The organism is Candidatus Poribacteria bacterium (assembly GCA_026706025.1).
Lineage (GTDB): Bacteria > Poribacteria > WGA-4E > WGA-4E > WGA-3G > WGA-3G.
This window is the reverse complement of the sequence record JAPOZO010000099.1, coordinates 1-57,671: the sequence shown is the minus strand read 5'-3', so window position 1 is coordinate 57,671 and position 57,671 is coordinate 1. Positions and strand designations below refer to the sequence as shown.

The 57,671-nt window shown below is 48.4% G+C and carries 47 protein-coding genes (1 of these 47 running past the window's edge); 32 read left to right on the top strand and 15 right to left on the bottom strand.

The genetic code is table 11. The annotated features are described in order from the left end of the window. The 7 genes from OXH00_25390 to OXH00_25360 all read left to right on the top strand — a co-directional run. Positions 1-795: part of an ABC transporter ATP-binding protein coding region (locus tag OXH00_25390; GenBank protein MCY3744363.1), annotated on the top strand (this coding region is incomplete at its 5' end). 109 nt of the annotated region lie to the left of the window's left edge; the window shows 795 of its 904 annotated nt. 429 nt (positions 796-1,224) lie between these two features. Further along, positions 1,225-3,141, top strand: a complete 1,917-nt coding sequence (gene mutL, locus OXH00_25385) for a DNA mismatch repair endonuclease MutL (protein ID MCY3744362.1) — start codon at positions 1,225-1,227, stop codon at positions 3,139-3,141. Between the two features lie 141 nt (positions 3,142-3,282). Beyond that, complete coding sequence (locus tag OXH00_25380) at positions 3,283-3,960, top strand: hypothetical protein (GenBank protein ID MCY3744361.1); 678 nt, start codon at positions 3,283-3,285, stop codon at positions 3,958-3,960. Between the two features lie 1,162 nt (positions 3,961-5,122). Further along, positions 5,123-7,006, top strand: coding sequence for a WD40 repeat domain-containing protein (locus tag OXH00_25375; GenBank protein ID MCY3744360.1), 1,884 nt, complete (start codon positions 5,123-5,125; stop codon positions 7,004-7,006). A 366-nt stretch (positions 7,007-7,372) separates the two neighbouring features. Beyond that, entirely contained in the window at positions 7,373-8,875 is a 1,503-nt protein-coding gene (locus OXH00_25370) for an ABC transporter permease subunit (GenBank protein ID MCY3744359.1), read from the top strand. Between the two features lie 101 nt (positions 8,876-8,976). Then, a complete protein-coding gene (locus OXH00_25365; GenBank protein ID MCY3744358.1) occupies positions 8,977-10,452 on the top strand; it encodes an ABC transporter permease subunit in 1,476 nt (491 codons plus the stop codon). 98 nt (positions 10,453-10,550) lie between these two features. Beyond that, a complete protein-coding gene (locus OXH00_25360) occupies positions 10,551-13,055 on the top strand; it encodes a sigma-70 family RNA polymerase sigma factor (GenBank protein ID MCY3744357.1) in 2,505 nt (834 codons plus the stop codon). A gap of 16 nt (positions 13,056-13,071) precedes the next feature. Here the strand turns inward: OXH00_25360 and OXH00_25355 are convergent, their stop codons facing one another. From OXH00_25355 to OXH00_25345, 3 genes are all read right to left on the bottom strand, one after another. Beyond that, positions 13,072-14,973, bottom strand: coding sequence for a glycoside hydrolase family 127 protein (locus OXH00_25355; GenBank protein MCY3744356.1), 1,902 nt, complete (start codon positions 14,971-14,973; stop codon positions 13,072-13,074). A gap of 62 nt (positions 14,974-15,035) precedes the next feature. Beyond that, entirely contained in the window at positions 15,036-15,539 is a 504-nt protein-coding gene (locus OXH00_25350; protein ID MCY3744355.1) for a hypothetical protein, read from the bottom strand. A gap of 243 nt (positions 15,540-15,782) precedes the next feature. Continuing rightward, positions 15,783-16,802, bottom strand: a complete 1,020-nt coding sequence (locus tag OXH00_25345; GenBank protein MCY3744354.1) for a Gfo/Idh/MocA family oxidoreductase — start codon at positions 16,800-16,802, stop codon at positions 15,783-15,785. A gap of 264 nt (positions 16,803-17,066) precedes the next feature. Here OXH00_25345 and OXH00_25340 point away from each other — a divergent pair, with 264 nt between their 5' ends. From OXH00_25340 to OXH00_25250, 19 genes are all read left to right on the top strand, one after another. Then, positions 17,067-17,483 carry a helix-turn-helix domain-containing protein gene (locus OXH00_25340; protein MCY3744353.1) on the top strand — a complete coding sequence of 139 codons (417 nt, stop codon included), beginning with the start codon at positions 17,067-17,069 and terminating at the stop codon, positions 17,481-17,483. A 527-nt stretch (positions 17,484-18,010) separates the two neighbouring features. After that, positions 18,011-18,799, top strand: a complete 789-nt coding sequence (locus tag OXH00_25335; protein MCY3744352.1) for a hypothetical protein — start codon at positions 18,011-18,013, stop codon at positions 18,797-18,799. 15 nt (positions 18,800-18,814) lie between these two features. Beyond that, positions 18,815-20,683 carry an FG-GAP-like repeat-containing protein gene (locus tag OXH00_25330; GenBank protein MCY3744351.1) on the top strand — a complete coding sequence of 623 codons (1,869 nt, stop codon included), beginning with the start codon at positions 18,815-18,817 and terminating at the stop codon, positions 20,681-20,683. A 64-nt stretch (positions 20,684-20,747) separates the two neighbouring features. Beyond that, positions 20,748-21,032 carry a hypothetical protein gene (locus OXH00_25325; protein ID MCY3744350.1) on the top strand — a complete coding sequence of 95 codons (285 nt, stop codon included), beginning with the start codon at positions 20,748-20,750 and terminating at the stop codon, positions 21,030-21,032. 4 nt (positions 21,033-21,036) lie between these two features. Continuing rightward, entirely contained in the window at positions 21,037-21,927 is an 891-nt protein-coding gene (locus OXH00_25320; GenBank protein MCY3744349.1) for an MBL fold metallo-hydrolase, read from the top strand. Positions 21,928-21,993: 66 nt separating this feature from the next. After that, complete coding sequence (locus OXH00_25315) at positions 21,994-24,060, top strand: dockerin type I domain-containing protein (protein MCY3744348.1); 2,067 nt, start codon at positions 21,994-21,996, stop codon at positions 24,058-24,060. A gap of 137 nt (positions 24,061-24,197) precedes the next feature. Then, entirely contained in the window at positions 24,198-25,220 is a 1,023-nt protein-coding gene (locus OXH00_25310; GenBank protein ID MCY3744347.1) for a Gfo/Idh/MocA family oxidoreductase, read from the top strand. Positions 25,221-25,244: 24 nt separating this feature from the next. Next, positions 25,245-25,460 (top strand): hypothetical protein, encoded by a 216-nt coding sequence (locus OXH00_25305; protein MCY3744346.1) that lies wholly within the window; start codon positions 25,245-25,247, stop codon positions 25,458-25,460. A 159-nt stretch (positions 25,461-25,619) separates the two neighbouring features. Further along, positions 25,620-26,762, top strand: coding sequence for an alanine--glyoxylate aminotransferase family protein (locus OXH00_25300; GenBank protein MCY3744345.1), 1,143 nt, complete (start codon positions 25,620-25,622; stop codon positions 26,760-26,762). A 146-nt stretch (positions 26,763-26,908) separates the two neighbouring features. Continuing rightward, entirely contained in the window at positions 26,909-28,183 is a 1,275-nt protein-coding gene (locus tag OXH00_25295) for a hypothetical protein (protein MCY3744344.1), read from the top strand. A gap of 15 nt (positions 28,184-28,198) precedes the next feature. Further along, positions 28,199-28,885: a hypothetical protein gene (locus tag OXH00_25290; protein MCY3744343.1), complete on the top strand. Its 687-nt coding sequence runs from the start codon at positions 28,199-28,201 to the stop codon at positions 28,883-28,885. Between the two features lie 2 nt (positions 28,886-28,887). Next, positions 28,888-29,142, top strand: a complete 255-nt coding sequence (locus tag OXH00_25285) for a type II toxin-antitoxin system RelE/ParE family toxin (protein MCY3744342.1) — start codon at positions 28,888-28,890, stop codon at positions 29,140-29,142. 42 nt (positions 29,143-29,184) lie between these two features. Further along, complete coding sequence (purH, locus tag OXH00_25280) at positions 29,185-30,786, top strand: bifunctional phosphoribosylaminoimidazolecarboxamide formyltransferase/IMP cyclohydrolase (protein ID MCY3744341.1); 1,602 nt, start codon at positions 29,185-29,187, stop codon at positions 30,784-30,786. Positions 30,787-30,864: 78 nt separating this feature from the next. Further along, positions 30,865-31,380, top strand: a complete 516-nt coding sequence (locus OXH00_25275; protein ID MCY3744340.1) for a hypothetical protein — start codon at positions 30,865-30,867, stop codon at positions 31,378-31,380. A 129-nt stretch (positions 31,381-31,509) separates the two neighbouring features. Beyond that, positions 31,510-31,704 carry a type II toxin-antitoxin system HicA family toxin gene (locus OXH00_25270; GenBank protein MCY3744339.1) on the top strand — a complete coding sequence of 65 codons (195 nt, stop codon included), beginning with the start codon at positions 31,510-31,512 and terminating at the stop codon, positions 31,702-31,704. Then, entirely contained in the window at positions 31,701-31,946 is a 246-nt protein-coding gene (locus OXH00_25265) for a hypothetical protein (protein ID MCY3744338.1), read from the top strand. Before OXH00_25270 ends, OXH00_25265 begins: the two co-directional genes overlap by 4 nt. Positions 31,947-31,956: 10 nt before the next feature. Then, positions 31,957-32,229: a type II toxin-antitoxin system HicB family antitoxin gene (locus tag OXH00_25260; GenBank protein MCY3744337.1), complete on the top strand. Its 273-nt coding sequence runs from the start codon at positions 31,957-31,959 to the stop codon at positions 32,227-32,229. Between the two features lie 28 nt (positions 32,230-32,257). Further along, entirely contained in the window at positions 32,258-33,418 is a 1,161-nt protein-coding gene (locus tag OXH00_25255; GenBank protein MCY3744336.1) for an iron-containing alcohol dehydrogenase, read from the top strand. Beyond that, positions 33,409-34,065, top strand: coding sequence for a thermonuclease family protein (locus OXH00_25250; protein MCY3744335.1), 657 nt, complete (start codon positions 33,409-33,411; stop codon positions 34,063-34,065). Before OXH00_25255 ends, OXH00_25250 begins: the two co-directional genes overlap by 10 nt. A 179-nt stretch (positions 34,066-34,244) precedes the next feature. On the opposite strand, the gene OXH00_25245 is transcribed toward OXH00_25250, so the two are convergent. The 3 genes from OXH00_25245 to OXH00_25235 form a co-directional block, all read right to left on the bottom strand. Next, positions 34,245-35,144, bottom strand: a complete 900-nt coding sequence (locus OXH00_25245) for a DMT family transporter (protein MCY3744334.1) — start codon at positions 35,142-35,144, stop codon at positions 34,245-34,247. 145 nt (positions 35,145-35,289) lie between these two features. Beyond that, positions 35,290-35,658 (bottom strand): VOC family protein, encoded by a 369-nt coding sequence (locus OXH00_25240; protein MCY3744333.1) that lies wholly within the window; start codon positions 35,656-35,658, stop codon positions 35,290-35,292. A 122-nt stretch (positions 35,659-35,780) separates the two neighbouring features. Next, positions 35,781-37,049: a sulfatase-like hydrolase/transferase gene (locus tag OXH00_25235; GenBank protein ID MCY3744332.1), complete on the bottom strand. Its 1,269-nt coding sequence runs from the start codon at positions 37,047-37,049 to the stop codon at positions 35,781-35,783. A gap of 284 nt (positions 37,050-37,333) precedes the next feature. Here OXH00_25235 and OXH00_25230 point away from each other — a divergent pair, with 284 nt between their 5' ends. The 5 genes from OXH00_25230 (at position 37,334) to OXH00_25210 (ending at position 44,620) form a co-directional block, all read left to right on the top strand. Next, positions 37,334-38,293, top strand: coding sequence for a phosphoglycerate dehydrogenase (locus tag OXH00_25230; protein ID MCY3744331.1), 960 nt, complete (start codon positions 37,334-37,336; stop codon positions 38,291-38,293). A 41-nt stretch (positions 38,294-38,334) separates the two neighbouring features. After that, a complete protein-coding gene (locus OXH00_25225; GenBank protein MCY3744330.1) occupies positions 38,335-40,635 on the top strand; it encodes a hydantoinase/oxoprolinase family protein in 2,301 nt (766 codons plus the stop codon). Positions 40,636-40,792: 157 nt separating this feature from the next. Next, entirely contained in the window at positions 40,793-41,986 is a 1,194-nt protein-coding gene (locus OXH00_25220) for a starvation-sensing protein RspA (GenBank protein MCY3744329.1), read from the top strand. Between the two features lie 89 nt (positions 41,987-42,075). Beyond that, a complete protein-coding gene (locus tag OXH00_25215) occupies positions 42,076-43,755 on the top strand; it encodes a CRTAC1 family protein (GenBank protein MCY3744328.1) in 1,680 nt (559 codons plus the stop codon). A gap of 64 nt (positions 43,756-43,819) precedes the next feature. Further along, entirely contained in the window at positions 43,820-44,620 is an 801-nt protein-coding gene (locus OXH00_25210; GenBank protein ID MCY3744327.1) for a LamG domain-containing protein, read from the top strand. Positions 44,621-44,625: 5 nt separating this feature from the next. Here OXH00_25210 and OXH00_25205 read toward each other — a convergent pair whose 3' ends face one another. Then, positions 44,626-46,038 (bottom strand): tetratricopeptide repeat protein, encoded by a 1,413-nt coding sequence (locus OXH00_25205; protein MCY3744326.1) that lies wholly within the window; start codon positions 46,036-46,038, stop codon positions 44,626-44,628. Positions 46,039-46,104: 66 nt separating this feature from the next. Continuing rightward, a complete protein-coding gene (gene murB / locus OXH00_25200; protein ID MCY3744325.1) occupies positions 46,105-47,013 on the bottom strand; it encodes a UDP-N-acetylmuramate dehydrogenase in 909 nt (302 codons plus the stop codon). A gap of 220 nt (positions 47,014-47,233) precedes the next feature. Between murB and OXH00_25195 the strand changes: the two genes are divergently transcribed. Continuing rightward, positions 47,234-47,755, top strand: a complete 522-nt coding sequence (locus OXH00_25195; protein ID MCY3744324.1) for a hypothetical protein — start codon at positions 47,234-47,236, stop codon at positions 47,753-47,755. A 117-nt stretch (positions 47,756-47,872) separates the two neighbouring features. On the opposite strand, the gene OXH00_25190 is transcribed toward OXH00_25195, so the two are convergent. The 7 genes from OXH00_25190 to OXH00_25160 all read right to left on the bottom strand — a co-directional run. Then, the gene (locus OXH00_25190) at positions 47,873-50,323 is read right to left on the bottom strand and encodes a tetratricopeptide repeat protein (protein MCY3744323.1); all 2,451 of its coding nucleotides are present in this window, start codon (positions 50,321-50,323) and stop codon (positions 47,873-47,875) included. Positions 50,324-50,334: 11 nt separating this feature from the next. Then, on the bottom strand, positions 50,335-51,495 hold the full coding sequence (locus tag OXH00_25185; protein ID MCY3744322.1) for a potassium channel family protein: 1,161 nt from the start codon (positions 51,493-51,495) through the stop codon (positions 50,335-50,337). Positions 51,496-51,700: 205 nt separating this feature from the next. Then, on the bottom strand, positions 51,701-53,134 hold the full coding sequence (locus tag OXH00_25180) for an AAA family ATPase (GenBank protein ID MCY3744321.1): 1,434 nt from the start codon (positions 53,132-53,134) through the stop codon (positions 51,701-51,703). Between the two features lie 119 nt (positions 53,135-53,253). Next, positions 53,254-54,438, bottom strand: a complete 1,185-nt coding sequence (locus OXH00_25175) for a Gfo/Idh/MocA family oxidoreductase (protein MCY3744320.1) — start codon at positions 54,436-54,438, stop codon at positions 53,254-53,256. Between the two features lie 78 nt (positions 54,439-54,516). Then, positions 54,517-55,677 carry a pentapeptide repeat-containing protein gene (locus OXH00_25170; protein MCY3744319.1) on the bottom strand — a complete coding sequence of 387 codons (1,161 nt, stop codon included), beginning with the start codon at positions 55,675-55,677 and terminating at the stop codon, positions 54,517-54,519. A gap of 111 nt (positions 55,678-55,788) precedes the next feature. After that, positions 55,789-57,267, bottom strand: coding sequence for a DUF1501 domain-containing protein (locus OXH00_25165; protein ID MCY3744318.1), 1,479 nt, complete (start codon positions 57,265-57,267; stop codon positions 55,789-55,791). 95 nt (positions 57,268-57,362) lie between these two features. Beyond that, a partial coding sequence (locus tag OXH00_25160) for a DUF1501 domain-containing protein (GenBank protein MCY3744317.1) occupies positions 57,363-57,671 on the bottom strand: 309 nt, incomplete at its 5' end.

The following is a 57,671-nucleotide window of genomic DNA, read 5'->3' as shown; positions in this document are numbered from 1 at the left end:
GGCGTGCCGGTCAAAGGTGATCTTATCTATGACGGTGATAACATCGCAACTGTCACGCGTCAACATCTGCACCCGTATCGGAAACGGATGCAGATTATCTTTCAGGATCCTTACGCCTCTCTGAATCCTCGGATGACCATAGGCGCGATTATTCAGGAGGGGCTGCAGGCACACGGTATCGGTGAATCTGCTGAGGAACGCGAGAATCGAGTTGCAGAACTCATGCAGCGGGTCGGTTTATCACCGGACATGGTGACGCGCTACCCGCACGAATTCTCTGGCGGTCAGAGGCAACGCATCGGTATCGCACGCTGTCTCGCTGTCGATCCGGAGTTCATCGTCTGTGACGAGGCGACGAGTGCGTTAGACGTGTCCGTCCAAGCGCAGATACTGAATCTCCTGAAATCACTACAGACCGATTTCAATCTCACCTATCTCTTCATCACACATAACCTTTCTGTCGTCGAGTACTTTGCGGACGAGGTAGCGGTGATGTATCTCGGTAGAATTGTTGAGCGTGGGACAACAGAGGAAATTTTCGATTCGCCGAGGCATCCGTATACGCGGGCACTCCTCTCTGCTGTCCCGAAGATGGATCCGCAGACCGGTGTTGAGAAAATTCGACTGGAGGGCGACGTGCCGTCACCCATCAATCGTCCCGCTGGCTGTTATTTTCATCCACGTTGTCCAGAAGTCATGCCTATGTGTAAGGACACATATCCAGACGAAACACGTTTCACGCAAACGCGTTCATGCAACTGTTACTTATACCAAAACGCTGAAGAAATAATGTGAGTTCAATAATAAAAATAAGAAGGATGTAACTGTAGGTTGGGTTGAGCGATAAAAGACAAAGAGTCGCCTTATTTATACGGATGATGCTATTTTTCAATCTCATGTTGATAGAAATATAGATAGCGAAACCCAACAAGCCAAGTGCTATTGATGTGCTAATGCGTTGGGTTTCACTCATGTTTTGGTGATTTCAGGTTTTCCGATGAACTTGAAAATCATCTACCTTGTGTGGTTTGTTAGTAAGGTTCCGTTCAACCCAACCTACGCGCTTGTTCTAAAACGTGCAATAAATATGGAGCAGGGTTAGAAGTTCGTTATCGTCGAATTGCGAAAGATAAAAAACGCAATTTCTCCAAATGGAGATAGATTTAGGCGATAACCCGATTTGGACATCGGACAAATCGGAGCAGAAACCCAATCGTTAAAAATATGGGAAAGATTAAGATACTCTCTGCAGATGTTGCCAATAAGATCGCCGCTGGCGAAGTCGTTGAACGTCCCGCTTCAGTCGTCAAAGAGCTGATCGAGAACGCTGTGGACGCAGGAAGCACCTCCATCCGCGTCGAAATCCGTGCTGGCGGCAAACGCCTCATCCATGTCTCTGATAACGGAGTCGGCATGGAACGCGAGGACGCGCTGCTCGCCTTAGAACGCCACGCGACGAGTAAAGTAGACCGCATTGAAGACCTCGAATGTATTCAAACGTTTGGGTTCCGTGGCGAGGCGTTGGCAAGTATCGCCTCGGTCTCACAATTTGAACTCCTCACCCGCACCGCCGACGCACTTGAGGGGACGAAAGTTAGCGTTGATGGTGGGGTCTTCCGTTCCGTACAAGAGAGTGGATGCTCTCCCGGCACGCACATGTCGATTAACAACCTCTTTTACAACGTTCCCGCACGTCTGAAATTCCTCAAAACCGATACCACCGAGATGAACCACGTCACGAATCAGGTGACATGGGCGGCACTCGCGCATCCAAACATCCATTTTTCGCTGACGCATAACGGCAGATCAATGCTTGATGTCCGTGCCTGCGATTCACATCTGGAGCGGGTACGTCTGCTCTACGGCAAGGAGTTCGCTGAGAATCTTATTGAATTCACAGAGGATTTGCCTGATCTGAAGGTATACGGATTGCTCGGAAAGCCGGAGTTTACGAAACCGAACCGAGAATATCAACTCTTTTTTCTCAATCAGCGACCCATCCGCAGTCGGATTATCGGTGCCGCACTCACAGAGGCACTCGACGCTATGGTAGCCAAGGGACGGCAGCCGGTCGCACTGCTTTTCCTCACATTAGAACCAGAGACAGTTGATGTCAATGTGCATCCCGCCAAAATTGAGGTGCGGTTTCGCAACGAACGGACGATTTATAGCGGCATCGTCCGAATACTCCGCAACGCTGTCCATAAAGCGAAGTACATCCCCAAAATCGAGACACCCGTTGAACCGACGCAATCCGAGGAAGACACCGAAACCCGCGATACCGGTCTATCTCAACGGGTTTCCACGCCGGGGTCCCCACCCGTTACTGGGAAGGGGCGCCACACACCGGGTACTGGGCAGCGGCAACGCGCCACAACGCCTATAGCACCAACACAGCGGACGCACGTCCCACAGGTCCCGACACAGGAAACAGAGGACACCGAACAAGTACCGGAAACCGTTGACACTTCGGAAGCGCAAGCCCCAGCCACGCCGACTGAAATCGTCGTACAACCCCCGCAGCAGGAGATCCCTGATGGCGTAAACCTCAGCCTACTCGACTTTGAGAATGTCCAACTCAAGACGAATCTCTTTAAAACGTATATCGTCGCTGAGGCGGAAGACAAAATCTTCTTCATCGACCAGCATGTTGCTGCCGAGCGTGTGCTTTATGAACGCTTCGTTAACCAGATGCAAGCCGACGGGATTCCCGTACAGGGGTTGCTACTGCCGGTTACGCTTGAAGCCACACCGCAGCAACTCAGTGCCTTGAAAATCCACGGTGATATTTTCGAGAAACTCGGTTTTGATCTGGAAGAGTTTGGAGGAAACACAATCCTGATTCGGGCGATTCCATCGCCGCTACCAACCCGTGCCGCCGCGCAGACAGTCACCGACCTACTCGACAAACTCCCGGAAGCACCGCATACCGAGGTGCAACTCCCAGAAGCCATTGATAACGCTTTGATAACGCTCGCATGCAAATCCGCTGTCAAAGCCGGGGATACGTTGGATACCAAGGAGATGATGAACCTCATCAAGGAGTTATCCCAGGCGAAACTCCCGTTCAATTGTCCGCACTCCCGGCCAATCATCGTCGAAATGGGACGCGACGAATTGGAACGCCGTTTCCATCGGTAACTCCCCAGGTCCGGTAGGTGCGGTTTTGCGGCGTACACGCCCAAATGCGATCTGCATTCCCAACCGCATCGGATTTTACACAAAAACCTTGGATACTTCAAACCTCTCTTGAATCCTATAAGAACGATTAGGAGAACGAAAATGCTTAAACCGATTATCGCTGTCTGCTCCGTTTTTGCGGTTTACGCTATATTGACCAGTTACAACGGTGTGCCAATTGACCACGATCACGCCCTCGTGTTCATTATCGCACACGATGAGAGTGTCAACGATGCCAACAATTATGCCGGTATCACCCAGAAAAAGTGGGAGATATGGCGCAGCAAACAGGGCGATATCCGCCACCTGCCGAGATATGTTCGAGAACTTCCGGGTGACCCCAAACTCAATCCGCTCAAGGATCCAAAAGTCGATATTACCATCATCAAACGCTACTACTATGACACGCTCCAAAGAAGGTGGCACGTCTGGGACATTCACCCCGCACTCCAACTGATCTATGCCGATTTCGTTACACTGGTCGGCAGAGAAGCGGTAAAAGAGGTCCAGAAACTCGTAGATGTTGAAGCGGACGGGCAATGGGGAATGGGCACCGCGGATGCCGTTAGAGCGTTCAATGGCGATTTTGAAGCAAAACGTTCTCAGGACCCATACCACGCGTGGGAGGTATTCCTCCAATTTGATAGACAAAAACGTGCCGTTTTCCAATCGCTGGCAAAAGAGAATCCAGAGAAGTACACCACCCACCTCCAGAAATGGCTCAAACGCTCGGACGATTTAAAAATCTACATGCAACCCGTTTTGACGGGGAAAAAATAGTTGATTTATAATGCCGCACATGATGGGGAATAGACGATAAAATCCTCTATAGTAAAACCTAAAAGGACGTGGGGACACCGTTTTTTTAGCCCTGTAGGGGCGGAAACCCTATAGGAATTTCTTGATTTTTTTTCAACCGAACCGGATTCTACGCGGAAACCTTGAAGACTTCAAATACCTCTTCAGTCCCGTAGGGGACGGTATGTCTATAGCCGCATTTGGCGAAAAAAGATATAAGCCCTGTAAGGGCGGCATGTTTATTTGACTTTTCCCTTTATATATGTTATGCTTATAGCATGTTATGTTAGCAATCTAAAAAACTAACAATCAAGCAACCCGTGAGAACAATTGAAAGTCAATATCCAAAAAGTTACACTTCTGCTTTTTTTTTTTCACAATGGAGACTCAGCACAAAAACGCCTATAAACCCTTACAACAACTGGGTTCTACACGATAACCACTATACACCAAATGTTACACTGGTGTAACATTTTTAAGGTAATTTTCATGAAATCAGAACCCTATCAGACGCGTTTCACCATCTTGCGAAAGAGTGATGCTTGTCATAACTACAAAGTATAACCCATTTTTAATCGATGGCGTAAATTCCAAATTACATGAAAAAGACAGTTAACAACGGAATACCGACTGCTTTCGATAATTTTGCCTAAAGAATGATATGGCAAAATCCTTACACAAAAATCTGAAAATAGATCAACACTTATCAAAAACCTTACTTTACCATGGTAACTTTTTTCTGAGAACGGGACAACCACAAAAAACGCCTCTAAACCCTTACAGAAACTATGTTTACGACCTAATTCTCAAAATTACAAAAAAGTAGAAAAAGTTACCATTTGGTAACTTTCTAACCAGATTGGTAACTTTTTTACCGCAGATCGCATCGGAAACTTCAACACAAAATATCAAACGAACAAGGCACTATGATCCTATCATGACTCCGTTATGATATTCGCGTTGAACCGAGACACGGTCAGGAGTTATGGCTATCTAAAAATATCATTATTTCGGAAAAACATTTATCATTTCTATTTCAGCTTAATAGAGGCAACCTTTGTCTCAGCTGCATACTAACTACTGATAACTGACAACCAAAAACTGATAACTGACCCCTATACACAAAATTTCATAGCAACTTTTGATGAAAACGACACGCCTATACCTCATCACCCTACTTTTAACTTTTCTCCTCTTGCTGCCAAGCGCAACCGCTCAAGATTATACAAAATGGAGTTTACCCGATGGAGCGACAATGCGTCTTAGTAAAGGTAGCAAAGGCGTAAATATCGCGTTCTCACCAGACGGTACACGGCTTGCGGTTGGTAGTGCTATCGGGATTTGGATCTACGATGTACGTCCCGACAAAGAAAAAGAACTTGATTTGATTGCTGGTCACACGCAGCGAATCCTATCTATAGCATATTCTCCAGATGCCAGCACAATCGCGGCGAGTAGCAGCAACGATGGAACAGTGAACCTGTGGAATGCCGTCACGGGGGAACGCCAAACGACGCTTCAAGGACATACGAATGCTATCTATTCTCTCGCGTATTCCCCTGATGGCAAAACGCTTGCGACTGGCAGTTGGGACAACACAGCACGCTTATGGGACGCACACACAGGACAGCACAAAACCACACTTTCAGGGCATTCGGGTCATGTCATGTCTGTAACATTTTCGCCCGATGGCAAAACGCTTGCGACTGGCAGTCGGGACAATACTGCCTGTTTGTGGGATACCCAAACTGGAAAACTCAAAACCACACTAACAGAGCACACGAGCCGTATTGATGCTGTAGCGTATTCCCCTGATGGCAAAACGCTTGCGACTGGCAGTAATGACAAAACAGTACGGTTGTGGGACGCGATGACTGGGCAACGTAAAAAAACACTGAGACGGCCCACAGATGGGTTCCGTGCTGTCGTGTATTCCCCTGATGGCAAAACGCTCGCTACTGGAAATTGGGACGGTACGGCGCGGTTGTGGAGCGCATACTCTGGACGGCACAAAGCTGCACTGAGAGGACACACGGCTGTTGTCCATTCCATCGTATATTCCCCTGATGGCAAAATGATCGCTACCGCAAGTGCAGACGACACAGTCCGGTTATGGAACGCAAAAACAGGAAAACACATTGCGACGTTCTCAGGGCATACGCGGTCAATATCCGCCATAGCGTATTCACCGGACGGTGGAACTATTGCCAGCGGTGGTTTCACTGCAGGCAGAGGGACATCACAACTCTGGGACGCACGCACAGGCGCGCACAAAACCACGCTTTCGGAGCATGTGCGTGATGTCTTTGCTGTGGCATATTCTCCGAATGGCAAAATAATTGCTACGGGTGGTAGAGATGGAAAGTTGCGGTTATCGAACGCACAAACTTGGGAACACGTTACCACACTCACAGGACATACGAGCTTTATCTATTCTGTTGCATTTTCTCCGATTGCGCGCACGCTTGCAACCGCCAGCCGGGACAAGACAGCGCGCCTGTGGGACGCACAATCTGGAAAACGCATCGCCACACTCACTGGGCATACGAGTTCAGTCCTGTCTATAGCGTATGCCCCGGATGGGACGACCCTCGCAACTGCGAGTGCCGACGCAACAGTTCGGTTGTGGGACCCACAGACAGGCAAACACATTGCGACTTTCCCTAAATTTCAAGGTGTGGTCCTGTCGATAGCCTATTCGCCGGATGCAGAAACGCTCGCTACTGGCATTTCCAGTGCCAACAACCACGCAGTGTGGTTATGGGACGTGAGCACCGGAAAGCACATCGCTACATTCTCAGGGCATACAAGTGTTATCCGTTCCATAGCATATTCTCATGATGGCACCAAAATAGCGACTGGCAGTGAGGACAAAACAGTGCGATTGTGGGACGCGAAAACAGGAACACACCTTGCCACATTCTCAGGACATACAGAAGGTGTTACTTCTGTAGCATTCTCTCCCGATAGAAACATGCTCGCCAGTAGCAGCGACGATGGCACGATTCTTCTGTGGAAAATACGTTAGTTGTCTCGCTACTTTCCTCTTTATTTTAGAACATCCTCTCGTGAAATTCATCAACAATCTTAACATATCAGGATTTATGAAAACGCCTTGCTGGCAAGTTAAAGTATGGGATTTGACAGGATGGCGTTAAAAAATGTTTTTCTGAATTATGCCACCTTTTTGCCCGAACCCGCGTCACTATATATTGAGACGACAGCGATCAAGTTATCCTTCTTAACTTCGTCTTTAAATCATGCACCTTTTGTCACATAACTCGCGTCTTTATATACAAGCGAAGAAAAATACGCTTTCTGGGTTTTTTGATGAAAAACGAAGATTTTACATTAATCCTATGAGAAAATTGGATTGACACTGAGGAATCGTTCGATGTTTTTAGTGCTACTGAGGCGTGAGATTCTCGCGCATCTGATAACATTTCGTTTTGCAATTACGGTGATCGTCTGCCTGCTGCTCGTTGTCATAACCACGCTCATCAGAATTGACGACTACGAGCAACGGTTGGCGGGTTACAATACCGCCAGAAATGTCCACAGTGAAGCACTTCTGTCCACGCGAACCTATTCTGATTTGAGACCAAAAATTGATCGTCCGCCGAGTCCGTTAAGCATTTTTAATGCCGGTATGGACGACCGGCTTGGCAATACACTGCGGATTTATTACACGAACATGCCCCTCCTCTGGGATGCCGAGTCCCACGGCTCTGGTAACCTTTTCATTGATTATTTTTATCGAATTGACTTAGTCTTTATTTTTCAATTTGTTCTTTCTCTACTCGCGTTACTGTTCGCCTACGATGCGATTGCTGGAGAACGCGAAGCCGGCACATTGCGGCTCACAATGAGCCACCCGGTAAGCCGAAGTGCTATCTTGGGAGCGAAATACTTTGGCGCGATGATTTGTCTGGTTTTTCCGCTCATTATCAGTTTCGCTATTGCCTTAATATGGATCGTTTTATCAGGATCAATCTTTTTCAGTGGAGACGATTTTCTGAGAATCGCAGGCATCTTGCTAACTTCGATTATCTATCTCTCTGCTATCTACTTGATCGGGCTGCTGATTTCCGCCGGGGTGCACCGCACTGCCACAGCACTCATGCTCTCTCTATTCATCTGGGTAGTACTGATATTGGTCTATCCCTCCGTTAGCGTGTTCGCGGTCAGCCAGTTAACCCGTGAACGAGATAGTAAGATAAATTCCAGTTTCGGCGCAATTTGGCAAATACAAGAGACAGTTAACAAAGAAGAGAGAGAATATCTTAAGAACAATGGAGTCAACGGAGAAATTGACCGCTTCTTAAGGGACAGGTATTTGGTACACATTGGTGTAAGTGCCTTAGAGATAGCAAATCATATAGAGTTTAAATCTTATGATTGGCGGGTCATTACCCCGGAATCCGAGAAATTTATTCCTCACGCCATCCGCTACCATCAATTCTTGACACCGCTACGCATTCGTGCCGCAGAGAAAATGGGTTTGGTGCGCATGCCGGTATTCAAGCAGACCCGGTTTTGGCGAGCAAAAATAGCGCGAAACCTGCTTCGGCTCTCCCCTGCCGCGATGTATGACCTCGCAACACAAGCGTGGGCAGGAACCGATCTTTATGGGGTTACCGATTTCTTTGAAGACGCGAGGCAGTATCGACGCACGCTGATTGACTACTTTTATGATAAAGATGCCTTCTCAAGCCGACAGTGGTTCGCCAGCGATAAAGGGACCATCAACTTAGATGATCTACCGAGATTTGTATATCAGCGTGCCAGTCTCTGGACAAACGCTTCACGCGCACTCCCCGATCTTCAGTTGCTGCTATTACTCAATATTCTGCTGTTCCTTGCCACCTTCGCCATTTTCGTCAGGCAGGAAATCTAGCTGTAGGTTGGGTTGAACGGAGCTGAAAAGAGGGACCAAACCTCGAAAAGGTGTGAGTGAAACCCAACACTTCAAACACCGTCTTCCACCGAGGACATAAGATGATTTTTCATATTGTCAAACGTGAACTCTACGATCACTTGAGTAGCCTCCGTTTTGCACTGACAACGTTATTGATTTTGATACTGATGATCGTCAATGCTGTTGCGTATCTCGGAGAATACAAGCAGCAAATGAACATATATCAGAACAACGTTGCGGCGACGCACAACCGGCTGAAACGGCATTCTGACACACTCTATCACTTGGTGTTAAAGGGGCCTGGCGACCTCTATAAAAAACCGAGCCCTTTAGCATTTTGTGCAGATGGGGGAACAGACCTTTTGTTTAGGCATGTTCGCGGCGGCACCGCTAGTCGAACTCGCCGTTGGGAAGGGGAAGACACCTCATACCGGTTCACAGAAATCTGGCGATTAGTCTATCCGCAAGCCAGTCCCGATCTCGGATTTTTTTCACCGCGCAGGTCAAATACGTGGAGCATCCTGCCAGATTTTATCAAAATTGATTGGGCATTCGTAACGGCTATTGTGTTGAGTTTCATGGGCATTCTATTTACGTTTGATGCGATCTCTGGTGAGCAAGAACATGGAACACTGCGGTTGATGTTGGCAAACAGCGTTTCACGGAACGCCGTGATTTGTGGTAAGTTTCTCGGCGCATTTTTTAGCATCGCCATCCCTTTTTTGATTGGAACAATTGTTAGTCTTTCCATCATATATCTTTCTGAAGCCATTCAATTCAAGGGTAGCGATTGGATGCGGATGGGGGTCATCGTCTGTGTCGCGCTCGTCTATACCTCAATTTTCATTTTATTAGGCATCCTCGTTTCGACGCTTACTAAACAGTCTTCAACGAGTCTGGTCATCCTCCTATTGATCTGGACGGTTTGGGTGGTGCTGACACCAAACGCGCTTGGCTCCCTTAGCAGTCGCCTGCACGCCCGGCCATCCCCGAAAGAATTCGTGACGCAGTATCGGAACTCGCGTCAAGATTTACAGACACGCTATTTTGCTCGGATTAAAGAACCTCCGAGACGAGAAATCCCTGCGACGGTCGCGACAGCGTTAGGGGCGGAATACGTCAATAAAGACGCAGAATTACGCGATCGCTTGCATGCAGATTACCTCTCCACCGAACTCCGTCAGATCCAAACGGCTCGGTCCCTGACCCGTGTCTCACCCGCAGCGGTTGTGCAGTATGCTTTTGAAGCATTTGCAGGCACCGGCTTGCCCCGCCATTTAGACTTCATCTCTCAAACACGCCAATACGCGAAACAGTTTCGGCAGTTCCTCATTGATACAGATCGAACAGATCCGGAGAGTCCGCACGCTATTGGCATCCCCGAAGGTACATCACAGAAACCTGTGAACTTCGAGGCCATCCCCAAATTTGAAGATCGACACCGCTTTAGCGCGGATTTTAATGCCGCAATCGTTGACCTACTGCTTTTGATTCTGTTCCTATTGGTGCTGTTCATTAGTACTTTTCTCTCTTTACTGCGCAAAGAGATAGAATAAAAAATAATTTTTTCTGAATTATGCCACCTTTTTGCTCTACCCCGCGTCACTATATATTGAGACGATAGTGAGCAATCTATCTTTTTTTGAGGTATCCGATGAAAAATAACGATGTTGAACTGATACACAGAATCCTCGCGGGTGATGATGCTGCTTTTGAGAATTTGGTGAATAAATACCGAAAGCAGGTGCATTCACTCGCTTGGCGAAAGATCGGCGATTTCCACATCGCTGAAGAGATTACGCAGGATACCTTTCTCAAAGTCTATCAAAACCTGTCAACTCTGAAAAATCCGAATCAGTTTTCTGGGTGGCTTTATGTAATTGCTACGCGCCGATGCCGCGCATGGCTCCGTAAGAGACGCTTGGAAACTGAATCCCTTGAAGATGCTGATATTGACATAATAGAAGGTGCCGCGTATTCCAAATATATCGCAGCGGAACAAGCAAAAGTATCAATAGAGACACAACGCGAGGTCGTTAAAAAGTTACTCTCCAAATTAAAAGAGAGTGACCGAACGGTGATAACACTCTACTACTTTGGTGAAATGACGTGTGAAGAAATTAGCCGGTTTTTAGGCGTATCTGCAAGTGCTATCAAAAGTCGACTCAGTCGCGCCCGACGACGTCTAAAAAAGGAGGAACCGATGATTCGCGAGGCACTCAACAATGCAAAACCGGATGTCCGAAATTTAGTAGGAGAAAATTCCGATACTCCCGGGAGAGGTAATAACACAGGGCAGGCATCAAATCAGGTTTTATCTGATCCCGGAGACTACACGCGATGGCGGCTGCCCGAAGGCGCGAAAGCACGTCTCGGTAAAGGCGAAATGACAGGAAATATCGCTTTCTCGCCGGATGGTACACGACTCGCGGTTGGAAGTGCTATCGGGATTTGGATCTATGATGTACGTCTCGGTGAAGAAAAAGAACTTGATCTGTTCACAGGGGATACAGAAGTGGTCAATGTTCTTGCTTTTTCGCCAGATGGCACTATTATCGCGAGTGGCGGTTCAGACAAAACTGTACGCTTATGGGATGTAGACACGGGCAAGCAGGTAGGCACATTCATGGGACATACATGGACTATCACAGCAATAGCGTTTTCTCCGGATGGAAGTACGCTCGCCACCGGCAATGGGAGTATTGAAGAAATAGAAAAAATAGTGCCGGAAGTCAGATTGTGGAATGTCCAAACAGGAGAACATATAACGACACTCACAGGACATACGAAACGGATCACTTGTGTCGCATTTTCTCCGGATGGAAGCACGCTCGCAAGCAGCAGTAATGACCAGACGGTGCAATTGTGGGATCCACAAACAGGAGAACACAAATCTACGCTCAACGAAAACTGGGGACGGGTCTCTTCTGTTACGTATTCACCGGATGGAAAAGTCCTTGCCATTGCCTATCCTGACGCAGTGCAATTGTTGGACGAACAGACAGGTACACATAAAATTACGATCAAAGAACATAACGGAGATGTCTTTACAGTAGCGTTCTCGCCTGATGGCGCGACTCTTGCTACTGGCGCGTATGATACAGTCCGCTTGTGGGATATACAAACAGGCGACCCTATAACGACCTTTGAAGGGCATAGCAGAGGTGTTCCATCCATCGCGTTTTCCCCAGATGGAAGTACGCTCGCTTCTGCTGGTTCAGACAATACGGTGCGGTTGTGGGATATTCAAACAGGAAAACACAGAACAACGTTCAAAGGTTATGCGGGTAGTCTCACTTCTTTGGCATATTCGCCGAATGGAAAAACTATCCTTTCAGGGAATCGGAATGGAGTCGGTTCCTTATGGGACGTTCAAACGAAACAAAAAATAGCCACACTCAAAGGGCACACGAATTATATCACTGCTGTTGTCTATGCCTCAGATGAGAATACTATCGCTACTGCCGGTAGGGATGGGACAGTCCGCTTGTGGGATGCTGGCAATGATGTATCGCAGGAACACACAAGAAAGCCCGAAACATCAATTGTAAAGCATCCGGACGCATTTAGATCTATGGCATACGCACCCGATGGAAACACTATTGCTACGGGCGGTAGGGATGGAACGGTCTGTTTTTGGGATGCACAAACAGGGCAACAAATAGCCACACTCAGGGGACATACAGCAGCTCTCAATTGCGTTGCCTTTTCTCCAGACGGCGCAACACTCGCCAGTGCCAGTAATGACAAAACAATCCGATTGTGGGACGTTCAAACAAGGCAGATTATAACAACGCTTGAAGGACATACGCAAGGTCCCAATTCCATCGCATTCTCGTCGGATGGTACAACTTTGGCAAGTGCAAGTGACGACAAGTCGGTTCGACTGTGGGACGTTCGCGAAGGAGAGCAGAAAACTATAATTAAAACACCGCCTCAATTGAGGTACATCAGTGTTGTGTTCTCACCGAATGGGGATAAAGTGCTTACTGGCAGTAGGGACAAACCGGTGCAGTTCTGGGACACAAATACAGGAGAACACATAGCAACACTCACGGGACATACGGGGGGTGTTAACAACGTAGTGTTTTCTCCAGATGGAAACACCATTGCCAGTGGAAGCCACGACGGGACAATTCTCCTATGGGAGCTGCGTTAGTACTAATAGGTATAGTTTAGAGGATCCACACTGCCATCTTGCCGGTGCCACGATTACACCATGCATAATACGGAATCGCGGTAACTTCTATCTGCTTCGCACTCGGGCCCGTGAGATAGAGATTATCTCCCCACTCGGTATCGTTCAGGACGCTGCCCGTACCACGGATAAGCGTTACACCTCCCAATAAGTCACTATTAAATGTCGTCTCCAGTGCGTTATTGTTGGTGAGAGCCAGCGTCTGAAACGCGCCATCAGGGTTGTCAACATCTTCAAAACAGTAGACGAGCGGACCGCGGCGTAAAGCAGAGCGTCCAAGGTTTTCTCTCACAAGTGGATGCGCGTGGACACGTGTAACAGGCATCGCGAGTTGAAGTGCCACACGGTCACCGGCGCGCCATTCTCGTGTGATAGAGAGATAACCGTCCGAATTCGCTTGTGCGTTGTAGACTTCACCGTTGACCCGTGCTTCAAACTCTTCACACCACCCCGGAATCCGTAGTTTCAAACTGAAGGATACCGGTGCTTGTGGCGTGATTGTTAGCGTTACGTCGCCTGTCCACGGGTAATCGGTTGCTTGTGTCAGTCTCACTGGGACATTCCGTGCGACAATCGCATCGGCGGTGCCGCCGACATACAGGTTCACCCATAAACCTTCTTCCGATTCGGCGTAGATGTACTGTCCAATAGAGGCGAGAAGTCGAGCGATATTCGGTGGGCAGCACGCACAACCGAACCATTCGTGTCGATGCCTATCCCCGTGGCTTGCCAATGGATTCTGATAGAAGAAACCCGTGCCATCGAGCGAGATGCCGGAGAGTGCGCCGTTGTAGAGCGCCGTCTCCAATACATCAACAAAACGAGACTCCCCACGCAGCAAGAACATCCGATGTGCCCAGAATATCAGTCCGATAGAGGCGCACGTTTCGGCATAAGCAGAGAAATTGGGCAATTCATAATCTTTCGTGAAACCTTCGTTGTGTCCAGAGGGGCCCACACCACCAGTGATATATAGACGTTTCCCGACGTTCTGCCAGAGGGCTTCAAGCGCGTGTGTAATAGCGGTATCACCGGTTTCGTAAGCGATCTCGGCGGCACCACTATAAAGATACATCGCGCGCACAGCGTGCCCGACACACTCTGTCTGTTCCTGTATCGGGAGATGGGCTTGGGCGTAATGTCCCTCGAATTTTCCATCGCGTGTGAAGTGGTGTTGATATGCACCGAGTCCACCCGGAAGGTCCGGGTTCTGTAATTCTTTCTCAAAAATTGACGGAGAATGTCCACGCTGTCTGACAAAGTAATCCGCGAGGGACATGTAGCGGACTTCGCCTGTCACACGCGCCAGTTTCACGAGCGCGAGTTCGATCCCTTCATGTCCGGGCAACCCGTCTCGTTTGCCGGGGCCGAAGGTGTTATCTATCAGATCCGCGAACCGACACGCAACGTCTAACAGCGTCTGCTTTCCTGTGGCTTGGTAATGCGCGACACCTGCTTCAAAGAGGTGTCCGGCACAATACAGTTCGTGCATCATACCGAGGTTCTGCCACCGTTTTGTCGGTTCAACCAATGTAAAGTAGGTATTCAGGTAACCATCGGGCTGTTGGCTCGCGGCGATCTTTGCGATGACTTCATCGAGTTCCGCTTCCCATTCTGGATTCGGATGCGTCCAGAGTGTATACGCTGCCGCTTCTATCCATTTATGGACATCCGAATCGTTGAAGAAGATCCCTTCAAAATCCCCAGACATCAAGCCAGCGGCTTTCGCGAAGTTATCAATCCTGCCGGTTATTTGGCACTGCGCGAGTTCATGTGGAATTGTCGCCTCGGAATTCGTTTTCTGTCGAGGTGCCCAAAACTGGTCGCTAATCGTGACAGCCGTAAACGGAAGTGCTCTCAAAATTTTATCCTTTTCCATGTTGTCGAGTCAGGCAAAACTAAGGTATGGGTACCTCGATGGACGATCGAGTTAACGTCGTATCAACGGCTTCTCATGCTGACCTGTTGGAACGCTTCTTTCGGTAAATATTTTCCTAACACTTTTTCAAGGTCTGAGTCCGAAAGCTGCTGTGGCGTGATTAAGACGCATTTGTTCCGTGAACTCGTTGTCCAAGAGGTCTCAAAATCCTTATAACTTAATCGACGCTCAGAGAAACTCGCTGGGTTTTGAAAGGATACTTCACTTGTAGCGTCGTTATAACGCGTTAAGGGTAGAATCTCCGGGTGCCCACGTGAAAATTCGATCTTTACAATCGGAACCCACCCTTTCGCGATAAACGCTTTTAGGACATCGAACGAACAGTTGGAGATAATAGCAGCGTGCTGTGCTGCGCCACGCGTCTTCGCATAGAAATCATCAAGTCCACCTCTGGTATTCGCGTTCGGTGGTGCCTTGAAAGCGTTTCCAACGTATGGCCGTTCTTGCAAACGGACGAAAGCATTTTCAGGCAAGCTGGATTGATTCTGTTTTGACTGAGGCGTCATGTTCCTCTCGGCGGCAGTGATCGCGGATTCTGGGACATGGTATTGACCTTGCGGTGGCGGACCGCAGTTTATTGATAGAAACAGAAAAACAAGCGATGCGACACAAGCGCACACAGTCGAATATGAAGAGTTAGGAAGTCGTACCTGACGCACTCCTCTTAAAAAAAACGGATGGCGTTTCATAATTTTATTCCTCCTTGCACATAGAAACGGCTTGCCTGAGAAACGGTTTACATATCGTTATCAATCGAGCTTAACTGTTATTTCCCGTTTTTCCTTCCATGATTCCACAATCGCTTCGGTAATCCGTAGTGCTTGCAAGCCATCTCTTCCTGTCGGTGCGGGCGGGCGATCGGTGAGTAGATCATCAACGAGAGCCGCCATCCGTAGTGCGAATGTCCCATCAAAAGCAAGCTGTTCGGCTCTAAAAATGGAGGGTCGATATTCTTCAACGACCTGATTATCTCGTTTCATTAGAGTGGCGCGTGAGAGCACATTATTGACCACGATTTCGCCATCAGAGCCGCAAATTTCAAGGTGTTCGATCGGGTGGATAAAATCGCTGTCCCAGCTCGCTAAGAGTGTCGCGACGACTTCCGTTTCATAACGGAACGAGATCGCCATACTGGTATAGCATGCGTCCTCGCCTTCGCGCGCTTCATGTTGCCGCGGTTTCGCCATCTGCGCACAAACGGCAACAATTTCGCCACCGAACCAGCGGAGCAGATCAATGGCATGCGTCTCGAGTTCGTAAAGTAGGTAATATTCTCCCTTCCATGTTGAAGCCGGGCCACCTTGCGATAATTTCATGTCTAAGTAATACGTCTGCCCAATTGCCCCTGCGTCAAACCATTTCCGTGCTTGGACATATCCCGGTGCGAATCGGCGATTGTAGTCGATAGCGAGGTGAACACCCTTCTCTTCTGCTTTGGCTACCATCTGTTCTGCTTCGTCAATATAAAGCGAGAGCGGTTTCTCGGAAATAACATGTTTACCTGCTTCCAGGCATTCCATCACGGGTTCAAAGTGCAGATGGTCGGCGGTTACGACATCTACCAAGTCGCATTCTTCATGCGCAAGCATCTCCTGGATGGAGGGATACCACTTGGCAATATTGAGTTCTTCGGCACGTGCTTGCGCTTTAGCGGCATCTATATCACACACTGCCACCAATTCCGCCCCCGGATGCTGCAGATAGCCGAGTTGATGCAGACGTCCTATACCACCGCACCCAACTGCTGCAACTTTCAGTTTCCCTGCCATAATCGTGTTCTCCTTTACGCGCTGGGCGCGCCGCGAGCAAAATGTGCTCCTACTAAAGTTCTAATCCGACCTACGACCTTCATCTTTAGAATCTGTCTTCGGCAGATGTATCTCTACCTACAACATATAGTATATCATGCAAAAAAAAATAACAAGTGAAAATTATTCTGCAGAACTCCGTAAAATCCAAAATGGAGATGTTGCGGCACTGACGCTTTTGTGGTATACTTTTCTCATCAAATTTTGAAAGAGGGGTGTGCCGTAATGAACTGCCCACGTTGTAAACGGAGAGATGCCGTCAAAAATGGGAAAGCCAGGGGAAGTCAACGCTACAAATGTAAAGCCTGCGGTTTTCAGTTTACACGTCAGACGACTCGCGGGAGACCACCATGGCAGCGAGCCTTGGCGGTTTTCTTATACTGCCGTGGGGTCTCTATAAGCGATATAGCACGGATGTTCTCGGTGGCACCGAGTACCGTCTTCAAATGGATCCGAAAATTTGGATCCGAATATACACCACTACCTGAAGCGGCTGCAGGTGGCACCATTTTTCTTGATGCGAACGAAATAACAGAGTATCTCGAAAAACAGAGCGAATCTTCTGAATCTGGAAAAATTTTTGTCGTGATACCGGAGGACGTGTCATCTGAGAACGTGGTCGTCGGAATTAAACAGGATTGATCAAGAACCGCATCGTGGAGACACAATTTGATTTGTCTTGACAATCTCGAAAATCTGTTTTAAAATTGGAGAAGGAGGTTTTGACATACTCCCCCCGCTAAAGCAGGGGGATTCTTAGAAACACCCTGCGCGGGGCAGATCGTGCGATCAACGACCTTAGCTTGCATAGCAAGTCTTACAAAGCCTCCTGCAACAGTTAATGCCCTAACTGCGACACCGAAGTGTCCTTACGAAAAGTTTTGAGTCGTCTGTTTCAGATGGGATGTGCTTTTAAGCAATCTTTCCCTACTAACGACTGACAAGCAGATTTTCAACAAGTATAGAGGCGTGTGAGGCTTTTACGTAGTTATCTCACTTGTTTAGTGTATCTACCACAACATTAACTACAACCAATGCCGAACACTACTTATTTAGACGATTTAGAGAGAAAAACGTTTAGACGAAAACAACGAAAAACATAGGCAGTGTCTACATCCCTCCACTGAAGTAGGGGGTTTTGACACCGAAGAATAGGATAAAACTGACTTATGAAAACACGATTTTTAACAGCAAATTTTGGCTTACAAACGCTGCCAAAATTTGGAAGAATTATCACGTATAGTGCAAGTATATGTCTATCCATGCTCCTCTTTGTAGGCGTTGCAAACGCAGCGGATTCGTTCGGGGACCCGTTTGAAGGGGGCGACTTGAAGAATCCTAATTGGGAATGGCAGAACGAACCCCCGAAATGGGATGTCGGCAAAACCCGCGCGGATTTCCTGTATATTGACAGTGAACCGAACCGAAATCTCTGGGCAACAGACGCATCTCATTTCCTGTATCAGGAAACCGATACCGATATGTTTGATGTCGAAACCCACTTCTTCGCCAAATGGGATACCAGTTCAGGAGTCAATGGACTGGTCGTGAAAAGCCCGAGCGACGATAATTGGGTAACCATTAAATTCTGGTCGCGAGATGCAGGACCAAAAGGACAAATCCAATATCAAACCAAGCAAGCCGGGATGGGTCCGCCTGATATCCATTGGAAGTTTGGTGATTGGGGTGAGGTCGAATTGTCCCTCCGACTCAAAAAAGATGGCGATACATATACTGCTTGGTATAAGGCAGCGGAAGATAAGGATTGGGTGGATATTGGAGAAGGTGAATTTGAACTCACGCCGCCGTTATGGCTCGGAATTTATGCCGGTGTCGCAGCAGGCGCAGGAAATCTGGAGGTCGAATACGAATACTTCAACGACAATCTGAATCCGTTCCCCGTTGAACCCGGCGGAAAAGCGACGACAACTTGGGCAGCAGTCAAATCCCAATATTAAGGGTGGATGCAAATTATGCGGTATTATCTGATCCTTATTTTTATTTTCTTCGGTGTTTCCGCACTCGCGGCATCCACCTTCAAGGATGTCAGTCGCACCGCAAATGTCTATCAACGTGAAACACCCGTTGACACGGAGTCCGGGGCCTGGTGGGGTCCCGGTACTGCCGCTGTAGATTACAATAATGACGGTTGTTGGCTTGATATCTTCGTCGTTGGCGATGGCGGTTTACCCAACGCACTTTACCACAACAATCAGGATGGAACATTCACAGATATAGCGGCGAAGGCAGGTATCGCTCATACACCGAATGGGCGCGGGTGTGTCTGGTTCGATTACAACAATGACGGATGGCGCGACCTCTATGTAACCTGTGCCGGTCCCAATTTTCTCTTTGAAAACAACGGAGATGGTACCTTCACAGACGTAAGCGAACACGCAGGTGTTGCCGATGAAAAACACGGCACCGGTCCCGTAATCGCTGATTATGATCACGATGGATGGTTGGACATCTATATCGCTAATTGGGGACGAGCACCCTCCCTCTTAAACCCAATTCCTGCTCCAAAAACCAACGTCCTCTACCGAAATCGAGGGGATGGCACCTTTGAAGAAGTTACAAAAATCGCTGGCGTTGAAGATGACGGGATCGCTTGGGGGGCAATCTTCTTTGACTACGATGGCGATACTTGGGCAGACCTGTTCGTCGCAAACGATCACGGACCTGACAAACTCTATCGCAACAGAGGCGATGGCACTTTTGCTGATGTTTCAGAGTCGTCTGGCATCGTAACCGAAATCAACGGGAAACCGACAGGCGCGATGGGACTCTGCGTCGGCGACTATGATAACGACACTGACTTAGACTTTTTCATCACTAACTACGATGCGGATCTCCTCTGGCGAAATAACGGTGACGGCACTTTCACGAATGTGGCTGAAGCTGCTGGGGTCGCAAACGAGGGTGTAGGCTGGTACGCCAGTTTTGTTGACTATGACAACGACGGTTGGCGCGATCTCTACGTCGTCAACGGTGATGTTGATGGCTCACAAAAGACCAATCGCAATCGCCTCTATCATAATCAGAACGGACAATTTGTTGACCGTGCCGATGCACTCAACGCCACTGTTGATGCGGTCGCACGCGGTGCAACCTCTGGTGATTTTGATAACGATGGCGATGTCGATTTCTATGTCGTCAACAACACCGGCAATACCCTTCTCCAAAACGATCTGGATCCTGGCTTTCCGAAATCTAACAATCGGTTCGTCCAATCTAAGAATCGACGCATCAAAATCCGGTTGATCGGCACAGAAAGCAACCGAGATGGCATCGGCACACGCGTGACAGTAGCAGTGGGTAACCACGTTCAAACACAAGAATTAATCTGTGGTACAGGTTTCTTGGGCAGTGACAGTTTAGAACTCGAATTTGGCTTTGCTGGATTGTATCAATCGGGTTCTATTACCTTGGCATGGCCCTCCGGGATTGTCGAAACGCATCAATTTGGATTTGGTGGGGATGTCTATATCTTTACAGAAGCAGGTGATGTGGTAACGGCTGTTGAACCGACTGGGAAACTGGGCACAACATGGGGCAAAGTCAAAGCTGCCGAGGTCTTTCAGAACTATCCGAACCCGTTTAATCCGGAAACTTGGATTCCCTACCGACTCTTTGAATCCAGCGATGTCCAGATATCAATCTACTCCCAAACGGGTGAACTGATTCGCAACTTCAACCTCGGACATCAGGCGCATGGCGAAAAGATCCTCTATTGGGATGGTAAAAACCGAGAGGGAGAAACTGTCGCCAGTGGCATCTATTTTTATCAGTTCAAGGCAGGCGATACCCAAAGCGTTCGGAAAATGTGGTTAATGAAGTAGGCATAATTCCTAGCCTTGTGATAATTTCTAAACTAAATGGAACGAGGTTAGAATGGAGGAGAAAATGACTTTAATAGTAGAAGAAGGGAAAATAAGCAATGGACACATTGTCCTATCTAAACCTCTTTCCTTACCGGAGGGTACTGAAGTACGCGTACAGATAGAACCCGTGGATCCAGATGCTATTAGTGAAGATAATAGTCAAGATAAAGATTCCAATGAATCTGAGGAATTTGCTAATCTACCTTTCTTTGGGATGTGGGCAGACCGAGAGGATATGCGTGATAGTGTTGAATGGGTGCGAAAACAGAGAGAAAAATCGAAAGAACGACTTACCGATAGCCGATAGCCAAATGGAAAATATATTTTTCAGGTGGTGGGGATGTGGCGCATTTGATGCCTGCTTTGGCGACATCAATATCGCCTTTGATCCCTATCTCTTCAATCAGAACTTAGCGGATGTCCAACCGATATACGACTATATCTTTATTTCCCATGAGCATTTCGATCACTGCCACCCCGAAACCTTGCGAAAGTTATGTCGCGGCAAGCACTTTAAAAAACTGTTCGTCAACCCCGGATGCATGACACCCGCACAACCCATCGCCGAGAAATATGGGGATGCCGCATTTGAACGCGACCTGCCAATCACTAAACACGTTCCCGCTGATAAAGTACAAATTCTCTACCCGAAACATCTCAACGAGAGACAGGGCGTATCGCGCAATTTTCAAGGATCAGACACGCTCAGCCTCGGCGATATTCAAGTTGAAACAATCGAAAGTGGCGAAAATCAGACCCCAAATCTACCGACAAACGGGTATCTCATAACACACACAAAAAAGAATGTCTCGATCTTACACATTGGTGATTTACACGAACCCTATCCGGCATTGGCAAACCTCCACGGCAAGGTGGATTTCCTGATTCACATGAAACTCGGCATCGGTGGTGGGCTTGCACCTCGACTCATCGAATTATTGGAACTGATTCAACCTCACTACATGATACCGACGCACTATCGAACCGACCGAAAATCCGACCCTATTCCAGAGGGACATTGGCCCCCAAACGTCACCGATGAAATGGCGTTCATTGAATCGATGCGTGCCATTATTGGCAATAGAACACAACTCCTCCCCTTTACCGCAGGCGTGGAATACGAAGTAGAGATGCCGCAAAAACAGGTCATCTGGAAATGGGAGTGGTTCAATACTTGGGACGTTCCGCCGTGGCGAGGATAAGATTACGATTAGCGATTTCTACGTTCACTGTTCCCGAAATGTGCCTACGCGCAAGGAATTACTACAATGAAACCGACACGTTTTCTGATTTTGACGATACTTTTTGTTTTACTATTGTTTCACGCGAATGTCTCTGCCCAAGATTATACCGAGTGGAATTTACCCGAGGGTGCCAAAGCACGCCTCGGTAAAGGCACAATAACCGGAAATATCCAGTATTCTCCAGATGGTAGTCTACTGGCGGTTTCGAGTTCCATTGGTGTCTGGCTTTACGATGCGGACACCCATCAAGAAATTAACTTGCTTGTCGGCCATACAGCGCAGATCTCAGCCGTCGCATTTTCTCCGAATGGAAATACACTGGCTGCTGGCAGTACGGACGGAACGATCCAGTTGTGGAACCCGCGTACCGGCGAACAGAAAGCGTCTCCGAGAGGACACAATCGCGGTCGTATTACTTCGCTCGCGTTTTCGCCTTTGTCGCAGATCGACTTACTTGCAAGTGGTAGTTCAGACAAAACAATTCGATTGTGGGGCGCGAGTACAGGCAACTACATAACGACTTTAATGGGACATCCGGGATCCGTCACTTCTGTTGCGTTCAGTCCAGACGGACTAATGCTTGCCAGTGGTGGTGGGCACGAAGACAATACAATTCGATTGTGGAATGCAAACGATAATTTCCGTAATTTCCGTCTCACTGTCACCACCCTTGCAGGGCATGAATATGGCGTTACGTCCGTTGCGTTCAGTCCAGATGGACGGATGCTTGTCAGTGGAAGTACGGATAATACAATTCGATTGTGGGATCCACATACCAGGGAACACAAGGCGACCCTCAGTGAACACACACAGGATGTCACTTCCGTTGCGTTTTCTCCGGATGGGCAAACACTCGCGAGTGTGGGCAGGGACGAAACCGTTCGGTTATGGGATCCTGTCACTGAAACGCTCAAGACAACTTTCACTGGACATACCGGTTGGGATGCCTCTGTTGCGTTCAGTCCAGATGGACGAACCCTTGCCAGTGCAGGTGATGACCAGATGATCCAATTTTGGGATTATGTCGCCTTCCAACACAAGTCTACTATCACCGGTCATACTTTTCCAGTTAATGAGATTGCGTTCGCGCCCGATGGACAGACTTTCGCGAGTGCCGGCGATGGTAAAGCGATTCGTTTGTGGGACACCGACACAGGGCAGCTTCAGGATACACTCACTGAACATGGTGGACGTGTCTTTTCCGTTGCATTTAGTCCAGATAGCCAAACGCTCGCCAGCGGCGGTGGGTGGGGGGATAACGCAATTCGGTTATGGGATGTCCACGCCGGGCAACCCAAAGTACCTATCACAAGCCATAAACATGGTGTGGAGTCCATCATGTTTAGTCCAGACGGTAGCACAATGGCAAGTGGCAGTTGGGACAGCACAGTTCGATTGTGGGATGCCGATACAAGTGAACACAAAGCAACGCTCAGAGCCGGTGCCACTGTCTTTACTGTAGCATTCAGCCCAGATAGTCGGACGCTTGCCAGCGGAGGGCGGGACAATGCAATTCACTTATGGGATGTAGAGAGAGGAGAACACCTAACATCTTTGGAAGAACACACACGTCTTGTTGATGCGGTGGCGTTTAGTCCTGATGGTGGTACCCTTGCCAGCGGTAGTTGGGATAACACAGTTCGATTGTGGAATATACAGACAGGACAATCCTACGTTACGCTCATGGGACATACGTCTCGTGTCAAATCTATTGTGTTCTTTCCTGATGGGAAAACGCTTGCCAGTGGCAGTTGGGATGATACAATTCGGTTGTGGGATACACAAACAGGACAGCTTCAAGCAACACTCACAGGGCATACTGCTGGTGTTAACACGCTCGCACTCTCTCGCTATGGTGGCACCCTTGCAAGCGGAGGTGATGATGGCACGATTCTCTTATGGGAGTTTACGCCTATTGAACCGAAGATAATAGTGGATGTGAACAGTGATGGTGTTGTGAATATCCAAGACTTGGTACTCGTCGCATCCCATCTCGGTGAGACCGGGCTGAGTCCTGGAGACGTAAACGGTGATGGTGTTGTGAATATCCAAGACTTAGTACTCGTCGCATCCCATTTCGGAGACAGTTAGGGCAATCGATAAACGCTGAAAAACAACCGAGATTGAAGATGATTGTAAGATTTACCGTGATAAGGACAAGGAGGTTTTTTATTATGGATAATCTTTCAATCATATAAATCCTGGTCAAAATTTGGAGAAAAGTTAACGTGTCAACAGATCAACGCCTCCGGGTCGCTATCTACGGCTGCGGCAATTTTGCGAAACGGACGCGCATTCCAAACCTATTACAGACAGATGCGGTCGATATTGTCGCTGTATGTGATAGCAATTTACAAGCAGCGCAGGAAATCGCCACCGACTTTAAGGTGCCACACGTCTATCACACCGAAAATGATGGCGCGTATAAGATGCTTGACGCTGAAGCCATTGACGTGTTATACTCTATCGTGCCAGCGTACGTACGAACCGATGTCGAAGTGAGCGCAGTGAAAAAGGGTATCCATCTCTTCAGTGAGAAACCACAAGCGATCACGATGCAAGTCGCACGCCGAATAGATGACGCTGTGCAGCAGGCGGGCGTTATCAGTACCGTCGGATTTCGTGAAAGGTATCGTCCTCTCTTTCAAGAGGCACGTCAATTCTTGGTGGACAAACAGATTGTGCATGTCCGTTTCCAGAGTTTCGGTGGATTACCGCCTTCAACGGATGGTGGTGCTAAAACGTGGTGGGCGGAGATGGACAAATCCGGTGGTCGTGCCCTCGATTGGGGAGTCCATGCAACGGATTATAGCCGGTTTATGACGGGTTTGGATGTCGCACGGGCGCAAGCCTTCTATTGTGAACGTTCTGCTTATGCAACCGCTTTGTCGTCAAGTTTCAATTACTGTTTTGACAATGGTGCTACGATGACGCTGAGTTTCGTCTCAGCTGGTTCCAGTCCGAGAAACGAACCGTGGTTTACGGTTTTCTATGAAGACGGATGCCTTGAAATTTACCAATACGATAGGATTGAGGTCAATGGTAAAATCCTTTATCAAGCCGACGAATTCGACCCGTGGTTGGAACAGGATAAAACCTTTATCCGCGCTATATTGACCGACGATGCAAGCATTTTATGCAGCGATTACCACGATGGTCTGTTCTCTTTGGCACCTGTTTTGGCTGGCTGGAAATCCGCCCGTCGTAACGGGGAATGTATTGATGTCGCGTCGTTTATGAATGACGTATAATTAAAAATCAAGAAAGGAAAAATTATGGATGCAAGATTAAGAAAGATTCAGATTACACCCATGAAATTCGACAAAGAGGGCGCGATGCAGCGTGAGGAATTCGCTACGCTTACCATCGAAGTACCGATGGATAGCACAGCACAACGCGCCGCTATTATAGAATTGTGTGAGCTCCTTGACCAGGAATGGGTTATGGTTAACGTTGAGGGCAAAACGGTCGTGGCTGTCAGCACCGCTTGATTTAATAGTTTTCAGTTATCGGTAAAGAAGTTGCCAGTATCCAGTGTCCAGTTGCCAGAAAGGACACATCTGGTGACTGGACACTGCTGATAACTGAAAGATTTTTCGTAGAAAAAATCGCACTGTTCTCACTGCGAAGCATGATAGCTGTTAAAAAATATGAAAAAGAAATGGCTTTTTACCCCCGGCCCCACGCCGATTCCGCCCGAAGCATTGTTGGCGATGGCGCAACCGATTGATTACCACCGCAGCGAAGATACTGTCGCATTAATTAAAGACGTTCTCGAAAAACTCAAACATGTTTTCCAAACCGAGAACGATGTCCTCTTCTTAACATCATCTGGTACCGGTGGTATGGAAGGTGCAGTTGCGAATCTACTGTCTCGTGGAGACAAAGTGATTGTGATCCGGAGTGGTAAATTCGGGGAACGCTGGGGCGACATCTGCACCGCCTTCGGGGTTGAAATTATACCGATTGACGTAACGTATGGAAATTCTGTTGACCCGCAGGCAGTAGAAACGCTTTTAGTTGAACATCCTGATGTAAAAGCGGTTTACGCAACACTTTGTGAGACCTCGACGGGTGTTCTACACGACATTGAGGCACTCGCACGCCTGACCCGAGTGCGCCCAACACTCTTGATTGTTGATGCTGTCAGCGGACTCGGTGCTGACGATTTACAGATGGACAATTGGGGTGTGGATGTCGTTGTTTCTTGTGCGCAAAAAGGGTTAATGACCCCACCCGGGCTATCGATCGTAGCACTCAATCAGCGTGCCTGGGAGGCAGTTGAACGTTCTGACCTCCCGAAATATTATTTTGACTTCCGTAAGGCTTATGAGACCGGCTTACAGGGTTCTGTCCCCTATACACCGGCAGTGACACTGCTGACGGCACTGCAATGTGCGCTAAATCGCATCTGTGAAGAGGGTATCCGTAGGACGATTGCGCGTCACAGCCGCTTAGCTGCTGCGACCCGAAGTGCAGTTAAGGCGTTAGGGCTTTCCCTGTTTGCGGTATCGCCAGCGAATACTGTAACATCAATCCGGTTACCAGAAGCAGTTGATGGGAAGGCTTTCATCAATCTGATGCTCGGGGAATACGGTATCACCTATGCTGGTGGTCAGAGCCAGTTAAGTGGAAAAATCGTCCGAATTGCACACCTCGGTTGGATGAATGAAAACGACGTTATCGTCGCTATTTCTGCGTTTGAGCGCGGATTAGTGGAAATCGGTTGTGATATTCCGCTCGGTGCCGGAGTTACCGCTGCACAAGAGGTTTTTCGTGTTCTTAAATATTAGGTTTCTGCTCCGATTTTTCCGATGTCAAAATCGGGTTTCCGATAAAAAAACAAAAACGTAGTCCGTAATGTAATGGAGGACGGGTCTACGGAATGAAACTTCAAAGTACCGACTCACCTCACCGAACCGCAAGGAAAGTTAAAAGTATGTCTGAGACGACACTTTTTGATGCCTCGTATGAGCAGCGAAAAAAGCCACTACTAACCCAGACGTTAGAACGGCTCCGTCCCATTTATAGTAAGTCGGAATTGGATTTTTTACGTATTGATAGTATGAGCCGCGAGGGATTAGCACAACGTTCCGGGCGCGGGTTTGTCAATCGGGATATCCTTGAAACGGTACTCGGCAATTTGCTTGAATGTGTCGCGCCAGGGTCACACAATGCGCCGCATCTCGCGCATCAGAAACGCGAACTTGCCGCGGCAATCGAAGAGGTGGCGGACCAACTCTATGCAATGGTCGCACAATCTTTTTTGGCTGTCAAAGACGAAACACCACTTGATACTGCGCTTGAAACTGCTTTTTCGCTGCTCTCGGAACTACCGCGGTTTAAAAGTCGAGCACTCTGGAATCGATTCGCCTCTCTCAAAGACCCTGCTGTTTGGGATGCGTATCTTCTTCACACCGGTATTTCACGAGAAAAACTCGCAGCCATTGATTTTCGATCCCAAGTTGACACCGCAATTCAGGAGCGAACCTTTGAACCGTATCAAGACTTTCTCGGCACGCTGAATCTTGCCGCCGTTTTGGACTATCAACTCCAATTGGTAGGGAGTACGTACCCAGGGTGGCGTGTGCTCTTTTACCACGACGTCGCACACGCTTTGACGTGCAGTGAAGCCCCCGAGGAGAGTCCAGACATCCAAAGAGTCCCTGTCCCTCTGTTGCCGCGTGCTATTTCCGAACTCGCCGGACGTTACTATCAAGCCGATTTACACCCAGAAACACAGATCGGTGACGCTAATTTCCTTGAGCATCCGCATCGCGGCGTAACCACCGGACAAACAGGAATTATCGGTTCTGGATGCGTTATCTATCCGAGTACATTTGGTGGATTGAGCGTCAAAGTCAAGCAACGGCATCCGGTCATCGGCGACTTTGTTGAAGTCGGCACCGACACCAGTCTTCTCGGCCCCGTTCAAATCGACGACTATTGTACCATAGGCACCAACACCGAAATCTACGGGTTCGTTGAAATTGCGCAGCGATGCCGTATCGGTTCATCGGTTGTTATTGGTACTATTCGGGGCGCGTCGGAAAGCCCTGGACGAATTTATATAGGGGATGAGGTACGCATTGGAGATGGTACCGTCATTGAAAACACATCGGAAATGGACTTGATTATACCCAACCGCGCACAGATTCCCGCACGAAGTCACGTCGCAAACGACGGGTTCGGATTCCCACGATATATAGTCTGACTATGGAGAAAAAAGATGAAAAACATCATGGAGATAGATCCTATTGAAGCCCTTGAGCTGCTAAATATCCTCGTGAACGATCAGATTTTCGCGGCGCGCGAGCGGCTCATAGTGTTGCTTAACGAACCCCCTTCCGCTGAGAACAGACGGGAACTTGAGACAGAGTTCCGTGAATTCTATTGTGGTTATGAAAGTCTTGCGTTCTTTCTTGAAACGTATGAGGAGGACCCATTAGAGGGGCTGCCGCCGCACACATCACTATCGAAAAAGTTAAAACGGCAACGTGAATATATTCTTGCCAATCGGAAGACGACCCTGGAAGAGCGGATGTCCAGACGCGCTGGTGCTTACATGCACAGCGATCCGATGCCAGAGCAGAAAATCTTGGAGCTGCCAACAGACGAATATCGAAAACTGTTACGCATGCTCGTGAGTTTGGAGTTTTTCCCGGTGCAGGAACGTTTCCTCGCATTGCTGGAGCGAAACGCCCCACTTGCCGAATTAGATGTTGCGTTTCGAGAATTTTTCGTCGCCTACGAACTCTTGGAACTTGCATTGGAAGCGTATCATTATGACCCTGATGAGGGATTGGAATTACGACCAGAGGTCATCGAAAGGCTTGAACAAAGCATAGCGGATATTGAGGCAGGTGGTAAGACATATTCGCTTGAAGAAGTTTTCGAGAAGTTAGAAGGAGAATAGTTGTGTATACATTGCGGCACTCACGACGTGCCCGAACAGATATACAGCGTTTAGATCCAGCGGTGGCCCAGCGGATCCGCAATAAATTAAGATGGCTCTGTGAGAATTGCGACAATCGGCAGCATAAAGCACTGAAGGGTGAACACAAAGGAAAATTTACTTTGAAAATAAACGACTACCGTGCTCTCTATACTTTTGATAGGCAGACAAGAGTGTTGACTGTCCATGAAGTCGGACACCGGAGCAGGGTCTATTAAATATAACCGTTCCCGTCCGTCGTCAAAAAAACATGAGGAAATATGAAAAAGATAGCGCGCGCTTTGATCAGCGTCTACGACAAAACGAACCTTTTAGAAATAGCAACTGCCCTTGCACAACATGGTGTGGAAATCCTCTCCACCGGCGGCACGGCACAACACCTTCGGGACGCAGGGATTGACATCGTTGATGTTTCCGATTACACCGGCTTTCCTGAAATGATGGATGGTCGGGTCAAAACCCTCCATCCCAAAATCCATGGCGGCCTCCTCGCTGAACGAGATAATGCCGAACACAACGCACAAGCGGAAGCACACGATATCGGTTCCATTGACATAGTGATATGCAACCTATATCCGTTTGAAGCAACTGTCGCCAAGCCAGATGTAACACTTCCCGAAGCGATTGAGAATATTGACATCGGCGGTCCGACGATGATTCGTGCGGCGGCAAAAAATTATCGACACGTCGCTGCCCTCACGGATCCGAGCCAATACCCACAAATTATTGCCGACTTAGATGCCAATGACGGCTGCCTCTCGGAAGCACGGCGATTTGAATTGGCAAAAGCAGCGTTTGCACATACCGCTCACTACGACACTGCAATTGCTGCCTATCTTACCAATAATGATTCCCCTCTGATAACGGGGGTTAATAAAGCAGAGGATTCCGAAACAGACGCATTCGCGGATAACCTAACCCTCCATTTCAAGAAGGAACGTACACTCCGTTATGGCGAAAACCCACATCAGCGCGCCGCTTTCTACAGAACTGAAACCACACCAGGACCGTCCGCTGCATGGGCGAGTCAACTCAGTGGGCAACCGCTCTCCTTCAATAATCTCCTTGATTTAGACGCCGCTTTGGAAATTGTCAAGGACTTTGCAACGCCCGCGTGTGCCATCATCAAACATAACAATCCGTGTGGACTCGCGACGGCTGGCAATTTACAAGAAGCCTTCACAAATGCATTGGAATGTGATCGGACCTCTGCCTTCGGTTCGATTGTCGGGTTAAACCGCAAAGTGACAATCCAGACAGCGAACACGATCCGCGAAGCTGCACAAGCAGGCGTGAAAATTGATGCAATTATCGCACCGAGTTATACCGAGAAGGCATTGCGTGCGTTGTCACGTGTCAAACGCCGTCCTATCCTTGAAGTTGGGTCGTTGTCAACCTCCGACCCTGTTTTGCAGATTCGCAACATTACCGGCGGTATACTCGTCCAAGACCCGGATGTTCACGACATGGAAGCAGCAGCACTACAGGTTGCCACCAAACGTCCGCCTACAGACGAGGAGATAAACTCTCTACTGTTCGCCTGGAAAGCCTGCAAACATGTCAAATCCAACTGCATTTTGTTGGCAAACGACACGCAGAGCGTCGGTATCGGTGCGGGGCAGATGAGCCGCGTGGATGCCGCCATCATCGCTATTCGGAAAGCAGGCGAAAAAGCAAAAGGTGCCGTGTTAGCCTCGGATGCCTACTTCCCATTTCCAGATGGTGTCGAAATTGCCGGTGAGGCGGGCATCAGTGCGATTATCCAACCCGGTGGTTCCGTCAACGACGAGCCTGTGATTGAGACTGCTGACGCTTACGGCATGGCGATGGTTCTAACAAGCATCCGACATTTCCGGCATTAAGACCAATGTCTAACAGTTAGGGTATTAGGATCAACAAGAGAACTTTGTGTGAATATGGATGCCTAACTTGAGGTGAATATGGTAAATTTAGAAGCAGTTTGGTATCGGGTGCTAAAAGACACCTCTGTTGCACATTCCTCTATACACGGTCCCGATCATTGGGCACGTGTTGAAAGGAATGGTCTTTATGTGGCACAGAAAACAGGAGCTGATAAGATAATCGTTCAGTTGTTCGCAGTATTCCATGACTGCATGCGCCAGAACGATGATATTGATCCTGGGCATGGACGTAGAGGTGCCGAATATGCCGTTCAAATCAAAAATGAACTCATCAATATCCCCTCGGACGACTTTGATAAATTTTACTATGCATGTGAATGGCATACGGATCAGAGAACGACGGATGATGTTACGATCGCAGCATGCTGGGATGCCGATCGATTGGATATAGGTCGAGTCGGATATATATTAGACCCTCAATACATGAATTCCAAACCCGCCCAAGAAATAGCCAAACGCGATGATATTAGGGTCTTAGACCGCGTTGAGGCAAGGAATTGGGAAAAATTGGTTTGCAGATCAAATGTACGCTGATTTTCACAGACTGTACAATAGGAGACAGATATTTTCTGTTTCTTTCGATTGACTGAGATATGGGCAATTTCCTATTTGACGCTACAGTTTTTGAACAAACTGGACATTCGACGATTTTTGTGATATTCTATGCCCAGAAAAATACGACAACTCATCTCGGATTTGAGAAAAGCCGGTTTTGTAAACACAGGTGGGAAAGGAAGCCATCGGAATTTCAAGCATCCTAAAGGTCCACGAGTTACGATTTCTGGAAAACTCGGCGATGATGCCAAGCCTTTTCAAGAAAAATTAATAAAAAAAGGAATTGAGGAGTCTCAAAGATGACTGAAAGCGCACAGTACATTAAGATCGTTGAGTGGTCAGACGAGGACGAATGCTTTATCGGGTACTGCCCGGGAATCATTGGTCCATGTTGCCACGGCACTGATGAAATTGAAGTTTACCAGCAGTTATGTGAGATCGTTGACGAGTGGATAGAAATTTTCCACCGAGACAATGAGGCACTCCCACCGCCGACTATCGGTAAAAACATTGAGGAATTTTTGAACGGGGCAGGTAATCACTAAGGAGGAATGGGTGAAAACATACTCATTTCAAGTCGTCTTAGAAAAAGACAAGTGGCCCGATGAGCCAGATGAAAACGCTGTCTGGCGAGCCTATATTCCCGCTTTAGAGCATCAAGGAGCTTCGAGTTGGGGGTATACGCAAAAAGAGACTTTAAAGAATCTGCAAGACGCTGTTGATTTGCTCATTGAATCATTTTTGGCACATGAAAAAGAACTACCTTCTGGTCTTTCTGCACAAACTCAGATCAGCGATTTGCCCTTAATCCGTTCTCCCTCCAGTTGAACAGTAAATCCTTATAGGAAATTGAAATTTGGCTACCACACTAACACTCCCACCCATAATAATTACAGGCGCAGGCGCGTCCGAGAATGTCGGTGAACAGGCGAAACGGCTCGGTGCAACGAACGCACTCGTCGTGACCGATCCGGGTATCGCTAAAATCGGATACGCCGACCAGATTGCCCAAAATTTACACGCTGCTGGCATAAGCAGCACCTGCTTCTCTGATGTCACACCCGATCCGACTTTACAGAACGTGCAGGATGGGCTAAAACAGTACGATGACGAAGCATGTGATATTATTGTGAGTATCGGCGGTGGCAGCGCAATTGACTGCGGAAAAGGCATCGCCATGAAACTAACCAATGATGGCGATTTTGCTGATTATATGGGTGTGGATAAAATCCCGAATCCCGGCGCACCCCTTATTGCGATACCGACAACGGGCGGCACTGGAAGTGAAGTCTCCAAGGTTACCGTTATTACGGATGCTGTGCGGAATGTGAAGATGATGCTCAGCAGCGCTTGTCTACTTGCACACGTCGCACTTGTGGACCCGCTGTTGTCTCTGACAACACCACCGCACTTGACGGCAGCAGTCGGTGTTGACGCGTTGACGCATGCAATAGAGGCATACATCTCCAAACGCGCGCAACCGATCACCGACGCACTTGCATTGAAGGCGATTGAGATGATTTCGGGGTCGCTGCGGCAGGCGTGGGCAGACGGCGAAAATATCCCCGCACGCACGGATATGATGATCGGTGCGTCTATCGCAGGGATGGCGTTCAGCAATTCCTCTGTCGCGCTGGTCCACGGCATGTCGCGTCCAATTGGTGCGTATTTCCACGTTCATCATGGACTCTCGAATTCGGTGTTGTTACGCGATGTGATGGCATTTAGCGTCGTCGGGGTGCCCGACCGCTTTGCCGATATTGCACGTGCGATGGGTGAACCACTTGATGGATTATCCCCGATGCATCAGGCAGACGCAGCGGTTTCTGCCGTTGAACGACTCGTCACCGATATTCAGATGCCGCGACTCGGCGAAATCGATAAAATTGACAGAGAGAAATTTGAGGACGTGATTGAACAGATGGCAGCCGATGCCATTGCCAGTGGAAGCCCTGCCAACAATCCACGGCAAGCGACTGCTGAAGAGATCGTTGCGTTGTATCGTCAGTGTTTTTAAAAGTGGTGGGCACGCGCCGCCGTGCCGTTGACGCAAAGCATGGTATGCCTCGCGCAATTCTCAGAAAAATAACCTTGGCGTTCCTATTGTGCCTGTTGTTTGCCGCGTGTGAGACTTCTGATGTGCTGCTCCCCGAAAGCAGCGCACCGATTTATTATGGAACGATTGATAATATCGACGATGTCTACGATGGCGACACAATCCAAGATGTAGCGATCTTAATCTATCCGTTTCATTCACCAACGCCGGGCATGAGCGAGGCGCAATTAACCCTCTGGCCCGGTATTGAACGTCGTGTTGACGGCATTTATAGCATCACAAACATCAGAATAGCGGGGGTAGATACGCCTGAAAAGCGTCCGATCCGCGGCGACCGCACCGAAATCTCAATTCAACGGGAAAAAGAACGTGCTGAAGCCGCAACGGACTTTCTTAAACAATTGCTCCTTGACAACAGTAAAGATGACGGCACGCTCGGATTCGTGATCCAGAATCCAGCGCTGGATAAATATGCAGGTCGCATCATCGCGGATGTGATATGTTTCAAAGATGGTGTATCTACTGATGTCGCTGAGGCGTTGATAGAAGCAGGACACGCCGTTATCTATGACGGCGGCACAAAAACGCACGATTGGGGTGCTGAATGAAAATGAACACCAACCGCATGAAAAGATTGTTAGATAGGGATTCCTGAAGTGCCAACGTTAATTTAGACCTAATAAAGACTACTCCAGTTGAAACCGAGTGTATCGCAGATCTGTCGAAACCTAATAATTGGTGTGCAACGCCTCACCCATCGCTCGTTTTCTACACATCGATATCTACTTTAACGCCTCATATTTACCAGATAAATCCCTGCTGCTACCAATACAGTTCCTGCTAATATACTCAACGACAGTTCATCCCCCAAAAACAGATTGCTAAACAATACACCGGACACAGGCATGAAAAAATACAAGACTACCAATTTGCTTGCTTTGTATTTTCTTAGCACCGATGTCAATGTCAGAAAACAGAAACCCGTGAGTATCCAGCCTTGATAGAGCATTCCTGCTCCATTTGCCAACGTCAATGCAATCGGTTTCCCACGCTCAAGGAAATAACTCAAAAATAGAAAACAGGGAATGTTTAAACTCAACAACCAGACGAGGAGGCGGTGAGGGTAAATGTCTTGAACAAACACCTTCGTGAGTGTAATGCGGAGTCCAAAGAGACAGGCAGCCAGCGTTACAATCAGGTCTCCGATGAGAGACTCCAAGGTGCCATCGCCTCGTAGGTTCGGCGCGATGGCTGCAACAACACCACCAAAGGCAGAGAGAATCCCTAATATCTTCCTAACAGAGAGCCGATCATCGGGAAGCCAAAAGTGCCCGAATATGACAGTAAAAATTGGGTAAAGCGCGAAAAAAATGGTTGAGCGAGAAGCAATAGTGAGTTCAGTGCCGATGTTCAACAGGACGGTATGAAATGCGTGCAATACCGCAACTACGGACAACCGGCGCACTTCTTCAAAACGCAACCGCATTGACATTCCCTGGAAAAAGCCCACACCACCAACAGCAAGAGTCCCTAATATATAACGAAGAAATGCCATTTTCAGCGGCGGAATGCCTTGCAAACTGATCTTAACAGCGAGTGAATTCCCGCCGTAAAGAGAAATGGTAGACAATACAAGGGCAATAATCTTACCGGGCGGATCTTCGTTTCTAAATTCTTTTTCTATCATAATTCTAATGAGGTAACCTCAACCTTACTCACGTTATAGTAAGCTTTCAATTACCAATCCACTATGGACGGATATAGAGAGGGGTGAGGCACGGGACCTCACCCACCACGATTTGCCAGAACAAAGGTGCAGGTTCTGTGAACCATTACATCCCAATGAGTTCGATTTGAACGTTGTCAGGTCCCTTGAAAAACGCCCTTTTGAACTCAGGTATCAGATAGTCGAGTTCTGCGCCTTTCGCCTGGAGTTCTGCGACGGTCGCGTCGAGGTCTTCTACAGTGAAGGCGAGTTGGAAGAGCCCCCAGCGCGGATTGCCGCTGCTATCTTCTACCTCCATATCCGGTAATTTAGAGGAGAGGAATATCCGTTCCCCACCGATTTCCATACGGACGACTTTTAACCTACCGACATCAACTGTTTCTAAGACTTTGCCGTCAAATATCTTTTCGTAATAACTGATTGCACCGTCCAAGTCCTCGCACCGAAGATGGACGTGGTCAAACGTAACTTTCATTGTTAGAATTTCCTTTTCTTAGAAGAAGCGTGCTTGGCAGCGCGCAAGTGAAAATATGATACAGGATATGTCATTATCACATAATTCGTTGATTGTGTCAGATAAAAAAGCACCTGTTGAACCTACTCAATATATCCAAGATCCCGTAACTTACCTTCCAGAATCTCTGTCTCCTCAGCCGTAGATTCTTGCGTTTTCAGGTGGTGGTAATTAGAATTCATGAGGATGTTATCATAGGCGTCTCGGAAGCGATCTGGATCTTCACAAGCAAACTCTTCACCACTCAGGACATGTCGGTACACGAACTCACTTGTCCGTTCATTTTCACGATACAGATACTTACCATCCGTTAGGGACCAGAGTCGAACGCCTTCCGAATACCTATCAATCTCTATGTTATCAACCATTGCCCGGGAAGTTACGCGATGGTGCGGTATCTCCAAGTTATTTTTATCAAGAAACCTAACACCGTAGAGACTATCCAACTCCGACAGGACCAATCGGTTTGCGTCAATTTTAGATGGAGATAGCAGGTCTTGTCCATAGCCATGATAGTCCACATCAATACCTGCGAGGTTTGTAAGGGTCGGGAACAAATCAATCGCTGAAATCGGCGGATTCGGAAATTCCAGATTCCCCACGTCAGGGATATGTGCTAACAACGGCACGTGTAGCACGTTCTGATGGAGTGTGGCACCGTGGTTTATAATCTCATCGCAGATACCTTCACCGTGATCTCCGAAGATGAAAATTGCCCACTCTGAGAGATGAAGTTGCTTCAAAATTTCAACGAGCTTAAATTCGAGTATATGCGTCACAGCGGCGTAGTAGGTACGTAACGCCTCATCCATCCTATTGTTATTGACGAGCCACCCGAAACTTGGAGCCCCTGGAATTCCGCTCATGCCATATTCAGCGTGTGCATACCAGAAATGCAGGAAACAGAACTGCGGTACGTCCGAAGGCTGCTTGAACTGTCGGATCAAGTCTTCAAGTGAGCCGAGGTGTTGTGCCGATGCATTCGGGTCAATTGCTGTAATGAACGGCTCAAAGTCGAGGAATCGGAACACATCCGGATATTCTGAACGCCCGGTGATGTGATAACCAGCATCACTAAATATCTGAAATAGATTTGGGATACCCTCGAACATCTTAAGGTAAGCCTGCCCATAGAGACCGTGTTCAAATGGATAAAGTCCGGTGAAATAGGAGGTATGAGATGGACGTGTCGCCGGTGCTGGCACAAAAAACTTTTCAGCAAACGAGAAATCCTGGGTCAGTAGGTCGAACTTCGGCGTGTTAAAAAGGGGGTTCGTCCGACTGAGTGCATCGAACCGCCAGCAATCAATTGAGATGAGTAAGAATTTATTGACAGTGTTGATTTTCATCATCTAATCCATCAAACGTAGATTGTGGAGTGCCAATGAAAAGTGCTTGATTTCTTTTTTAAAACACCTTAAAATGTAGGTGGCTAAGTGAGGGAAACTGACCGCCTGCATTTGCACATTATCAATGCGCGTAGTGTGGTGCAGTGCTGTACATCGCTAACATTGTATCACGACCATCTTCAAAAATCAAATTTTCCGTTAAGCAACACCTTAGGTAGCGTCTATATCTTCATCCTGAAGGACGGGGTCTTGACTCCGAAGATGATGGTAAAAATAAGGAATAACTTGTGAACAGACCCAAGATTGTTGTCCCCGGTGATTCACCACCACAAATCCAAGGCTCGCCGCATCTCGAACGCTTGAAACCCTACGGCGATGTTGTCCTCTACACCGACCGACCCGAGACGAACGAGGAGAAAATCCGCCGCGCTGAAGGTGCAGACATCCTCATCAATTCGCGCGGGATCGTCAAGTGGCCCGCAGACATCTTACGTCAACTGCCTAAACTCAAGTTAATTTCGCTCTGCTCCATCGGAACGGATATGATTGGACTTGAGGAGGCGAAAGCGCGTGGAATTACTGTTTGCAATCAACCCGGACGCACCGCGCCGGTTGTTGCGGAGCACGGGTTCGGGCTGATGTTCGCGCTCGCCAAACGCGCAGCATTCCTCACAGCCTCAATGAAGGCAGGCGGATGGCCCCGTATGGACAACATCTACTTGCAAGGGAAAACTTTAGGAATTGTCGGCACCGGGCATATCGGGACAGAGATGGCACGTCTCGGGCGAGCCGTCGGGATGAATGTGATCGCGTGGACGTATAACCCTTCAGCATCGCGTGCAGAGGCACTCGGCGTTCAGTTTGTTTCTCTTGATGAACTTCTCCGTACTGCCGATGTCGTCAGTTTGCATGTCAGGTTGACAGAGGAGAGTCACCATCTCATCGGTGAACGTGAATTTGGCTTGATGAAACCTGGCGCGCTCTTAATCAACGTTGCCCGTGGCGGCGTGCTTGACACCGACGCGCTTATCCGTGCGCTGGACAGCGGACACCTCGGTGGTGCTGCAATTGATGTTTACGACCAAGAGCCACCCCCAGCTAACTATCCGCTCTTAGAATGTGAACAGGTAATTCTAACACCGCATTGTGCCGATATGACACCGGAGGGTGTTGAACTGCTAAACGAAGGCGCGGTAGATAATATCATCGCTTTCCTCGAAGGCAAACCACAAAATGTAGTTGTTTGAGCTTTCGTAAGAGAAATTGTTGTAGTTAGAAGAGAGAAGAAATGCAATTGGTTCCAAATAAACTTGAGTCTCACCAGAAACCGATTTTCGACAACGGAGAAAATCGAGAAGAAACCCCCATAGTTAAAAAGCCGATTTTCGACAACGAAGAAAATCGAGAGGAGACCCCCATAGTTAAAAATATAGGTGTTGATACGGGCGGCACTTTCACGGACATCGTGATGCGTATCAATGGAGAACTGTTCACGCACAAAGTCCTATCTACACCCCAAAATCCAGCACACGCCGTGATACAAGGTGTGAGCGAAATCCTGCGTCTTCACAGTGCCGATGCCGTAGGGGCTGGGTCACCCAGCCCTTACATCGTCCACGGATCGACAGTCGCGACGAACGCGCTCCTTGAACGGAGAGGCGCGCGCATTGCACTTGTCACAACGAAAGGCTTTGAAGACGTTTTAGAGATAGGCAGACAGGCACGTCCAAGTCTCTACGATTTCTTTGTGGAACGTCCAGCACCACTTGTCCCTGCCGACAGACGTTTCGGTATACCGGAACGAACACTGCACACAGGCGAAATCCAGACCGAGATTGAATCCACCGATTTGGATGCACTTGCCTCCAAACTCGCTGCGTTGGAACTTGATGCAGTCGCAATCTGTTTCCTTTTCGCCTATGTCAACCCGCAGAATGAACAAATCGTTGCAGCACACCTCGCACGGCTTGGGATACCAATTTCATGTTCACACGAGGTCCTACCGGAATACCGCGAGTATGCACGTTTCAGCACCACCGTCGCGAATGCGTACATCCGTCCTACCTTAGAACGGCACCTCTCTACACTGACAGATTCTGATTTGCTGTACAGTTCTAACGAAACCGTGGTTCGTAATGAAATGGCGGGAGACCCGAACACGAAAAGCGTCAAGAAACAAGCAGCCGATACTTATCCGCAAGGAAAAATTAAAAAATCGTTTCGACTGATGCTCTCCAATGGCGGTAGTATTTCCGTAGAGGCATTTCAGGGAAGATTGCAAGCTGAAAACTTACCGTCCCAAGATACGTCTGTTGGTATCCGCACGGTCCTCTCTGGTCCCGCTGGCGGGGTTCTCGGTGCTTATCAAATCGCTAAAACTGCTGGCTACAACCAGATCATCACATTTGATATGGGTGGCACCTCCACGGATGTGAGCCTCTGTAATGACGGCATCTCGCTCACGACGGAAAGCACGATTAGCGGCCTCCCGATCAAGGTGCCGTTAATTGACATCCATACCGTCGGCGCAGGCGGCGGTTCTATCGCAACTCTGGACGCAGGTGGTGCCTTGCGCGTCGGACCAGAGAGTGCAGGCGCAGATCCAGGCCCAATTTGCTATGACAATAACGGAGAAGACATCACAGTAACCGATGCGAACCTCTTCTTAGGACGCATCGCTGCGACTCAGTTTTTAGGCGGTGCGATGTCACTTAACCTTGATAAGCCCGGCGCACACATTGAAAAATTTGCGGCACAACTCGGCATTCCTGCACTGCAAGCTGCCGACGGTATTCTCAAAGTTGCAAACGCAGCCATGGAACGTGCCATCAAGGTTATCTCAGTGGAACGAGGATTTGATACACGCGACTTCACACTCGTTTCCTTCGGTGGTGCTGGTGGTTTGCATGCTGCCTTTATGGCGGAGAACCTCGGCATCGAAACAATCCTGATTCCACCAAACGGCGGTTTACTCTCCGCTTACGGGATGCTCTTTGCCGATGTCGTCAAAGACTATTCACAGACAGTGCTATGGCGGTTTGAAACAGGTGGCGAGACAGTCATTGAAGCGTTAAACGCTGGGTTCGATGAACTCTTAACCCGTGCGGAGAATGAGATGAAACCGGAAGGATTCACACCTGATCAACTTAAAATTGACCGTTCTCTTGATATACGATACGAAGGACAGTCTTATGAACTAAATATCCCCTATTTTACTGAAATAGGGGCACATGCACTTGTTCAGAGATTTCACGCTGCACACGGTCAGCGGTTCGGTTATGCGCGAACAGACGCACCGGTTGAAGTTGTAAACCTACGACTTACGGCAACTGGGGAGACCGACAAGCCTTCCATCCAACCCTTACCACTCGTTGATGCTGATCCATCTGAAGCATTTACTGTCCAAAACCGTGTTGTCTTTGAGGGTGAAGCACTCCCAACCGATTTCTATCGCCGTGAAGCGTTGCAGCCTGGCAACCAAGTCGCAGGTCCCGCAGTTATAACAGAATTCAGCGCAACCACTGTAATACCACCGAATTTCGCCGCCGTTGTTGATGTGTATCAGAATCTTATTTTGACGAAGAAATAGGACTGTCCAAATTCCTTTGACACAGTGCATCCTGTTTGATATACTTTGTCTTCATAGCATCCAAATTGTAGCCTGTAACGTAGTGGAGGACGGGGCTACGGAAAGGCACGTGAAATTTCAAATTACCTCTCACCGAACCGCAAGGAAAATTAAAAACATGAAAATTACAGATGTAAAAACGATTTTGACAGCACCCAATGGGATTCGGCTTGTTGTTGTTAAGATTGAAACGAGCGAACCCGGTTTATACGGCATCGGTTGTGCCACGTTTACACAACGTCCGCTTGCCGTAGCCACAGCAGTCGATGAATATCTCAAACCCTTTCTTGTTGGAAAAGATCCGGCAAATATAGAGGACATCTTCCAGACCAGTTTTGTCAGTTCCTATTGGCGAAACGGACCGGTACTCAATAATGCTCTCAGCGGTGTAGACATCGCCTTATGGGACATTATGGGCAAACGTGCCAACATGCCTGTCTACCAACTGCTCGGTGGCAAATGCCGTGAGGCTGCAACGCTTTATGCGCACGCAGGCGGCGGAACTTTCGAGGAAGTAGAGGCAAGCATCCGTCGTTATATGGAGCAAGGCTATCGCTATGTCCGCGCACAGGTGGCAATACCCGGATATTCCACTTACGGCGCAGGCGGTGGAAAGCGAAGTTCCCCTGCCTTTGAGCCGACTCCTTATGTGAATACCATCATCAAACTCTTTGATCATCTGCGCACAAATCTTGGCGACGAGGTCGAACTCCTCCACGATGTACATGAGCGTATCCCACCCATACAGGCGATTAATCTCGCCAAGGGGCTTGAACCCTATAATCTCTTTTTCCTTGAAGACCCGTTTGCCCCGGAGGACGTTGATTATTTCCAACTGATGCGCCAGCAGACAAGTATCCCTATTGCTATGGGAGAATTGTTCAATAATCCGAATGAGTATGTTCATCTTATCAAGGACCGGCTTATTGACTTTATTCGGGTACATATCTCACAGATCGGTGGCATCAGCCCTGCGCGTAAGCTTGCCGCATTTTGTGAATTCTTTGGTGTGCGCACGGCATGGCACGGACCGGGTGATGTTTCCCCTGTCGGGCATGCTGCCAATGTTGCGCTGGATCTGGCATGCTATAACTTTGGGATTCAGGAGCAGCACGTTTTCGGTGAGAATACCAAAGAGGTCTTTCCTGGGTGCCCTGAGATTCGAGACGGCTGTTTTTGGGCAAATGATGAACCCGGACTCGGTATGGACCTAAACGAGGAACTCGCGGCACGCTTCCCGTTCCCAGAACATCCGCTCAACGGCGGTTGGGCACCGGTGCGTCGGATGGATGGCACAGTTATCCGCCCTTAGGTGAATCGTAGAACTGCTCACGGTTTGAAACTTGTCAGAAACCCGCTTGCAACAGCAGCAAGCGGCGCGAAAACCCAATAGTTAAAACCATGAAATCTATTGTTTATGCTGCTTTTGCATTCTTAGTGGGTTTCGCATACGCAGAGATCCAGTTTACGCGGGTGACTGACGAAGCAGGCATCCAATTTCGTCACTTTAACGGGGCGACCAGCGAAAAACATCTCGTGGAGACGATGGGTGGCGGTGCTGCTTTCTTGGATTACGATAACGATGACGACTTGGATCTCTATTTCGTCAACGGGGCACCTATACGAGAGTCGCATATGGACTCTCGGGACAATGTAGGAGGGGTTTTTAACCCCGATGCCCTACCGACAAATCGACTCTATCAGAATAACGGCGATGGTACCTTTACCGACGTGACACAACACGCTGGCATCGGGGACACCGGTTACGGCATCGGTTGTTGTGTCGCCGATTACGATAACGATGGTAACTGGGATTTATTTATTACCAACTTCGGGGAGAATATCCTCTATCGAAACGATGGCGATGGCACTTTTACGGACGTGACAAGCGATGCTCGTATCGTTGGTGAACCCTGTTTCTCAGCTGGATGTGCTTTTGCCGATTACGATAACGATGGCTGGCTTGATCTCGTCGTTGTTAACTATGTATTGGTTGATTTAGCGTCCGCTCCAGATTGCTCGCAAGCCGGGATACCCGCGTATTGCCGTCCAGAAGACTTTCCTCCGGCATCAGATATACTCTACCGAAACAATGGCGACGGTACCTTCACCAATGTAACGCAGGATGCCGGACTCACCACACTCGGCAGAGGACTCGGCGCAGTCTGGATGGATGTTGATAATGACGGTTTTCCTGATCTTTACATTGCCAATGACCGGGAGCCTAACTTTCTCTATCGGAATAACGGCGATGGCACTTTTACGGAACTCGGTGAATTGCACGGCATCGCACGCAATGAGCACGGCGATGTTGAAAGTAGTATGGGTATTGATACGGCGGATTACGATAACGATGGTGATTTTGATGTCATCCTCACACACTATCAAGCCGAAACAAATACACTCTATCAAAACGATGGGAACGGGGTCTTTTGGGATGTCACCGCGCAAAGCCACCTGAGTGAACCGACACTTTTACCATTGGCATGGGGCACCGGCTTCGTCGATTTTGACAATGACGGTTGGCTGGACCTCTTTTTTGCGAATGGTCACCTCCACGATAATATTGAAGAATTGGAAGAGATCGGGATCTACAAACAACAAAACCAACTTTTCCGCAATAGCAGCGACGGGACATACACGGATATTTCTGGTATATCTGGTGATGGTATGTTAATCAAGAAGTCCAGCCGTGGTGCAATTTTCGGCGACTATGATAACGACGGCGATCTGGACATCCTTGTCACGAACATTGCCGATACACCGGATCTACTCCGGAACGATACGCCACGGACGCATCACTGGTTAGGGATTAAACTCGTCGGTGAAAAGTCAAATCGCGACGGCATAGGCGCGAAGGTGATACTTCAGAGTGGCGATGTACAACTGCTCCGAGAAGTAAAAAGTGGGGCGAGTTATCTCTCACAAAACGCACATCGACTCTTGATTGGGTTAGGGACAGCAGATCAGGTTGACAGGATAGTTGTCTACTGGCAGAATGGCGTTCAGGATGTCATTGTAAATGTTCAATGCAATCAGTGGTTGACAATTCGAGAAGGTAAAGGTATCATATCAAATTAAGTTGATTGCTTAGACGAGGTTGCTAAGTCTTAATTTTCCTACAACTTTTATGGAGGAAGATCTAATGGATAACAGATTTTTTGTTATGATCCTTAGTCTTGTTGTCACGCTTATGCTGGCTGCAAGTCCGTCTGCACTCGCTAAAGTTGATCCGGATACCGTTGTCGGCATGTGGCTATTTGAAGAGGGTGCGGGCGATGTTGCTAAGGATACTTCCAAGACTGGAAATGACGGGACCATTGCCGGACCCAAAAAGTGGCGCGATGGAAAGTTTGGACAAGCCTTGGAATTCAATGGCAATGATGTCTATGTAGAAGTGGAATCCAATAAGAGCATTACGCTTGAAGAATTAACAATTGTCGCGTGGGCAAATCTGGAACCCTCGCAAGGTGCGCGTTGGCAATCCATCATGATGCGCGGTCAGAATCCACGCAACTATCTGTTGGCTGTGGATAAAGACAGTCAAAAGCTCCAATTCAGCCTTACCAAGGGGGCACCGGGTGCATGGGGAGGTCCGATCGGCGGCCCCGTCGTTACAGGTGATGGATGGCATCACCTCGCGGGCGTTGTCGGCGAGAAAGCCGGTCTGGTTATCTACACCGACGGTGAGGAAGTCGGCAAGCAAGCGTATGCAAAGCCGAGTCTCGATGCCAATCCAGCTCGAATGCGGATTGGGGATGGATCAAACGGTGGACACCAGTGTGAAGGGTTGCTTGATGAAGTCGCACTCTTCAATGTTCCACTTGAGCAGGACGACATCAAAACCATCATGGAAAATGGACTTGAAAAGGCAACAGGTTTGTTGGCGGTAGAACCCGAAAGTAAGTTGACAACAATATGGGGGAAACTGAAAGCTGGCTTGTAGTTCCTCTATTTCTCGCGCTGCCGGATTTCTGCTAAACCTTCTTGATAGAGCGGATTATCAGGCGCGAGTTCAATCGCCTTTAAAATCGCTGTTTCTGCTGCATCGTATTTCCTGATCTTATAGCACAACCACGATAAGGTGTTGTAGTAAGGCGCGGAATCGGGGGATAATTTTGTCGCGTGGCGTGCCAATTCAACCGCTTTTTCCAACTTCTGATTGTGTCGTCCATACAAATAAGCGAGTCCGTGGTACGCCATCGCCGCTTCCGGCGCGAGCACAATAGCCCGTTCGTAGTGCGTCTCTGCTTCATCAAACTTATTCTTCGCCGCATAGAGTGTACCAAGCATTGTCAAGGTTTCTGGCAAATTGGGGTTAATCTCAAGCGCGCGATGGAGCTGCTTTAAGGCGTTCTCTCCGTCTCGGTTCTGCATGTAGGCGATACCGAGATTGTGATAAATCTCTGCTGTCTCTAAGCCGAGGACGATCGCACGTTCGTAGTGTGTGACTGCTTGTTTTGGGTGTCCTTGCTCCAATGCAACGCTGGCGAGTCCAGCGGACACTTGTGCAGTATGCGTATCCGATGTGCTATATTTACCGATACGCTTGAACGTCTGGGTCGCCTTTTCGTATCTTTCGTGTTTGAGATAGGTATTCGCGAGCTGGAGGAGTGCTTCGGCTTTTTCATCGGTATCCGCAACGAAAACTGCTTCAAGTTGTTTCTGGATTTCTGTGTCCGCCACTTTTAAATCACGGAACCGCTGCATCGCCTTTTCAGTTTCGAGTATATCGCCAGTTTGCTGGTAGCATCGGGCAAGTTGGTAGTATGCATTCGGCATCGTTGGCGTTAGGGCAATAGTTTTCTGATACGCAGCAATCGCCGTTTGCCAATCCTGCTTGCGGCTGTAAAGGATGCCGAGATGGTAGTGTGCCTCGGCAAGATTTGGATCTTCCGCAATAGCGTGCTGTTGTGCGGTGACTGCCTTCTCAATCTCTCCACGTCCTGCATAGATTCTACCGAGGTTATGATGTGCCTCGGCAATACCTGCCATGTCTTGCTGAACCACTTCCGTATAGCGTCGGATTGCGTCATCAAACTTTCCCTGTTGGTACGCGATATAACCCAAACCTAACAGTGCTTGTGCCACTGCGGTCTGGCTTTCCACGTTGTCTTTGTGGAGTGCTTCTTGGTAGGCGCGGGTGGCTTCTGCATAGTGACCGAGTTGGGAGTGGGCGTACCCTAAACGAGCAAGCGTCTTCCCACTTTTCTCTGCACTGGTGAAGTGTTGGATGGCTTCTTCGTAATTTTCGAGTTGGAGTGCTGCTTCTCCAAGTTCGTAAGCGTTTTGGGCGGTAGCAGGGTGTCCACCTAACGCATAAAGGCATAATGTGATAGATAGCCAACGAAGTAAAGTTTTCATCGCTATTTTGCGGCGTACACGCCCAAATGCGACGTGCATTCACCTGACGGGACAAAGTAAATGGGTTTAGTCAAACCCCAACCGTTTGACCTCTGTCTGGAGGGAGATCCCAGTCTTTTCACGGACCTGTTGTTGGATGTGTGCGACTAACTTCAGCACATCTTCTGCTGTTGCATTGTCAATGTTGAGGATGAAGTTCCCGTGGATCGTGGATACCTCTGCACCGCCGATACGGTAGCCTTTCAGTCCGCTAATGTCAATCAACCGTCCAGCGGAATCGCCGGGGGGATTTTTGAACATACACCCCGCATTTTCTTCGACGAAGGGTTGCGTTTCGACTTTCTGTTTGAAGAGCGTTTGCATCCGCGCTGTGATGGTGTCAACATCTCCGGGTTCAAGTGTCAGGGTTGCACCTGTAACACAGAAATAGGTGTCCAAACTGCTGTGTCGATATTCAAATTTTGCTTCAGCGTGGGTTAGATTAACAAGTTCGCTGGTGTCAGTCATGGCGGTAACATTTGTGACGACATCTCCGAAACTGCTGCCCCATGCACCGGCGTTCATAATCAGCGCACCGCCAACAGATCCGGGGATACCGAGCGCGAATTCCACGCCGCTCAAACCACGTTGTGACATTGTTTTTGACAGGGCTGGCAGTGCAAGTCCCGCACCCACCGAAACGATATTTTCGTCCACCTCCAGTTTTGCCAACTCGCCGACTAACCTGATACTGATACCTTTGAAACCACTATCACTCACCAGCAGATTGGACCCGCGACCGATGAGCGCAACCGGGACATCCCACGCTTTGTGGAAGCGTGCCAATGCCGCCAGTTCGGAGACCGTGCTGACTTCAATATAAGCCATCGCTTCGCCACCGATACCGAAGTGGGTATGTTTTGCGAGCGGCTCCCGAAACCGGAGCCGTGAGCCGGGTTGCGTTACAATTTCCAGCAGTGCCTCTTTCCAATCCATTCGCCCCTCCCTTCCTCTCTATTATAGCATATACATTGGCGGTTGTCAAAGTCTGTGAGGAGAACAAAAGGTATTGAGTCTCGTGTTTCACGTTTGCGAAAAATAAAAAACGAACCTTTCCTGAACACATCTGACTAAAGAAGCGAAACCAAAATGTGAACGCCTTTGAAATAACATTGGCGGTATTCACACAACTCAAAATCTTATAGGAGAAGTAAAAATGAAGCAGAAATTTTTTGCAATCGGTGCAGTCGCAGTCCTCGCAATCGTCGGAGTCTTTGTTTTTGAATATGCAACGTTGGCACAACGTCCAGACCGGAACGCTCAGAATCAGCAACGTGGAAATCGTCAAGGCGGTGAACGTGGAAACAGAGGCGGCATGCCGGGAATAATGAATCCTATGTCCATCGTTGATAATTCTTGGATTGACTTAACATTCTCCGTGAAGGTAGACGATGAGACACTCGTCAAAGCGCGCCCTGTTTATCAGATGACTCGTGACAAATTCGCAGCGAAGATGAAAGAATTACGTGCCTCCGGTAATTGGCAAGCGATGCGGTCCGAAATGCAGAAACTTGTCGCTACGGTCGGACCCGAATTCCAAGCGAGCCTCAAAGAGGTTTTGACGAAAGAGCAGATGACTAAACTCAACGAATTGACGAAAAAGCGTCAGACAGAAATGCAGCAACGTGGAAATCGTCAGGGTGGTGAACGCGGTCGTCGTGGCGGTGGTAATCAGTAGTCATCGTTTAGAAGCAGCCGCGTGTTTCATTCACGCACTCATATTATGGGTCGGGCATTTTGCCTGACCCTTTTTCTTTTTCAGGCAAAGTATGCGTGAATCAACTCGGTACGAAAATCATCTACTACTCCGCTCTTCAACCCAACGGAGAACCCTCTCACGGTTCTCGGTGTTGCCGTATTGCTGAAACCAGTTTGCGAGTTGTTTACCCGTTTCAATAAGAAGGGGGTTCATCTCTTCAGATTTAGATTTCAATGCGGATTGATATTTTTCGATCGCTGCATTCGTCTGTTTACGTTTGATTAAAGTAAGGGCGAGGGCACATCGGACTTTGGTGAGCGTATCTCTTTTGATTCTATCAAAATGATGCCGGATCAGTTGTGATTCTAAGGACAATAGATTCCTGAACGCGGGCATGTTAATCGGGTCTTTCTGGAGAACAGTTTCAAAACCCGCAAGTGCTTTCTGGTGTTCACCCTCCACGAGATAGAGATAACCGAGGGTATTGTAAATTTCGGTGTTACGCTTGGATTCCGGGATCCCCTCGAATTCAGCGATAGCGGCGGCGTACTGCCGTTGTCCCATAAGTGCATTCCCGCGCCGGATTCGGAGGTTAATCTCTTCTTCCTTCGCTTGTGGGTTCTCCGGTTCTTGTGCCAAGACACGGGACACCTCTATGGTAGCACGCTCATAGTCGCCCGCTCCCTGATAGGCATTTGCGAGACTCAAACGTAAATTTAGATCGGTCGGCGCGAGTCGGAGAGCCTTCTGAAGCAGTTGGATCGCTGTGATATATTCCTCCGTATCACTGAGGCTTCGCGCATAATGGTGATAAGCAGCGATGAGATTATGGAGCGCGTGCGCTGCGTTCGGGGTGATATTGTAAACGTGTTGGAATGCGGACAGTGCCTCGGCATAGTCGCCTTTTTTCAGGTATAACTCACCGAGCAGGTTGCGGATGTGCAATTCGTTCGGGTAAAGTTTCTTTAATTCGAGATACGCATTTGCGGCTTCGTCTAATTCGCCTGCTTCGTTATGTGCCTTCGCCTTTCGGGTGAACGCATCGCCTAAATTTGTGCGGGCAACACCGAGTGTCGGCATTAACAACAACGCGTTGCGATACGCTTCAATTGCCGCATCCCATTCGCCACGATTTCGCAGGGCGACTCCGTAGTTGTTATAGCATTCTGCAAGATGGTGCTTCGTGAGCGCATCGACTGGGTTAATATCAATTGCTTTCTGGTAATAATTGATCGCTGTCTCAAATTGTCCAACTTGGGCGTATCCGTTGCCCATCAATTGATAGGTAGGCGCGTCGAGCGGGTCCATCCGGATCACCCGTTCAAAAGTTGTGGTTGCGGTCTCAAAGTCTTTTGCTGCTAACGCTTTGAATCCCTTTGCCCGAAGGAGTTGATGTAGATTTCGCCGTGCGGCTTTATGATACGGTGCGATATGAAGTGCTTTTTCAAACGCTTGTATCGCCTTTTCTGCCTCTTTTCTTTCATAGAAGAAGATACCGAGTGTATTGTAATCCGCTGGCGACGGTTTCTGGGTGATCCGTTTCTCAAGGAGCGCGATTGCATCATGGGTCTTTCCGGTTTCATGGTAGACTTGAATCAGTTTCTCTATTGCGGGTTGAAACTTAGCATCTAACGCCTGGCAGGTCAGAAAACTCCCGATTGCGGCTTCTGTGTTGCCTTCATCAAAATAGACAGTTCCCAACAGGTAATGATGTCGGAGACGTTTTCGCTTTTCCGCATAGGGTTTCGCTTCAATCTCGGATGTCAAAACCTTGATAGCGATGTCGTGTTGTGGTGTATTAAGGGGTGTATTGTAGAGTTTACGCAACGTGGTTATATCGCGTGCTGATGGATGTTGCACTGTTGCTGTCGGATAACTGATATCACTCGGATGTGGGCTGTGTCCCCATAATCCGATTGCGTGTCCAAACTCGTGGAGGCAAACTGTCCGCATCTCTTTCTGTGATAGTTCGCCGATAGTGCCGTCGCCTTCCAACATAAGTATAACCTCGACGGTAAACGGCGGTGAGGCATCCGCTGGATCTTGCGCGACTATCTGTTTTGTATCCTTGAGGCGCGTGAGTTCTGCACTACCGAGTCTCATGTCCTGAAAGTCGGCATGGAGACCGCTGTGTCCCCAACTGACGCGAATGTCGGCGTTCCGAGGTGCTTCCGTTTCTTCAAAGCGGATGTTACCCTCGCTGGCGGTGTGCCATTCTTGCATGGCATATCGGATTTCCGGTAGATACGGGCTCTCTTTTAGGATGGGCGAGATGTAGACCCGGATCGGCATCTGCGTAAAACGGGTGATTCTGCCTTGAGAAAAAAGTGTAATATGATCGAAATAGTGTGTCTGCACGGGTTGGGCAACCCAACCTCTACGCCCGTGGGCATCGTGTGCTATCGCAATCTGCAGGTTTCCGGTGTAAAATAGTATGAGCGTGAAACTGATTAACGTAAGGTTCAAGATGTTTTTAGAGATAGTTTCGAGGTTAACAAGTTTTGACAACAGCCTACGCCAAAAAGTGTATTGTGTTCTAATTTTCATTCAAAAATTCCTTAACTTCGACTCGCAAGTTTGTTTGCGAAGATACTGATTAACCCACCTAACATCACATACCCAAAAATTACCTCTAAAGTGACGAGGAAACGCGCGGCGGTATTATCCGCTACCACATCACCGAAACCGAGTGTTGTGAAAGTAACGACGCTAAAATAGAAACAGCCCCAGAGAGTTAACGGCTTCTCGCTATACCCCCCTGTGATTTGATCAAAGTGTGGTGTGAGATCTACTAACCATAACGACATCCACGCTGGAAATGGAAATCTGTATGCAATGGCGAAAAGAAAAACAAAAAGGATGGACCAAGATGCCCAGAGTGCTAAACTCCGTCCATAATCGGAACTCCATCGCCATAAACGCGCCAAAACCGGATTCGCTTGGTTGAAGGCGCGAATGAACTGCTGGTCAGCGACGTATCGTTTGAAAAAAGGGTTCTCGACTTCATCTACATGTTGACTATCCAAATAGAATTCGGTTGCGCGATACCGTTTTTTCCTAAGTTTCGCTCCGATTAACGGGAAAAGGGTGTTTGGGATATACTGAATATCGCGAAAGGCGGCGACACCAACAAACTGCGCAGCGGTAAAGTTAGCGGTACCAAGGAATGTGGCGTTGTTGAACGTTGTTGTCTCGGAGAACCATGTTCTTGTGCAGTCAAGTATACCTTGGAATAGGGCGCGCCGAAAATTGACTTCATTGTAGAAATAAGCCTCATGAAATACGGCGTTTCTATGGAATTCAACCCTATGAAAATCGGCGACGTTGTTAAATCTCGCTCGCCAAAAGCTGACGCTCTTGTGGAAGGTCGCATTGTGAAAATCGGCGCGCCTCTGAAAGGTAGCCTCACGGAATGCACAAGAACCACGTAAAATGGCTTCATCGAAATCAAGATCTGCCTCAAAGAGGGTGCGCCGAAAGTCCACATCTTTTTCAAAGATGACCGTCCGAAAATTGACGATATTTTTAAACGTACACCCGGTACAAGAGAGGCTCTTGTTGAGAAGGATCCTGTCATTTTCGTCGCGTTCCAATTCGACGGAAAAGATATCGACAATCCCTTCGATGATACAATTCGAGAATGTAACGGATGTCACATCGCTTTGAAGTGCTTCAAGGAAAACTTGCGCTTTAATTATCTCGTTGTGCTTTTCGTACATCTCTGCCTTTTACCTTGTTTTTTATACAGGGCTTACGCAATGGACGTTCATCGCTACTATGTTCCGCAGGGTCTCCGAGCCCTCCCTGCGTGTGTTGGGGTTCGGATTGGCATAGAACCGAGGTTTCTATCCCGTCCGAACAGCGTCATGATGCGTAAGTCCTATTATATACTGCGCCAATGTTCTGTTCTTGCGTGGTGCCGGTTTAAAATTCTGCCAAAAGGTCGGCAAGCGGGTTTTCGAGAATAGGTTCCGCTTCTGGCTGCACAATGGCATGACTTATACCGTCTTTAAGATGGTAAACCTCAACGTCGTCAGGATTTAACCAACATAACTTGGGCGTGAGTGCTTCTGTCTCTGCAGCAGCCTCTGGTTTTTTTCCCGACAGTTGTCCTGCGGTTAATAGATTTTTAAGAACCGCCAAAAGATATGGGCTATGTGTTGTTATAACAATCTGGCTATCGATATGATTCCGCATCAGGGCAATGATATGCATGAGATGTTTTTGTGCTATCGGGTGTAGGTGTGCTTCGGGTTCTTCAATCACTCGGAAGATGACTTCATTGTAAAGCACGTTCATGAACATATCTTGTAGAATCCGTATGATATTTTGCTGCCCTGTTGATGCCTTCTCTAAAAAAGCCGCATTCTCGCCGGTCGGATGCGAAAAGAGTCGCGATTCGGAAATCTCACCGATAGTTTCGTATTCGCTCCTTAGGATGCATGAGATCTTTTTAAGTAGGAATTCCATCATCGGTTTATCAATGCTCTCTGATTCCGCTTCGGCTTTTTCATCAAAGATATTGTGGAAATTCTGTGTGCTGAAGGTGTCAAGGAATTCCTCGTTCTTTTCCAAAAAGCGTGCAATGAGATGTAGGTTCACACGCGGACGAGTGGCAGCACGTGTTTGGAGATCACTTTTTATGCCGCCATAGAAGATCCGTTTAAGAGCATCGGGATAGTTGACAGCGATATTCCGATCCGCAGGTATGAAAAGACTGTCACGGTATGTACCTGCCAACTTCTCCGTGATGTCGCTTATGCCGATTGCCATTTTTAAAATAAAAAAGAACCGCTCGCTCGTTTTAGATTCTGGCTCGTTATCAGTTGAAGACGTATCTACTTTTGTGGGGAGATCAGCCTCCTTTATTTTACTGCTGAGTTGTTTTTTATCAAACTGCCTCAATTTTTCTTGTAAGGCGTAACAGAGCGTTTCAACTTCGTCCATAACGCTGGGCAGCTGGATCTCAAGCGTTTTTTCGGCGTCTAATGTCAACGTGATTGTGCTATCCGTTGTCCAGTGATAGGTAATTTCAAACGGTTTTATGACATCGTCATTATCTGTGATCAGTGTCAGATCGCTTGCGTCGCCGAAAAACTCTCGGAATTTATACAAAATTTGCGCGCGAAATACCGTTGACAGGTCGGGTGCAACGGGTTTTATATCTTCCGGCGGGTAAGCGTTGATTTGTTTAATATATTGCCGAAAATCGCGGATTAATTCGTGAAAAAAGTAGAGCAGCTTCGCGAGAACGCTTTTGCCGCTGGCAGTCGCGCCGATGAAAACGACTAAGGTTTTATCCATGTCGATTTCTGCTTCTTGGATATTTATAAAGTTTTTGACAAATAATTTAGGCATGGAGTTTCCATAACATAAGGCGTAGGTGATTCAGACTACCCCTTGGCGAGGCAAGGGTTTAATCAGGGAGTTCTCAGGTAGCCGCTTCTTGTAGACACGACCTTTTTGGGTCGGGATTCCTATTTGCTGTGGTTTAACCGGGGACCGGGGATCTGTGTCCATCCTGTGCTTGCCCGGATTGCGTCGATAGCGATTTGGTAACGCCAGCCGTCTTGGAATGTTAAATACGGGTCGTGTGGGTGCTCCTCAATATCCGCGAGGAAATCTCGAACAAGCGCGACCCATTTGTTTTGGATGTCGTCCCCGATGCGCGGTAGGTCCTCTGTTAAAGTTTGCGGAACAGACAGTTCCTCAGTCGTTTCACCAACGTGTTTTGTAAGCGGCGACAGGATATGTCCGCCCCTTCCGACAAGCGTTCCTTGCGTCCCATAGAAATACCAACCCCCTTTTGGGGAGTGGGTGGGCACCCCCGGATGCGTGCGCATTGTTACGAGAATGCTATCTTCAGTATCTGAAGGCTCTGAAGACCCCAATTTAAAAAACGCCGAATAATCCCATTCCGCATCACACACCCGCCATTCGAGTTTCGATGCCTCTTCGGTTGTAATCTCTTTACGCCGCCACACCCGAAAGTCACGGATCTCCGGCACAACGGGTGCTTCTCTAATAGCCGTTTTGGCTTCACCGACAGCCGAGACGATTTTCATACCAGTCATCCGTTCCAGCATACCGAGCCGATGTGTGAGCCCATTGTTCAAGGCACCGCCACCGTGTGCCAACGAACTCATCCAATTCCACGGTTTCACTGTTTTTGAAGAGGTGTTGTGTGGAATCCGACGGCTGTATCCGATATCGACAGCTGTTAACTCGCCGATGCTGTGCTGCTGCGTCAACAGTTCTCGCACGTAAGCGACGCTTGGGTCGTATAGATGCGTTGCGGCGAACCCGTGTTTCAACCCCGTGTCTTTGATGAGATTGTAGATGTGTTCGGCTTCCACTGCGGTAAGTGCTAACGGTTTCTCGCTGATGATATGGCACCCGAGTTCCACCGCCAATTCGATGACCTCGGTCCGCAGAATCGCAGGCGTTGTCAACGCGACGATGTCCGGTTTATGGGTCAACAAACTCTTTCGCCAATCCGTTGAAGCGTCAGGCACGCCTAAATCGGATGCGACTTTCTGCACGATATCTGGTTTTCTGGCACAGATCGCCAACACTTCAACACCGTAATGTTGAAAAGCCTTTGTGTGTCCTTCTGCCGACCAACCTGCGCCGACAACAACCGCTTTTAATTTTTTTGACATTCCTGATTTTTGTGTCTCCGCGCTCCCACAAACTATCTGAGCAAATTTGGAAAGGATTCTTACCGAGAAAACCTAAGTTTAACTCCGACTGGCAAGTTTATTGGCGAAGATGCTAATCAAACCTCCTAACATAACATAGCCGAAGATGACCTCAAGGGTAACAAAGATACGTGCTGAGGTATTGTCCGCAACGACATCCCCGAACCCGAGAGTCGTAAAGGTCACAATACTAAAGTAAAAGGATTTCCAAAACGTCAGCGGTTCATCTACGTTCTCGCCGGTCACTTGATGGAACTGAGGCATCACTCCTTGTAGTCCTTCTGGCAGCCAGGAAGGCCCCGGCATATATAATAGTGAGAATGAAAGGGCTATGAGCATAGACCAGAGTGCCCAGAGTGCTAAACTGCGCCCATAATCCGAACTCCACCGCCAAACCTGAGCCCAGAACGGATTTCTCTCTTGAAAGGCACGTATGAACTGCTGATCCGCTACGTAACGTTTGAAAAAAGGATTCAAAACCTCATTAATATCTTCGCTATCGAGGTAGAATTCCGTTGGCTCCTCAGACTGCCGTTTTTGTTTATTGTTAAGCGATTGCCATATCGTGTTTGGCGTATAATTTACATTCCGGTAGGATGCTGCAACAGCGAACTGTGCGGAGGTGAAGTCAGTTTTTCCGAGGAATGTTGAATGATTAAAGACCGTGGTTTCGGAGAAATGGGTTTGCACAAAGTCCAGTTCTTTTCTGAAAAATGCCTGACTAAAATGTGCAGCTTCTCGGAACGCGGCATTTTTGAAAACAGTGTTTTCCAAGAATTTCACCTCGTTGAAATCGGCAACCCGCTGGAAACGCGTCTGTCGAAAGTTCACCTTTCCGCAAAAAACTGCCTCTCTAAAGAAAACGGGTCCTTCAAACGTTGAGTCCCCGAAGTCACAGGTACTTTGAAACACCGCACCCCGGAAATGAACAGCCTCTTGGAAAACAGAATTGCCGAAAAAGACCTCCTTTTGGAAGTCAGTTTTCTCAAATTTAACGACGTTTTTAAACGTGCACCCAATGCAGACAATTTCCTTGTTAACCACGGCCTGTTCCCCCGCGTCTATTGTGGACTCGGTTGAAAAGATGGCAGCTCCTTCAATGACACAACTCGTCAAAAACACACTTTCATAGTCCTCGCGTAGAATTGAGAGGAACGTTCTTGCATCAAGGGTCTGTTCAGTACCATGGTAAATTTGCATGCCTGTAATCCCTACGTTCTTGCGAAACAGCAAACGCGAAAGTTTGAGATATAGATAGGGCCGAAGACGGGTGCACCTTATGGAATTAGAGAATTTACGATGCCTTTACTCTCATGCCAATATCTCACTAACAACCCGTGCTTTCTCTTCGACACCTGTTAACCGATGGTCAAGCCCTTGGAACTTGAAGGTTAACCGTTCGTGGTCAATACCGAGTTGATTGAGGATCGTAGCGTTTAGGTCTCGGACGGAGACAGGGTCCTTGATGATATTGTAGCTGAAATCATCGGTTTCGCCGTGGACGATCCCGCTTTTTATACCACCGCCAGCCATCCACATCGTGAAACACTTCGGGTGATGGTCGCGTCCGTAGTTATCCTTCTTGAGCGCGCCTTGGCAGTAAACAGTCCGTCCAAATTCACCACCCCAAATAACGAGAGTATCGTCCAACATACCGCGTTGTTTTAGGTCTTGGACGAGTGCTGTTGAAGGTTGATCAATGTCACGTGCTTGATTGCGGATGTCATTTGGTAGGTTTCCGTGCTGGTCCCACCCGCGATGGAAAATTTGGACGAGTCGAACATCGCGTTCCATCATCCGTCGTGCAAGGATACAGCAGTGTGCAAATGTGCCAGGTGTGTTAACATCAGGACCATACATTTCAAGAATATTGGCAGGTTCCTGCTTCAGGTCTGTCAGTTCAGGAACAGACGACTGCATGCGGTACGCCATCTCATATTGCGAGATACGGGCATGCGTTTCTGGATCCCCGACTTCTTGGTAGAGTTCCTCGTTGAGTTTGACCAACGAATCCAGCATCCGTTTCCGTGCGTTTTCACTCATACCTTTCGGATTTGAGAGGAATAGCACCGGGTCGCCTTGGCTACGGAGTAGCACACCTTGGTGTTCGGACGGAAGGAATCCAGCCCCCCAGAGTCGGTTATAGAGTGCTTGTGCGGACTTCCTACCTGTCCACGTAGCATTCATCACAATAAAGGATGGGAGGTTATTGTTTTCCGTACCTAACCCATAACTGAGCCATGCGCCGAGGCTCGGTTTGCCGGGAGTCTCATTGCCGGTACAAACATAAGTGATAGCCGGGTCATGATTAATCGCTTCGGTGTGTAACGATTTAATAATCGCGATGTCTTTGACCATAGAAGCGGTATGCGGTAGTAACTCGCTGAGCCATGCGCCATCGCTGCCATTGTCGTGCTGCTTGAACTCGAAGATAGAGGGGGCAATCGGGAAACGGTTCTGGCCGGAGGTCATCGTCGTGAGACGTTGTCCCATCCGTACTGTTTCTGGGAGGTCTTTATCAAACCATTCCCCCATCGTCGGTTTATAGTCATACAGATCCATCTGCGACGGTGCGCCGGACATGAAGAGATAGATCGCGCGTTTCGCTTTCGGCGCAAAATGCGGGAGTTCAGGCAACCCGCCCATCTGTGGCATCGCTTGTTGTTCAAGAGCATCTACAAGCGTGTTCGGTAGCAGTGAGGCGAGGGCTGCACCACCGAGACCCATGGCACATTTACCGAAAAATTGGCGGCGCGTTTCAAGCTTGAGGTATTCTTTAATTGGGTCCATTGCGTATCTCCTTTGTGATACCTACTTCCATGTGTTGCGGTGCATTTCTCAAAATTGTTGACAGGTGCTTACGAGGTTCCCTCGCCTGACAGTTGTTATGCCAAGAGTTCAGTGATAACCCGTGCTTTCTCCTCAACCCCCGTTAACCGGTGATCAAGTCCTTGGAACTTATAGGTTAACCGCTGGTGATCGATGCCGAGTTGATGAAGAATTGTAGCGTTTATATCCCGTGCAGAGACAGGGTCTTTGACGATATTGTAGCTAAAGTCATCCGTTTCGCCATGAACGACACCCCCCTTTATACCACCGCCAGCCATCCAACGTGTAAAGCATTTCGGGTGATGGTCACGTCCGTAGTTATCCCGACTGAGCTTACCTTGGCAATAAACGGTTCGTCCGAACTC

Coding starts and splice junctions, on each gene's coding strand:
- purH (MCY3744341.1), top strand. CDS start 29,185: ATGAAAAAGATAGCGCGCGCTTTGATCAGCGTCTACGACAAAACGAAC.
- OXH00_25320 (MCY3744349.1), top strand. CDS start 21,037: ATGGAAAATATATTTTTCAGGTGGTGGGGATGTGGCGCATTTGATGCC.
- OXH00_25170 (MCY3744319.1), bottom strand. CDS start 55,677: ATGCAAATTTACCATGGTACTGAACAGACCCTTGATGCAAGAACGTTC.
- OXH00_25220 (MCY3744329.1), top strand. CDS start 40,793: ATGAAAATTACAGATGTAAAAACGATTTTGACAGCACCCAATGGGATT.
- murB (MCY3744325.1), bottom strand. CDS start 47,013: ATGGATTGGAAAGAGGCACTGCTGGAAATTGTAACGCAACCCGGCTCA.
- OXH00_25165 (MCY3744318.1), bottom strand. CDS start 57,267: ATGGACCCAATTAAAGAATACCTCAAGCTTGAAACGCGCCGCCAATTT.
- OXH00_25340 (MCY3744353.1), top strand. CDS start 17,067: ATGAACTGCCCACGTTGTAAACGGAGAGATGCCGTCAAAAATGGGAAA.
- OXH00_25295 (MCY3744344.1), top strand. CDS start 26,909: ATGTCTGAGACGACACTTTTTGATGCCTCGTATGAGCAGCGAAAAAAG.
- OXH00_25190 (MCY3744323.1), bottom strand. CDS start 50,323: ATGAAAATTAGAACACAATACACTTTTTGGCGTAGGCTGTTGTCAAAA.
- OXH00_25300 (MCY3744345.1), top strand. CDS start 25,620: ATGAAAAAGAAATGGCTTTTTACCCCCGGCCCCACGCCGATTCCGCCC.
- OXH00_25365 (MCY3744358.1), top strand. CDS start 8,977: ATGATTTTTCATATTGTCAAACGTGAACTCTACGATCACTTGAGTAGC.
- OXH00_25325 (MCY3744350.1), top strand. CDS start 20,748: ATGACTTTAATAGTAGAAGAAGGGAAAATAAGCAATGGACACATTGTC.
- OXH00_25305 (MCY3744346.1), top strand. CDS start 25,245: ATGGATGCAAGATTAAGAAAGATTCAGATTACACCCATGAAATTCGAC.
- OXH00_25350 (MCY3744355.1), bottom strand. CDS start 15,539: ATGACGCCTCAGTCAAAACAGAATCAATCCAGCTTGCCTGAAAATGCT.
- OXH00_25215 (MCY3744328.1), top strand. CDS start 42,076: ATGAAATCTATTGTTTATGCTGCTTTTGCATTCTTAGTGGGTTTCGCA.
- OXH00_25335 (MCY3744352.1), top strand. CDS start 18,011: ATGAAAACACGATTTTTAACAGCAAATTTTGGCTTACAAACGCTGCCA.
- OXH00_25235 (MCY3744332.1), bottom strand. CDS start 37,049: ATGATGAAAATCAACACTGTCAATAAATTCTTACTCATCTCAATTGAT.
- OXH00_25330 (MCY3744351.1), top strand. CDS start 18,815: ATGCGGTATTATCTGATCCTTATTTTTATTTTCTTCGGTGTTTCCGCA.
- OXH00_25210 (MCY3744327.1), top strand. CDS start 43,820: ATGGATAACAGATTTTTTGTTATGATCCTTAGTCTTGTTGTCACGCTT.
- OXH00_25380 (MCY3744361.1), top strand. CDS start 3,283: ATGCTTAAACCGATTATCGCTGTCTGCTCCGTTTTTGCGGTTTACGCT.
- OXH00_25180 (MCY3744321.1), bottom strand. CDS start 53,134: ATGCCTAAATTATTTGTCAAAAACTTTATAAATATCCAAGAAGCAGAA.
- OXH00_25315 (MCY3744348.1), top strand. CDS start 21,994: ATGAAACCGACACGTTTTCTGATTTTGACGATACTTTTTGTTTTACTA.
- OXH00_25375 (MCY3744360.1), top strand. CDS start 5,123: ATGAAAACGACACGCCTATACCTCATCACCCTACTTTTAACTTTTCTC.
- OXH00_25175 (MCY3744320.1), bottom strand. CDS start 54,438: ATGTCAAAAAAATTAAAAGCGGTTGTTGTCGGCGCAGGTTGGTCGGCA.
- OXH00_25345 (MCY3744354.1), bottom strand. CDS start 16,802: ATGGCAGGGAAACTGAAAGTTGCAGCAGTTGGGTGCGGTGGTATAGGA.
- OXH00_25185 (MCY3744322.1), bottom strand. CDS start 51,495: ATGTACGAAAAGCACAACGAGATAATTAAAGCGCAAGTTTTCCTTGAA.
- OXH00_25355 (MCY3744356.1), bottom strand. CDS start 14,973: ATGGAAAAGGATAAAATTTTGAGAGCACTTCCGTTTACGGCTGTCACG.
- OXH00_25245 (MCY3744334.1), bottom strand. CDS start 35,144: ATGATAGAAAAAGAATTTAGAAACGAAGATCCGCCCGGTAAGATTATT.
- OXH00_25290 (MCY3744343.1), top strand. CDS start 28,199: ATGAAAAACATCATGGAGATAGATCCTATTGAAGCCCTTGAGCTGCTA.
- mutL (MCY3744362.1), top strand. CDS start 1,225: ATGGGAAAGATTAAGATACTCTCTGCAGATGTTGCCAATAAGATCGCC.
- OXH00_25195 (MCY3744324.1), top strand. CDS start 47,234: ATGAAGCAGAAATTTTTTGCAATCGGTGCAGTCGCAGTCCTCGCAATC.
- OXH00_25360 (MCY3744357.1), top strand. CDS start 10,551: ATGAAAAATAACGATGTTGAACTGATACACAGAATCCTCGCGGGTGAT.
- OXH00_25225 (MCY3744330.1), top strand. CDS start 38,335: ATGCAATTGGTTCCAAATAAACTTGAGTCTCACCAGAAACCGATTTTC.
- OXH00_25370 (MCY3744359.1), top strand. CDS start 7,373: ATGTTTTTAGTGCTACTGAGGCGTGAGATTCTCGCGCATCTGATAACA.
- OXH00_25270 (MCY3744339.1), top strand. CDS start 31,510: ATGCCCAGAAAAATACGACAACTCATCTCGGATTTGAGAAAAGCCGGT.
- OXH00_25275 (MCY3744340.1), top strand. CDS start 30,865: ATGGTAAATTTAGAAGCAGTTTGGTATCGGGTGCTAAAAGACACCTCT.
- OXH00_25205 (MCY3744326.1), bottom strand. CDS start 46,038: ATGAAAACTTTACTTCGTTGGCTATCTATCACATTATGCCTTTATGCG.
- OXH00_25265 (MCY3744338.1), top strand. CDS start 31,701: ATGACTGAAAGCGCACAGTACATTAAGATCGTTGAGTGGTCAGACGAG.
- OXH00_25240 (MCY3744333.1), bottom strand. CDS start 35,658: ATGAAAGTTACGTTTGACCACGTCCATCTTCGGTGCGAGGACTTGGAC.